This is a genomic window from Mesorhizobium sp. M1423, from assembly GCF_040317575.1.
GTDB lineage: Bacteria > Pseudomonadota > Alphaproteobacteria > Rhizobiales > Rhizobiaceae > Mesorhizobium.
Genome location: NZ_JAMYKU010000036.1, coordinates 1 through 55,557, shown reverse-complemented (window position 1 = coordinate 55,557; position 55,557 = coordinate 1). Strand labels below are relative to the sequence as shown.

The window sequence follows — 55,557 nt, the reverse complement described above, 5'->3', positions numbered from 1 at the left end:
CGGGCCACAAATCATTCAGGAGATCGCGCAAAGGACGGGGCTGAACCAGCAGGACCTGCTCAAGCAACTGTCCGCAGCCTTGCCAGGGCTTGTCGACCAGCTGACGCCGAACGGGCAAGTGCCGCAGCAGAACCAGCTCGCGTCCATATTCAGCAAATTCGCGAGTTAAGGCATGTCGCCCAACACCGCCTGCGGTTTGGTACAACGACATGCATAAAACAACGGATTAAGGTCGTTGCGCGTCCGTCTGGACGCGCAACCAACACTTTGAATTATCGGCAAAGCGCTTCACTTGGCAGTGCCTGCTTCAGGATCGTGCGCGAGGGACGCCGCGGCTGCGGGAAATCTGGAGCGGGTAGCGGGAATCGAACCCGCATATTCAGCTTGGAAGGCTGCTGCTCTACCACTGAGCTATACCCGCGCCTTTCAGTCAAGCATCGGATACGCTCCGACGCTCGCTCTGCGTTTCAGGGCTTCCGGGCCGGCAGTGGTGGAGAGGGTTGGATTTGAACCAACGTAGGCATAGCCAACGGATTTACAGTCCGTCCCCTTTAACCACTCGGGCACCTCTCCAGTCTGCCGCCGGAGCCATGCAACGAGGCATCGACGCGTCGCGGCCGCCAAAGCAGCCCTTCCGCGAAGCGCCTTATGGCGGCAGCGCCCAAAACTGTCAACCACAACAGCCCGGCAAAAAGCGCTGAATTTCGCACCTCGCCTGACAAGCACCTTGTGCAGCTGTATCCATCGCCGGACGACATGGCTATAGAGGCCGCCATGAGCAACGATAACAAATCGAAGACCCCGAAAGATACCCACTACGCCAAGCTGCGCCGCGCGCATCGCGACGAGAAGAGCGGCGGCGCGCCGGCGTTCAGGCCACGCCAGCCGGTGCCGCCCGGCGAGAACGCGGCGGACGGGCTGGTGCGGCTTTACGGGCTGCACACGGTGCGGGCCGCACTCGACAATCCGCGCCGCAAGATCAAGAAAATGCTGGTGACGCGCAACGCTGCCGAGCGGCTGGCAATCGCCGATCTCGGCGCTTTGCCCTTCAAGGCGGAGTTGGTCGAACCCAGGGACATCGACAAGGTCACCGGCTCGGATGCCGTGCACCAGGGCGTGCTGATCGAGGCCGAGCCGCTGAAACCGAAACGCCTCGATGCGCTCGGCGACACCAGGTTGGTGCTGGTGCTCGACCAGATCACCGATCCGCACAATGTCGGCGCGATCCTGCGCTCGGCGGTGGCCTTCGGTGCCGGCGCACTGATCACCACGGCGCGCCACAGCCCGCAGGAATCCGGCGTGCTGGCGAAGTCGGCCTCCGGCGCGCTCGAGCATATCGACCAGATCGAGGTAAAGAACCTCGCCGATGCGCTCGGCCAGCTGCACGATGCCGGATTCCAGACCATCGGTCTCGATTCGGATGGACCGGCGGAGCTTGAAAAGAGTTTTTCCGGCGACAGAATAGCGCTGGTGCTCGGCGCCGAAGGCAAGGGCCTGCGCCAGAAGACGCGCGAGACGGTGACGACGCTGGCCCGGCTCGACATGCCCGGCGCCGTCCGCTCGCTCAACGTGTCGAATGCGGCGGCGGTGGCGCTTTATGCGGCGAGGAAGTTTCTAGTTAGGGAATAGGGGAATAAGGGAGTAGGGGAAAGCATATTCACGGTATTCGCTAACTGCACGTCTCTACTCCCTTATTCTCTCCTATTCCCTACTTCCCTACTTCACATCCCGCCATCCGCTCCAGCGCTCGAACAAGCGCCGAGTGATCCTCCTTGGCCCCGCCATTAGCGGCGCAGGAATTGAACAATTGCTGCGTCGTTGAGGTGTTGGGCAGCGCCACGCCGAGGGCTTTCGCGCCTTCCAGCGCGAGATTGAGATCCTTCTGGTGGAGTTCGATGCGGAAGCCGGGTGCGAAGCTGCGCTTGATCATGCGCTCGCCGTGCACTTCGAGAATGCGCGAGGCGGCCAGCCCGCCCATCAGCGCTTGCCTGACCTTGGCCGGGTCGGCGCCGGCTTTTGAAGCAAAGACAAGCGCTTCGGCGACGGCCTCGATGGTCAGCGCGACGACGATCTGATTGGCGACCTTGGTGGTCTGGCCGACGCCGTTGGGCCCGACCAAAGTGATGTTCTTGCCCATCCTCTCGAAGATGGGCCTGGCGCGTTCGAAGGCTGTTTCCTCGCCGCCGACCATGATGGTCAGCGATGCCGCTTTGGCGCCGACCTCGCCGCCCGACACCGGCGCATCGAGATAGTCGCAGCCGAGATCGTTGACCTTTCTTGCAAAGGCCTTGGTCTCGATCGGCGAGATCGAGCTCATGTCGATGACCAGCTTGCCTCTTTTCAGGCCGGATGCGACGCCGTTTTGGCCGAACAGCACGTCGGCGACCTGCGGTGTGTCGGGAACCATGGTGATGATAATGTCGGCGGCACGGGCGACGGCGTCATGGCCGGTGATGGTCTTTAATCCCCTGGTGACCAGATCCGCCGGCGGTTTCGAGCGGTGGTCGCTGGCGACGAGGTGATAGCCAGCATTGAGCAGATGCCCCGCCATCGGCGCGCCCATAATGCCGAGTCCGATGAAGCCGATGGTTTCCATGTCTTTCTCCGTTTCTTGTTAAGGCGGCGTTCCTGCGCGCCCCCCTCTGGCCTGCCCGCCATCTCCCCCACGAGTGGGGAGATCGGCAGTTCGCGCTCCGGCCCTTAAACTTTCCCGACCTCGAAAATTGGCGAAAGCGGCGGTGACATCCAATCTCCCTCCTTGTGGGGGAGATGGCCGGCAGGCCAGAGGGGGGCGCGCAGGAACGCGACGTGCGATACGTAGCGTCTATGCCGCCGCACTCCCCTGCCCGGCCCCGTCCCGAAACCACCCGAGCCCGGCTTCCGTTCCGCCCTTCGGCTTGTACTCCGCCCCGACCCAGCCGGGGTACCCGATCCTGTCGATGTGATTGTATAAAAAAGGAAAATTGATCTCGCCCGTCCCCGGCTCATGACGGCCAGGATTGTCCGCAAGCTGGATATGCGCGATGCGGTTGAGGTTTGCCTCGATGGTCCGGGCGAGATCCCCCTCCATGATCTGCATGTGATAGATGTCGTATTGCAGGAACAGGTTCTTCGAGCCGACGCGGTCGATCAGCGCCAGCGCCTGGTCCGAGTAATTCAGGAAGAAGCCCGGGATATCGCGGATGTTGATCGGCTCGATCAGCAGCCGGATGCCGGCCTGCTCCAGCTTTTCCGCCGCGAAAGCCAGATTTTCGGCGAAGACGTCTTCCAGCACGGAGCGATCGACGCCCTGCGGCGCGATGCCGGCGAGGCAATTGACCTGCTCGCAACCCAGCGCGTGCGCGTAGGTGACGACCTTGGCAATGCCTTGCCGGAACTCCGGGATGCGGTCCGGCAGGATCGCGATGCCGCGCTCGCCCTTGGCCCAGTCACCGGCAGGCAGGTTGAACAGGACCTGCGTCAACCCGTTCTGCTTCAACCTTGCCGCAACGACATCCGGCGCATGGTCATAGGGGCCGATATACTCGACACCCCTAAAGCCCGCTCGGGCGGCGGCATCGAAGCGGTCGAGGAAGTCGTGCTCGCCAAAGAGCATCGAAAGATTGGCTGAAAACCGTGGCATGGCAGTAATTCCTCATAAAACAGCTAGTCGAGCATGACGATCGCCGTCGGCGCGTCTTCGTGATGCTCGGCAAGCTCCTCGAACTCGGTGATCTTGTCGATTTCGGTGCCCATCGAAACGTTGGTGACGCGCTCGAGGATGAATTCGAGCACAACCGGAACCTGGTGCTCGTTCATCAGGCGCTGCGCCTCCTCGAAGGCACCGGCGAATTCCTCCGGCCGGCGCACCCGGACCGCCTTGCAGCCCATCGCCTCGGCAACGGCGACGTGATCGACGCCATAGCCCGCCTCAGGCTCGTCTTTGCGGTTGACGTTCTCGAAGGCCAGGCTGACTTCGAAGTCCATCGAAAAACCGCGCTGCGCCTGGCGGATCAGGCCGAGATAGGCATTGTTCACCACGACATGGATGTAGGGCAATCTGTGCTGCGCGCCGGCTGCCAGTTCCTCGATCATGAACTGGAAATCATAGTCGCCGGAAAGTGCGACAATGGTGCGGTCCGGATCGGCGGCGCGAACGCCGAGCGCCGCCGGCAATGTCCAGCCGAGCGGGCCGGCCTGGCCGCAGTTGATCCAGTTGCGCGGCTTGTAGACATGCAGGAACTGCGCCCCGGCGATCTGCGACAGGCCGATCGTGGTGACGTAGGTGGTGTCGCGGCCGAACGCCTTGTTCATCTCCTCGTAGACGCGCTGCGGCTTCAACGGCACCTGGTCGAAATGCGTCTTGCGCTTCATCGTCTTCTTGCGCTGCCGGCATTCGCCGGCCCAGCCCGACCAGTCGCGCAATTTCCCGGCCGTCCTCCATTCGGTGGCGACGTCGAGCAGCATTTTAAGCGCCGCACCGGCGTCCGAGACGACGCCAAGGTCCGGCGCGAAGACGCGGCCGATCTGCGTCGGTTCGATATCGACGTGGATGAATTTCTTGCCCTTGGTGTAGACGTCGACCGAACCGGTGTGGCGGTTGGCCCAGCGGTTGCCGATGCCTAATACGAAATCGGCTTCGAGCATCGTCGCATTGCCGTAGCGGTGCGAGGTCTGCAGCCCGCACATGCCAGCCATCAGGCGGTGGTCGTCGGGGATCGCGCCCCAGCCCATCAGCGTCGGAATGACAGGCACGCCGGTGACTTCGGCGAATTCGATCAACAGGTCCGACGCATCGGCGTTGATGATGCCGCCACCGGCGACGATCAGCGGCTTGTCGGCCGCATTGAGCATTTTCAGGGCCTTCTCCGCCTGAGCGCGCGACATTGCCGGCTTGAACGGCACCAGCGGCTCATAAGCATCGATGTCGAACTCGATCTCAGCCAGTTGCACATCGACCGGCAGATCAACGAGAACCGGCCCCGGCCGCGACGAGCGCATCAGATGGAACGCCTTCTGCAACGCCATCGGCACCAGATAGGGTTCCATGACGGTAACAGCCCATTTGGCGACGGGCGCGGCGATGGCGGCGATGTCGACAGCCTGGAAATCCTCTTTGTTGAGGCGAGCCCGCGGCGCCTGCCCGGTGATGCAGAGGATCGGGATGGAATCGGCAGCGGCCGAATAGAGGCCGGTGATCATGTCGGTGCCGGCGGGACCCGAAGTGCCGATGCACAGACCGATATTGCCCGATCTGGCGCGGGTAAATCCTTCGGCCATATGCGAAGCCGCCTCGACGTGCCGCGCAAGGATGTGGCGGATACTGCCCCTCGCCTTCAGCGCCGAATAAAGCGGGTTGATCGCAGCACCCGGCACGCCGAAGGCACAGGAAATGCCTTCCTTTTCGAGGACGAGAACCGCTGCGTCGACTGCGCGCATCTTGGCCATGTCAGCCTCCACGGAATTGTTGATGGCCGATGATGCCAGTGCGCCGACTATTTTTCAATTTTTTCAGAATATTTTTTCATTTCTAGAGAGCGGCTCTTGTGAATTGAATTGATTAGCCTTTCTGTTTTCCATGAATTCGCTTCGCAAATCGATGAAAAACTTTTTCATTGCTTGCTTGGGCGAACAGGGGAAGAATGGATCCATGGAAACCACCGAAAAACGCCAGCGCGGCCGGCCGCGCGCCTTCAACGGACCGTCCGAGGCCGCTTCGGTGCAGTCGCTGGACCGGGCGCTTCGCATCCTGGCAATCGTGGCCGACGGCAGTGGCCTGTCGCTGAGCGAGATCGCCGCCAGCTCCAGTCTGCCGGCATCCACCGCCTACCGCATGCTGACGACGCTGGAGAACCATGGCATGGTCGAGTTCGACGGCACCGACCAGCTGTGGTCGATCGGCGTCGAGACCTATCGCATGGGCGCGGCGTTCCTGCGCCGCCGCAAGCTGGTCGATCGCGCCCGCATCGTCATGCAGGAATTGATGGAGAAGACCGGCGAGACCGCCAATCTCGGTGTCGCCGAGGACGATTGCGTCGTCTTCGTCAGCCAGGTCGAGACGCACCAGGCGATCCGCGCCTTCTTCCGGCCGGGCACGCGCAGTTCTTTCCACGCCTCGGGCATCGGCAAGGCGGTGCTGGCGCATCTCGAGCCGGAGCGCGTCGCCACTATCCTGCGCCGGGCCGGGCTGGAGCGCTTCACTGAAAACACGCTGTCCGACATCTCGGCTCTCGCCCGCGACCTGGTGACGATCAAGCTGCGCGGCTGGTCAGTAGACGACGAGGAGCGGCATCCGGGCATGCGCTGCGTTGCCGCCGCCATCTTCAACGAGTTCGGCGAGCCGATTGGCGGCGTTTCAGTCTCCGGGCCGACGGTGCGGGTCACGCCGGAACGGCTGGCCGAGATCGGCCCGTTGGTGCGCGATGCAGCTGCGGAGGTGACGAGGATGATCGGCGGCCTGCCGACCCCTCCCGGCCTTGGCAGCGAACCGAGCGCATGGCAGCGCTGACCAGCGCCGAATGGTGCGACATCTGCCAGGATGGCCAGAGCTAGGCCCCGGGCACCGCGCTCTTGGTCGATAGGTCGTAGAAATCAAGCAGCATCGCCAGCCCAACTCCGCAGGCGGTGAAGATGAGGCCGGCAATGAAGATGCGATTGGCGCGTTCATAAACGCGCCGTTGTAGACACGTTATGTCGAGCAGCAACCGCAGCGCTCGTATCTGCAGGGCAATGCCGATCAAAATCGGCACGACGGCGGCCAGGTGATAGATTTCCCATGGTATCGGGTTGGCGGCCCAATGCGTGATGAAGCCCAGCGAGAACGCCAGCAGGATGCCGACGGTGGTGATTGTGCCGTTGCGGAAAATCGTCTCGATCGGCTCTTCGTTCGGATCGTGCTCGCCCAAGCGCCCTCTCCCTGTTTCGGCTCGGCAGTAGATTGCTGTTCGGCTTGTAGATTAGGCTGCTGGGAAACCCCTGTACATCGGCAAGAGCCGAACGGCGGGATAAGGCAGTTTTCAGTGTTGGCGATTGGCGAAAGCCGTGCGGCAATCCAATCTCCCCCCTTGCGGGGGAGATGTCCGGCAGGACAGACGGGGGTGCGAAGGATCGCCGACGTCGATGTTCAGCCACTCCAACTGGGAATTGGCGTAGGCTTGACTGTCATCTATTGACAAGTAGTGCGGGGCAGCACCCCCCTCTGCCCTGCCGGGCATCTCCCCCCGCAAGGGGGGAGATTGGCAGTTTCGTCGACGGCGCCCAATTCAAAAATGATGAGCTATGCCGACATTGGCAGTCGACCATTCGAATAGGAACTCAGACATACAGAAAAAGGGGCGGTGGGATGCCCCTTCTTCCGGTTGCCTGAAACGGTCACCTCCTCTCAAAGCGGGCGGTAGTGGCTCTCAAAGGTGGCAGCGATGGCGATAACCGTCGTACCCGACATAGGTGTCCGAGTACGGGTCGTAGCTCTGGTAGCGATTGAGGCAGCGCCGGACATGCCAGGAGCCGCCGTCTTCCTCGATATAGACGGTGCGCGGCTGGGCGAGCGCGCTGCCGAGCAAGAAGCCGCCGACACCTGCAGCAATGCCGATGCCGAGGTGCTTGTGCTTGTGATGGGCGGCCGAAGGCTGAACCGTACCAACCAGCATGGCGGCGGCGACGGTGGTGGCGACGAGGCCGGAAACGATGGTGCGCTTGAACATGACGATCTCCTTGTTGTGAGAGGCGATCCAACCGCCTCTTGACCATCAGTCGTCGCGACAAGGAAAAAGGTTCGAAGATCTTTTTGGATTTTTCTCAAAGGGAGAAATCGCCCGGCCTGATGCGTCAGCCGCGCGACCACGAACGGTCGCCGGTCGACAGTTCACCGGAACAATCGGCAGGCCTCAGCCCATGCCGGTGATATGGCGAAGCCAGAAGGCGAGCGCGATGAAGCCGATGATGGTGGTGACGCCGGTCCAGTCGATATTGGCGCGCTTCAGATCCTTGACGAGCTTCACCAGGAGAACCCAGGCCACAACGACGAGCGGGAGAATGATGACAAACCTGATCATGCGACAGCCTCGCTGATGCGATTGCACCTTCGATCAATATAGGAAGCGAATTGGCCGTTTTCAGGACGCCCTGACGGCAGAACCGGCGCGGTCGCGGCAGCCGAAAACGGAGTTTTGTCTTTACTGGCGCAGCAAATATGCTAACCCGAGCGCCGTGCCCTTGTAGCTCAGCTGGTAGAGCAGCGGTTTTGTAAACCGAAGGTCGGCGGTTCGATTCCGTCCGGGGGCACCAGTGCGCTTCTTGAGACCTCCGGGGCGCTTGATATCTGCTCGTCCCCGATATCCACAGGCCGGGGCCGTCAGATCGGTAGCACATCAGCTTCAACGCATATATTCCCTAGCGGAAACCATAGTTCCCTAGCGGAAAACCTAGGAGTCTTCGTTGGAGCAGAAACGCACGACCGCCCCCTTCATCAACGGTATGTTTGGCGGCCTTGTCGTCTTCGCCTTCGCGCTTGGTTTCCGTTTCCTGATAAGTCCCGATCCCGATCCAGCATCAAGAGCAACGACAAGCCTTTCCGTACTGGCCTTTGCGATTTGTTTCGGCGCGGCCTTCCTTCGCGAGCATCGACGCCAGATTGCCGCCGCAAGAGAATATCTAAGCCGCCCAAGATCGTATTAGGGCGTAAGTGTCGGGACCGTCCTCGTCGGGTCACCAGAAACTTCCGTGAAATCGCTGGCAAAATCTATCGCCAGACAACGAGTTAGCATCTCGTATCTGGAGACGCTGAGCTCGGGCGTGTCGCCGCCGTTGCAGAGCCGTCGTTTCGGCCCGCTCTCCCGGCCTCGGCCATCTCGTACCATTCGATTAAATTGCCCCTGTGTATATTAGCACTCGCTCAATTAAGCGCGCCGACAATGTCGGTGCGGCGGGCCAAAAACCAAAGGGTGTTGTCATGCGAAGCGATTTCGCCGCGGCGCGCGAGCTTTTGGAGTGCGCACAAAACCGCCTCTGCGGCGCGGATGAAACGAGCCGACGCGTCAACGAGGCCCTCGACGCGCTGATTGAAGAAATAGCCATCGCGGAATTCCGCAAGGCGCCACTGACGGTCGTGCCGTTTCCGCGAGCGCGGCCACCTAAGCATATTCGGTAGAGCGTCGTGCCTGTGTTAACGAGGCCGGCGCTCGCGATCGCCTGTAACCGTTGAAGCACCAGGCCTTCAACGTATAGTTGGCGGCACTGATGCTATGAAACCACGAGCTGATCCATGTCACGCTGTGGAGATGTCTACGAGAACAAGGTGACCGGCGAATATGCCGTCATCCTGCGTGGCACAGAAGACCGCGGCCAGGGACCTGGCATCGCCCATCTGACCGCTCGGCCGGGGGCCGCAGTGGTGGGCGAGCACTTCCACCCGAACCTGACGGAACGGTTTACCGTCCTCGGCGGCCGGCTCGACGCTTGCATCGCCGGAAAGACTTTGTCTCTGGGGCCTGGCCAATCCGCCGCGATCGAAGCAGGCGTCGCACATGATTGGTGGAACAGCAGCAAAACCGAAGAAGCGCATGTCCTGGTCGAAGTCGACCGGGCGCCAGGTGCGGACGATATCGACCCGAACCGTTTCGAGCTGCTGATTGGCATGCTCTTCGGCCTGGCCAATGCCGGCAAGGTGGACAAAAAAGGCAGGCCTTCGCCGCTTCAGGCGGCGGTCATCGCCAGGGAATTTGCCGACGTTATCGTCTTCACGCACCCGCCACCTGCGATTCAGCGAGTGGCGCTGGGGATCCTGGCGCCACTCGGCCATCTGCTCGGCTATCGCGCGATCGACCCCGGCTATTGCAAGCCGCACGGGCACGTCACGCCGGCGCCCGAAGCCCTCGCTCGGGCAGGTCTTTCGGCTGGGTGACTGCAGTCAAACCCCAATCGCCGCCACCAATATCCTATTCTGCCGCCGTATCGCAGTGCGCAGTTCGGCCATCCTCGCCTCCTCGCGCTTCACGAACTCGATGAACATCATGTTCATGTTGTTGAAGATGAGTTCGCCCAGCGCCGTCCCGTCGATGTCGCGGCGCACCAGGCCGAGCACCTGTAGCCTGGCGATCAGCGCACGGATCTGCTCGGTCAGTGCGCGGTCTAGCGCGGTATAGGCCTGGCCGAACGGGCTGTCCGGCAGCTGTGTCGAGATCGCCATCGCCTGCCGCCACATCTCCTTGCTGAGGTAATGCAGCGAGTGCTCGATATAGATGCCGAGCAGCGTGTCCAGCGCGTCGCCGATATTTGCCGGCGGGTTGGCGACGACACCGCGCCCGGCATTGAGCACCTCGTTGACCTCCATCGAAACGATGGCGCCAAGGATGTCGCCCTTGTTCTGATAATAATTGTAGATCGTGCCGACCGAGACTTCAGCCTGCGCGGCAATCGTCTCGATCTTGGCGCCTTCATAACCGGCATCGCGGAAAAGCGCCGCCGCCGCCTCGATGATGCGGCGGTGCCGATCCGCCTTCTGCCTTGCCCGCAATCCGCTCATAGCGGCTGTTTGCCACAAAAACAGAATTGACTCAATTTTAGAATTGGTTCAATTTTTTGCTACAAGCCAAAAAGGCAAGGGAGAACACTCGATGTCCGTCAATCCAAAGACCGCCAATCCAACCGTCAGGAATCCGCTTTCCGTTCTGAAGAGCCATCTCCAGGGCGCGTGTGCCGCGGCAGCACTGCTGCTGGCGGCGGGCAGCCTCGCTCAGGCGCAGCACCTCAACGCGCTGATCTGGTGCGATCACGCCGATCCGGCGCTGTTGCAGCCGTTCGAGGAGGCGAACGGCGTCAAGGTCAATGTCAAGGAGTTCGAAGGCACAGGCGCCGGCCTGGCGATCGTCGAACAGTCCCAGCCCGGCGACTGGGACGTGATGGTGATCGACAGCATCGACGTACCGCGGGGCGTCGAACAAGGCCTGTTCGAACCGCTACCGGAAGACAAGCTGCCGCTGGCCGACCTGTTCCCGCAGGTGAAGATGGACAGTTCCACCGTGGTCGACGGCAAGCGCTACGGCATCACCGAAAAGTTCGGCTACAACACGATCGGCTACAACAAGACCAAGGTCGACCCGGCCGACATGCAGTCGCTTGCCGCGCTGACCGGCGACAAATACAAGGGCAAGATCGCCATCTACGATTATTACCTGCCGGTCATCGGCATGGCCGCACTGGCGATCGGCAAGAAGACGGCGGAACTGACCGAAGCCGACCTTCCCGCCATCAAGGCCGAACTTTTGAAGATGAAGGCCAACGCTAAGCTCGTCGGCGAAGTGACCGCCAGCCAGACGGCGCTGGCGACCGGCGAGGTCGACATTCTGGTCGGCGGCGGCGAATGGGTGACAGCGGGGCTAGCCAAGGAAAACCCTGCGCTGGACTTCTCTATCCCGAAAGAAGGCGCCGTTCTGTGGTCGCAGTCGCTGGCAATGTTCAAGGATTCCAAGAACAAGGAGCTGGCGCTTAAATTCATCCAGTACATTATGAGCCCCGAAGGCCAGGCGCGGCTCGCCACCTCGTCCTGCTATTGGGGCATGCCGGCCAACAGCAAGGCGGCGTTGAGCGACGAGCAGAAGAAGATCCTGCGCTTCGACGAGCAGCCGGAATTCCTCGCCCGCGCGCAGTCCTATCCGGCGCCCAACGCCGATCTCGACAAGAAGATGCAGGACGTCTGGACCGAAATGCTGCAGGCGCAATGACCGGCTGCCGGTCGTGAACGCCGCCAACAGCGGGCGTGCCCTGCCCTGGGCGCTGGTCACGCCGGCGCTCGGCTGGACGCTGCTGTTCTTCGTGCTGCCCTTCGTCGCCATGGCGGTATCCAGCCTGACGGCGCATGAAGGCGGCGGCTTCACGCTATCCAACTACAGCCAGTTTTTTGCCAATCCGTCCTACTGGCAGGCGATGGTGAATTCGCTGCAGGTCACGGCCATCGTCACCGTGATCTCGGTGCTGCTTGCCTATCCCTTCGCCTGGATCCTGGCCGAGCAGGTGCCGGAGCGCTGGCAGCGGCTGGCGCTGATGCTGGCGGTGCTGCCGTTCTGGACCTCCTATGTCGTGCGCTCCTATTCGTGGCTGCTGGTGCTGGCGCAGAACGGCGTCGTCAACCGCGCGCTGACCGGCTCCGGCCTGTTCAGCGAACCGCTGCAGCTTGCCAATACGCGTTTCGCCACCGTCACCGGCTTCGTGCATTTCTTCGTCATGCTGTTGACGCTGACGATCTTTGCCAATCTGAAGCAGCTCAGCCCGAGCTACCGCAAGGCCGCCGCCGACCTCGGCGCCGGGCCGATCCGGACATTCCTGCATGTCGTTCTGCCGCTGACGCTGCCTGGCATCATGGTCGGCGCCTTCCTCACCTTTGTGCTGTGCATCGGCGACTACATCACGCCGCAGATCCTCGGCGGCAACAACGAGCTTTTGATGCCGCAGCTCGTCATGATGCAGATCGGCCGGCGCGGCGACTTTCCGCTCGCCTCGGCGCTGTCGATCATCCTGATGGCGGTCGTCACCGTTGCCTATCTCGCCTGCGCCCGCTGGCTGAAGATCGAGCGGGCTTGACCATGCGCGCTCTCATCCGCCTCGTCTCCGGCCTTTACGCCATCGCCATCTACGGCTTCATCTTCCTGCCGGTGGTTGTGCTGATACTGTTTTCGCTGCAGGCGACGTCGTTTCCGATCCCGCCCTTCACGGGGCCGTCGCTGCGCTGGTACGAGGCCGTGCTCGCCGATACGCGGCTCACCTCGGCGCTGGTCAACTCGCTGCTGGTTGCCGTCCTCTCTTCGGCTGTCGCCGTCACGCTCGGCTTTCTCTCGGCCTGGGGTTTTGCACGCTTCGCCTTGCCGGGCTCGGGCCTGATGCGTGGACTGATCACGCTGCCACTGACCGTCAGCTATCTCATCATCGGCATGGGGCTGCTGGTGCTGTTCAACTGGGCCGGCGTGCCGAAGTCGCTTCTTGCCGCCGGCATCGGCCATGTCGTGATCAACCTGCCGCTGTGCTTTGCCATGGTCTACAGTCAGATGGGCGACCACCAGATCAATATCGAGCGCGCCGCGCGCGACCTCGGCGCGCCCGAATGGAAGGTGCTGCTGCTGATCACCGTGCCTGTGATGGCGCCGGCGATCTTCGCCGGTTTCTTCCTGTCGATGACCTTCTCCTGGGACGAATTCGTCATCTCGTTCCTGTTGACGCGCTTCGACACGACGCTGCCTGTCGAGATCTGGAACCTGCTGCGCTCCGGTCTCAATCCCAAGACCAACGCCGTCGGCTCGCTGGTCTTCGCCGTCTCCATCGTGTTGGTGGTATTGTTCGAGCTGATGCTGTTGCGGAGGAAGCCGGCATGACGGCGCCACTGGTCGATATAAGCTCTGTCTCGCATCGCTTCGGCCAGCACATTGTGCTGAAGAACGTCTCGCTGACGATCGAGCCGGGCAGCTACACGATCCTGCTTGGGCCGTCCGGCTCCGGCAAGACGACGCTTTTGTCCATTCTCGGCGGCTTCGTCATGCCGAGCGAAGGCAAGGTGCTGATCCGCGGCGAGGACTGCACCGCAGTACCACCGGCGAAGCGGCCGACGACGACCGTGTTCCAGGACTATGCGCTGTTCCCACATATGAGCGTCGGCAGCAATGTCGGCTTCGGGCTGCGCATGCAGGGTGTCAATGGCGCAACCCGGGCAGCAAGGGCGCGCGAGGCGCTGGCGCTGGTTGGCCTCGCCACCGCCTTCGACAAGAAGCCGCACCAGCTTTCCGGCGGGCAGCGGCAGCGCGTGGCACTGGCGCGCGCCCTGGTGGTCGAGCCGGCGGTGCTCCTGCTCGACGAGCCGCTCGGTGCGCTCGACCTCAAATTGCGCCGGCAGATGCAGGACGAGTTGAAGGCGATCCAGAAGCGTGTCGGCACCGCCTTCATCCACGTCACCCACGACCAGGAAGAGGCGATGGCGCTGGCCGACCATTGCGTGGTGATGAATGACGGGCGCATCGAGGATGAAGGACCGCCCGAGCGCGTCTATGCACGGCCGGCGACGCGCTTTTCCGCGACCTTCATGGGCGAAAGCACGCTGTTATCGGGAACGGTGACGGAGGCGAAGAGCGGCAAAATCACCGTCACCACGAAGCTTGGGTCGCTCTCCCTGGCCGGCACATTGCCGGCCGGCTCGACGGTTGCGCTGGCTATCCGGCCGGAGCATCTTGTCCTCGGTGCGATCGGCGGCGCTGTAGCGCTTGGCATGATCAAGGTCAGCGACGTCGTCTTCCAGGGTAGCTTCAAGCGTGTGCTGGGGACCTCCACGACCGACCCGGCGCTGCACTTCATCGCCAAGGTTCCCGCCGCATCGGCCGTCCAGCCCGGCGACGTGGTCGCCGTATCGTGCGATGCTGGCGACATCATCCTGCTTGCGGACTGAACATGAACACGCTTCCAATTATCGACGCTCCTAACTGGTACGAGAGCATCCGCATGGGCGATGGCGTGACGCTGATCCACGAGCCGTGGATCAAGCCGTTCTTCCGCTGCAACATCTGGCATGTGCGGGGCCGCGACCGCGACCTGCTGTTCGACACCGGCCTCGGCCATTTCAGCCTGCGCCGCCACGTACCGCTGGTCACGGAACGCAAGCTCACCTGCGTGGCCAGCCACACGCATTTCGACCATATCGGCTGCCATCACGAATTTCCCGACCGCTGCGTGCACCCGGCCGAGGCCGAGATCCTCGCCGACCCGCGCAACGAATGGACGGTTGCCGACCGCTATGCCACCGAGGAGATGTTCGACGGCATGCCGCAAGGCTGGGATACGAAGCGCTACCAGATCCTGCCCGCACCAGCCGGCCGGTTGCTCGAACAAGGCGACATCGTCGATCTCGGCGACCGTGCCTTCGAGGTGATCCACACGCCCGGCCATTCACCCGGCGGCATTGCGCTCTACGAAAACAGGACGGGCATCCTGTTTTCCGGCGACATCATCTATGACGGCCCGCTGATCGACGACGTTTATCACTCCGATATCGACGACTATGTCGAAACGCTGCTGCGTATGCGCGGTCTCGATGTCTCGGTCGTGCATGGCGGGCATTTCCCGAGCTTCGGCAAAGTCCGCTATCGCCAGCTTGTCGACGAGTATCTCGCGCAAAAGCGCCAGGCCGGCTGCCATCTGCTCGCCCGATAAGGACTAGCGTTGTAGCGTCAAAGCGCCCTTTGCGGGCAGGGTGTGCCCGCCGCGTCGCCGCAGCGTGAGGCCGTGGGCTCGGGTCTAAAACTCTTTTCCTCCGACTGGCGCACCAGTTCCGCGAAAGCCAGGGCAAAACTTGCCAGCATCAGGAAGACGATAATCAAGCGTGCCAGCGGCAATAGATCGGCCTCGACTGGTTAGCCCCACGCCGCCCATCCACTGCCGGCTAACATGATCGATCCGGCTTTACGAGAGTTTAAGGCAGGTCTTAACCATCACATCATTTTGTCCCCCGACATGATGCGCGAGTGCGCCCTGTTTGGCCGCCATCTCAAGACACCTCCCTCCCTTTGCAGAAATGCCCGCCCATGCTAACCCGGCGCTGGCGCGACCCCGCAACCGGTCGCCACCAATCGGTCGTTGCCAATCGGTTGTCGTTGAGAGCCATGAGCAAAACCGCCAGCCGTTTCGCCTTCGTCTCATCCGGTACAGCCGACGCCAATGCAGCGCTGGAAAGCCTTTCGGCACGCTACGGCCAGGCATCCGTCGAGGATGCCGGGATCGTCGTGGCGCTCGGTGGCGACGGCTTTCTGCTACAGACCCTGCGCGAGACGATGAGCACGGGAAAGAGGGTCTACGGCATGAACCGTGGCACCATCGGTTTCCTGATGAACGAATACCGCGCCAGCGGCTTGACCGGGCGCATCGCGGCTGCGGTCGCCGAAACGATCCGTCCGCTGGAGATGCAGGCGGTGACGGCGGAGGGTGAGACGATTTCGGCGCTGGCGATCAACGAGGTCGCGCTCTGGCGCCAGTCCTACCAGACCGCCAAGATCCGCATCACCGTGGATGGGCAAGAGCGGCTGGAGGAATTGCACTGCGACGGCGTTATGATTGCGACACCGGCCGGCTCGACCGCGTATAATCTGTCGGCGCACGGGCCGATCCTGCCGCTCGACGCTCCGCTGCTGGCGCTGACCCCGGTCAGCCCGTTTCGTCCGCGCCGCTGGCGCGGCGCGCTGCTGTCCAACAAGGCGATCGTGCGTTTCGACATTCTGGAGCCGGAAAAGCGGCCGGTGAATGCCGCCGCCGACCACACCGAGGTCAAGGCGGTGACGACGGTCACGGTGAGGGAATCGCCGACGGCGACGGCGACGCTGCTGTTCGATCCCAACCATTCGTGGAACGAGCGCATTCTCGCCGAACAGTTCCGCTACTGAGCCGGCGCAGCAGCCACTGCGCAAATTAAGCATCGCGATTAAGGTTACGACTTCACAATCGCGCCAATGCCGCCCGTTTGTGTTGACAAATCGTAGGCTTGCGCCTACCTGCAATACCAATCTTGCAGGCGCGCGGCGCTTGCCGCGACTGCTTATGTTGCGCCCCCGAACCAGCCAAAGACAGCCAAACTTGTCCTCAGACACCCAGATCGCTCAAGAAGCGTTGACCTTCGCAGACCTCGGCCTGTCGCCGAAGGTCCTTTCCGCAGTTACCGATGCCGGCTACACCGAGCCGACGCCGATCCAGGCTGGTGCTATCCCGCACGCCTTGCTCGGCAAGGACGTGCTGGGCATTGCCCAGACCGGCACCGGCAAGACGGCGTCCTTCGTCCTGCCGATGCTCACCCGGCTGGAAAAGGGCCGCGCCCGCGCCCGCATGCCGCGTACGCTGATCCTCGAGCCGACGCGCGAGCTTGCCGCACAGGTCGAGGAAAACTTCGTCAAATACGGCAAGAACCACAAGCTCAACATCGCGCTGCTGATCGGCGGCGTGTCCTTCGACGAGCAGGACAAGAAGCTCGAGCGCGGCGCCGACGTGCTGATCGCGACTCCCGGCCGCCTGCTCGACCATCGCGAGCGCGGCAAGCTCCTGCTCAATGGCGTCGAGATCCTCGTCATCGACGAGGCCGACCGCATGCTCGACATGGGCTTCATCCCCGACATCGAGCGTATCTGCGAGATGATCCCGTTCACCAGGCAGACGCTGTTCTTCTCGGCGACGATGCCGCCGGAGATCACCAAGCTCACCGAGAAATTCTTGCACGCGCCGGTGCGCGTCGAAGTGTCGAAGGCTGCATCGGCCGCCACCAACATCATCCAGCGGCTGGTGAAATCCGGGCCAAAGCCTTGGGACAAGCGCGAGACGTTGCGCAATCTGATGAAGGCCGAGGATGCCGAGCTGAAGAACGCCATCATCTTCTGCAACCGCAAGGTCGAGGTGTCGGAGCTGTTCCGCTCGCTGCTGAAATATGATTTCGACGCCGGCGCCCTGCATGGCGACATGGACCAGCGTGCGCGCATGCAGATGCTGGCCAATTTCCGTGACGGCAAGCTGCGCTACCTTGTCGCTTCGGACGTCGCGGCGCGCGGCCTCGACATTCCCGACGTCAGCCATGTCTTCAACTACGACGTGCCGATCCACGCCGAGGATTATGTCCACCGCATCGGCCGCACCGGCCGCGCCGGACGCTCCGGCAAATCCTTCACCATCGCGACCAAATCGGACACCAAATACATCGACGCCATCGAACGGCTGATCGGCACCAAGATCGAGTGGCATGACGGCGACCTGTCGACGGTCGTCGCCAGCGAGGGTGGCGAGGATGAGGCCCCCCGCCGTGGCCGTGGTGCGCCACGCCGCGCCGGCCGCAAGGACGGCGCCAAGGACAGGGGCGAGCGCAAGCCGCGTGAACGCCACGCCAAGCGTGGCGAGGAAACGACGCCGGAAGCGGTGAGCGAGGAACAGCCGGTCGTGGCCGAAGCCGCGGTCGCCGACATCGGCGAGCGGCGTACCCGCAAGGAGGCGATCCGCTCGGAAAACAGCGAGCGCCAAGCTTCACCTGAACGGAACGCTTCGCCCGATCGCAACGAACGGCGCGCGCCCGAACGCGGCGACACCAGGCCGCAGCGCGAGCGGCCTGCCCGCCAGCGCCAGGAAGACAATGACGCGACCGTTGGCTTCGGCGATGACATGCCCGCCTTCATGCGGATCGTCGCCAAGGTCTGATACCACAGCGCTCGCGCGTCCCGCCGACGCGCGAAGCACGAAGCCGGCATAAGACGGCCTCGCCTCACGCTGAGATGGCGTTAGTCCGGCAGGCCCGCCTTGCGAAGGCCTTCGATGTACCTGCTGCGATCGTCCGGTCGATAAAACGGCGGCAGCACCTCGGCGAGATTCGAAAGCCGCAGCGAGGGATCGAGCTCGCAGACCTGGGCCATCATCTGCTGCGCTTCCGACAGGCGCCCCGCAAGGGCATGACTCGCCGCCACTACACGCATCGCGCTCACGTAGTTCGGTTGGTACCGCAGCGACTTTCCCGCCCAAGTGGCAGCGTCATCGTAGTGGCCGGCACAAAAATGAGCGAGCCCGGTGTTGAATTGCCAAGCGAACAGGCGTGGATCCAATGGGCTTAGGCGCATGGCAAGCGCGGCGTGCTCGACGGCCTTGCCTGGCTCGCCAAAGCAAGCCCTGACCCAGCTGCTTAGGCCCCACGCGGCCGCTAGATTCGGGTTGAGAACGAGCGCGCGATCGATGCAAGCCGCACTGTCGTCAAGGTCGCCACCTACGTAGCCGAGCACGTATCCACCGAAGGAAAGCGCAATCGCATCGTCCCTTCCGAGTTCGACCGCTCTCCTGGCCAGTCGAGTAGCCTCGGCATTCTCTTTCGCGCGGTCGACCATCCAGCCGTTGCTTTTTCGGGTAGCGTAGCACCGCGCCGCCCGCGCATAGGCTGCGGCAAACTCCGGGTCACGGTCGATCGCCTTCATGAAGAGGCGCAAGGCATCGTCAATGGCCGATCTACTAGTGATCGTCCGGTCAAAGGCCGCCAGCCCGCGGAGATAGTAGTCATAGGCGTCGAGGCTTTCCGTCGGTTTGCGTTTGGCACGCTCGATCTCAGCCTCCTCCATTTTCGGTGTGATTGCGCCGACAATGCTCGAGGCGACCTGGTCCTGCAGATCGAAGACTTCGGCGAGCGCTCCGTCAAAACGGTCGGCCCAGAGATAGGCCCCTGTCGAGGTGTCGATGAGCTGCCCGGCGATGCGCAGGCGGTCGCCAGCCCGGCGAACACTTCCCTCGACCACATAGCGCACGCCCAGCTCACGCCCGACCTGCTCTATGTCTACGGACCGTCCCCTGTAGGTGAAGCTCGAATTCCGTGCGACTACGAACAGGTGACGAAAGTGAGCCAAGGCCGTGACAATATCTTCCACCATACCGTCGGCAAAATATTCCTGCTCCATATCACCGCTTAGATTCTGAAACGGCAGCACCGCTACCGATGGGTGGTCGTCGCGCCTCGTCGGGGCCGCCAGAACCTGCGCCAGTGATGCGACGCCGGAGCTTGGCTCCGGCCGCGGACGTTCAGGTCGTTCACGGGACTGCAGAGAAGCCGCCAGCGAGCTTGTCTGCTCCTCAGGCTCTGCATCCAGATGTTTTTTCAAAGCTGCCCGACACAGCTCGAACTGGCGCAAGGCGGCGTTTTCGTGACCTCGATGAGCGTGGATCCGGATCAGCGCCCGATGGGCCGCCTCCGCCGTCGGATCCGAGGCGAGCAATCTCTCCGCGAGCCCTTCGCAGGCCGTCTCTTCCGCTGAGCCGGGTGCGGGCAGCGCCAGGCTCAGCCGATCGACCAACTGCAGCGCCTTGCGCTGATACCTGCTCAGATAGGGTCCAAACCACTCGTCCAGTTCGTCAGGAATGGCTTGCCCGGCAAGCAACTCACCGCGGTAGATATCGGCGGCGAAGGCGAGATCAGTGGTCCGGCCCTCCTCCAGCTTCCGGTCGAAGATCGAGATGTCCGCCTCATCCGGACCGGCAATAAGCGCGATGGTTTCCTGATCCCCATCGATGTAGACGGTTGCATCCGAGCTGGCGGGGAACGTGCGCCTGATGTCGACCAGCGCCTGACGCAAACTATTGCGGGCCTGACCATTGCTTCGCCCCGGCCAAAAGGCTTCGGAAAGCTGCTCGCGACGATGGCCGCGGCGGCCTGCGAGAACCAGAGCAGCAAAAAGAAGCGAAGTCTTGCGTGTGGCGAACCGGACGGGCCGGCGCTCCGGGGAAGTAACCTCCAGGCCACCAAGCAACCGGATGCGCACAAATCGTCTCCAGACTTCGACCGCAGCGACAGAATAGCATCTCGGTGGATCGATTTAACACCGATTTAACGGCGGATCGTCGGACTTCTCCCAGTTGTTCACGCACAGCCGAACAGCCCGAAAACGCCTGCGTGGCACGCTCCCATCCGCAAACTCGAAATGGGAGACCAAAACAATGGCTCACAGGGAAACTCGCGCCGCCCGCGGCATGTCCAAACGCTTGCTTGGGTCTGGCTTGAAAAGCGCAGCAATGATGATCGCTGCCTTCACGAGATGGCGGCGGACCGCCGTAAGACGCAGGGCACTGGCAGATTTGACGATCGATCAGCTGAAGGACATCGGTCATTTGGAGGTCCATCAACCAGCACTCGACGCCGTCAAGGCAGTTCTGATCACGAACTTGATATCGATGAGGTAAGATCGGCGCTCAGTTTGGTTTGGGCCCTAAAGGTTCCTGAGCTCCAGGCGAGATGCCAACAGGTCCAGAAAAGCGCGTACTTTGGCCGAGGACGACCTGCCTTCCGGCCACACGGCGTGTATCGGCACCGGCACCGGCTCGAATTCGGTCAGAACCAGTTCCAGGCGGCCATCGTCCACCAGGTGTTTTACCTGCCAAAGCGGGGAGTAGCCCAGACCCAAGCCGTGAACCGCGGCTGCATAGATCGATATCATCAAATTGGACCGGAAGGTGCCCGCGACCTTCACCGGCCGGGGCTTGCCTTCAATCTGAAACATCCATTCGCCCGGGCGGCCGTCAACAGTTCGTACGATGCATTCATGCTCACGCAATTCAAGCGGATGGGCCGGTCGGCCGCGTTGTCGAAAGTAGGCAGGTGCGCCGAACACGACGCGCCGCAACGCCCCCAGCCGCTTCGCCCGTAGACTGGAATCCGGCAAATCGCCGATCCGGACCGCCAGATCGAGACCCACGGCATCCAGATCGACAAATTCATCGGAAAGCTGGAGGTCAACCTCAACCTGGGGATATGTCCGCATATAGTCGGCGATGACCGGCATCAGGAAATCCGGGCCGAACAGAACCGGGGCACTCACACGCAGGATGCCGGACGGCTCGGATCGTCGGTTGGCCGCCTGAAGCCTGGCTTCGTTTATTTCCTCGATGGCGGGCTTGATGCGTTGGAAAAAGGCCGCACCGGCTTCGCTCGGCGTCGAGCGGCGCGTCGTCCTGTGCAGAAGCTCGACCCCGATGGATTCCTCCAATGTCGCCAAAGACCGACTGACCGACTGCAGTGAGCGGTTCAGCCGGCGTGCGGCAGCCGTCAGGCTGCCATGCTCGACAATGGCAATGAAGGCTTCGAAATCATCTATCCGGCTCATCGCGTATTTCTCCCGAAAATCGGGATAAACTATCGCCACATCGATCAATTGTAACGCAGTTCGCTAGATTTTATCTTCCCTGCACAGGCCGAAAGGCAGACTCGAGGGAAGGAGATCGTCATGCGAACACCCAGTCCAACCGTCCTGGTCGTAGGCGCCGCAGGCCGCGTTGCCGGTTTGGTGGTGCCTGAACTCGCCCGCCGCAATGCCAGGGTTAGAGCGCTTGTTCGTGACGCCGCGGCTGCCGAAAAAGCCCGGAAAGCCGGGGCATCCGAGATCGCGATCGGTGATCTGCGCAACCATCAAAGCCTTGAACAGGCCGTCGAAGGTGTCGACGGTGTCTTCCACATCGGGCCGGCCTTTGCTCCCGACGAAGCCGCCATGGGGGTTGCCATGGTTGAGGCAGCGGCGCGAGCAGGCGTTCGGAAATTCGTCTTCTCATCTGTGATCCAGCCCACCAATACGAGGCTGGAAAACCATGCAAGCAAGGTACCGGTCGAAGCTGCCCTCTATTCGACGAACATGGAATACACCATTCTGCACCCGGCCAATTTCATGCAAAATATCGCGGCGGCCTGGCCGTCCGTCGTCGAGCATGGCGTTTTCGCCGAGCCGTTTCCAAAGACGGCGAAGCTGGCCCGCGTCGACTATCGCGACGTGGCTGAAGTGGCAGCGATCGCACTGACCGAAACGCGTTTGTCCTATGCGACCCTCGAGCTGTGCGCCGACGGTATGCACAGCCGCGAAGAGGTCGTTGCCATGATGAGCGAGGCGCTTGGCCGGCCGGTTTCAGCAGGCGAGCCGACATTTCAGGACTGGGCGGCGAAAGCCCGCCTTCCCTATACCGACCGGCAGTTGCAGATGCTGGCCAAAGTACACAGCCACTACGCCAAATACGGCCTCGGCGGGAACAGCCTGGCGTTGCGCGCCGCGCTTGGCCGCGAGCCGCGTTCGCTGCGAAGCTTCATTCGGGAATTGGCGCTGCCGGTGGCACATGCCGCCTGATCGTCCTCACAATAACGCTTACGCACACTTTCTGATTAGGAGATTTCGATGCAAGCATCACCGGACCGAGCCTTCAAATTGAGAAAGCTGCCGCCCTCCTACGGCGCGGTGGTGATGCCGTTGGTTCTTTCGATTCTGATGTCCTCGATTGTCTCGGCGGTTTCGACGGCAATCGGCGCAGGCTGGACGGACGGGTTTATTGCGGCCTGGAGCTATGCATGGGGCGCTTCATGGCTTGTTGCGTTTCCCAGCCTGCTGATTGTGCTTCCGATCGTGCGCCGGATCGTTGCCGCGATTGTCGATCAGCCGGCCCGGTCCTGATATCACGAACGAAGAGCGCCGGCGGCCGGGCGGTCCGGCATAACCATAAGAGCGGCCCCGTACGGGGCCGCTCTCGGTTCATGCGCTTGCCTCAGGTGAGCGGCGACAGCTGGATCTCGACGCGGCGGTTCTGTGCCCGGCCGGCAGCGGTCGCATTGGAGGCGATCGGACGCGTCTTGCCGAAGCCGGTGACGGCGAAGCGGCGGGAATCGACGCCCTGCCCGGACAGATAGTTGGCGACCGCCAGGGCGCGGCGCTGCGACAGGTCGAAATTGTGCTCGTCGCCGCCGGTCGAGTCGGTGTGGCCGAACACGTCGACGGTGGTCTGCCGGAACTTTTTCAGCACAAGGGCAACCGAATTCAGCACCGGATAGAAACCAGCCTTCACCGCATCCTGGTCGACGTTGAAGGTGATGTCGGACGGCATGTTGAGGATGATCTGGTCGCCGGTGCGGGTGACGCTGACGCCGGTGCCCTCAAGCTGCCGGCGCAGTTCGGCCTCGTTCTGGTCCATGGTGGCGCCGATGGCGCCGCCGGCAAGCGCACCGATGCCGGCGCCGATCAGCGCGTTGCGGCGGTCGTTGCCGCCGGCAAGCATACCGAGCCCGGCACCCGCCAGCGCTCCCAGACCGGCGCCGGCAGCGGTGTTGGAAACCTTCTGCTCCCCGGTGTAGGGATCGGTGGTGCATGCGCTCACAAGCACAGCCGTCGCCACGACGGCGAGCACAATCTTTTTCATATGGTGGTCCCTCTCCATTCCACGGCCGCGCAACGGCGTACCGCATCAGCCCTTCCAGCGACTTGTAACATGAAATGCGGCGAAAAGCGGACCAGCAAAAGCCGCTGCCGCCGCTTTCCCCGGCTCAATTCCACACCCCTGCAGCGGCTCGCGCGACCACCGCAATTCGACCGGCTACCAGAGATTCTTGCCGTCGATGACCACCACTTCGACCTTGTCGAGATCGAAATCGTCGAACAGCCGCGAATTCACACTGATCTTCGGATTGTCGAAATTCGGCTCGCCTGTCGACCAGTCCGGCGTCTCGGTGAAGGTGCCGCAGCCGCAGGTGGCGCAAAAACCGTGTTTTATGGTTTTCGATCCCCACTGGTAGAACGAAACATTCTCCGGCGGGCTGGTGAGTCTGAATTGCGATGGGGCGTAATAGGCCCACAACGAACCGCGTTTCGAACAGAAGGAACAGGTGCATCGCGTCACCGTCTGCGGCGCTTGCGAAACCTCGAACGTGGTCGCCTTGCAGTGGCAGCTTGCCTTGATGGTCATGGATTAGTCCCTCACAATGCCCGCCGCCCCTACGGCAAGGCACCATAAAGAAACGCTCCTGACAACTCTCCGTCAGCAGATCTGTCGTCTGCAATGCGCAGTTTCAAAAGTGTTGTAACCCAATCGAGGGCGTGTCGATCCCAAAAACCCTGCACACCCTCGGGTCAAGCCCAAGGGCAAGCTTTTGGGGGCGACATGCATCAATAGGACGATGGCGGCACGAACAGACAGATGGTCTTTCCGTCATTGGCGCCAGCGACCGAGCACCAGTGATATGCGCCGTCGGGCGAATTCTTGATGCGCTTGTCGCTATAGGCCACGACTTCGCCTGTCCCCTTGATGACATAGCCTTCGGGGCGCTCGCCGATAGATATCGGCGCAACCTCGCGGCAGTCATAGCCCGAGCAGCAGGAGAACGGATAGCTCCAGCCTTGCGGCATCGCCGCGGTCGGCTTGGCATCATGCGCCAGAGCAGGCGCCGCGAATGGCATCGCGGCAGCTATCAAAACCACTGCCGCGACAAGGGAATTCAGAAATCGGCGCGCCGTGTGAACGGCATGGGCCGGTCTGGTTGTAAGAGCAGGCATGGGCGCAGTTCCTATCAACGGTTGTCAAGCATCTCGCTTGCCCGTTCCCGGAACGTGTCTTCCCAGTGGCCGGATCGTCAGGTCGCAGATACGCCGCGCCCGGCCATAAATGCTTTTTTCCTCCCCAGCGCTTGGATGCTGGGCTGATTCCTTGGTCGGCGCAAGGAATTGCTGTCGCAAACCGAGCGCCGACCTCTGCGGCCGGAACCAGCCTGCCGGCCGGGTTGACGAGACTGGTACGATCACCCCCGGCAGCGAGGGTTGCCAATAACGGAATTCGGCTCGCAGTGGTTCCGGGCTCGGCACCGGCAGGCTCGAAGCATTCGCGTCAAAAGCGGAAATCGATTTTGGAAATTCCGATGAAAAACAAAGTTGTAGAACGACAGGTAAGTTCAAGCTGAGAACTCGTCACTCTCGCGCCGTGGCCGTAACTCTCGCGTGATGGACTGAAATTGCCGGGTTGGTGCCCGCCTTCAGTCGATGTCGGCCACCGTTTCTCCGGCGCCACCCTCGATGCGCTGCGACAGCGAGGCCTCCATGAAATCGTCGAGGTCGCCGTCGAGCACGCTCGACGGGCTGGTGCTCTCGACGCCGGTGCGCAGATCTTTCACCAGCTGATAGGGCTGCAGCACGTAGGACCGTATCTGGTGGCCCCAGCCAATATCGCTCTTCGACGCTTCGGTGGCGTTCGCCACCGCTTCGCGTTTCTTCAGCTCTTCCTCGTAAAGCCGCGAGCGCAGCATTTCCCAGGCCTTGGCCTTGTTCTTGTGCTGGGAGCGCTCCGCCTGGCAGGCAACCGCGATGCCGGTGGCGAGATGGGTGATGCGGACCGCCGAATCGGTGGTGTTGACATGCTGGCCGCCCGATCCCGAAGAACGATACGTGTCGATACGGACGTCAGATTCGGAAACGTCGATGTCGATCGTATCGTCGATGACGGGATAGACCCAGACGCTGGCGAACGAGGTGTGGCGGCGCGCATTGCTGTCGTAGGGCGAAATACGCACGAGACGATGCACGCCGGATTCCGTCTTCAGCCAGCCATAGGCGTTGTGGCCCTTGATCAGCAGCGTGGCTGACTTGATGCCGGCCTCTTCGCCGTCATGCACTTCCAGCACCTCGACCTTGAAGCGGCGGCGCTCGGCCCAGCGCGTATACATGCGCAGAAGCATCGAGGCCCAGTCCTGGCTTTCGGTGCCGCCGGCGCCGGCATGGACTTCCAGATAGCTATCGTTGGCGTCCGCCTCGCCCGACAGCAGCGTTTCGATCTGGCGCGCCTTGGCCTCGCCGCGCATCGAGCGGATCGCCGCCTCGGCCTCCGCGACGACGCCCTCGTCGCCCTCTTCCTCGCCAAGCTCGATCAGGCCGATATTGTCTTCCAGAGCCTGGGTGAGGCCTTTGACCGCGGCAATGCCTTCCTCGAGGCCCTGACGCTCGCGCATCAGCTTTTGCGCTTCCAACGGCTCGTTCCAGAGGCTCGAATCCTCGGCGCGGACATTCAGGTACTCAAGCCGCTTTATGGCCTGGTCCCAGTCAAAGATGCCTCCTCAGCAGGGTGATCGCCTGCCTGATCTCGTCGACAATATTTTGCGTTTCCGCGCGCATGGCTGGCTGTTCTGTCCTGTTGCTGAATGGCGGTTTGGTGGCGCGATACATAGGGACGGCAATGTCCCCTGTAAAGCACCGGCCCCTGTAAAGCGGGATGGGCCGGCTCGACCATGATCGTCAAGCCGGCCCGACCGGATGTAACGATTGTCAGTAGAGCCCGCCGCCGCCCGACTGGATAGCCTGGTTGGCCTGCGGCGACAGCGCCCCGCCGGTGGCGTTGGAGCCGTCCGCACCCATGCCGATCACCCAATAGCTGTCGGCGGGACCGGTACCCGGCTTGAAGGCTTCGATGATGGTTCCGGCGTCACCCTCGTTGGCCCGCATGCCGGTCTTGCGATTGATCGCAATCAGCTTCATGCCTTCGGGAACCTTGAAGTCGACATTGGGCGTGCCGTCCAGCGCTACGCGCATGAAATCCTTGAAGATCGGCGCGGCAAGGCCGCCGCCGGTCGCGCCCTTGCCAAGACCTTTCGGCTGATCGTAGCCCATATAAAGGCCGACAACGAGGTTCGGCGTATAGCCGATGAACCAGGCATCCTTTTCGTCGTTGGTCGTTCCGGTCTTGCCGGCGATGTGACGGCCGAGTTCGTTGATGGTGGCGCCGGTACCGCGTTGAACGACGCCCTCCATCATCGATGTGATCTGGTAGGCGGTCATCGGATCGAGCACCTGCTCGGAATTGTCGACCAACTCCGGCTCTGGCTGGTTCTGCCATTCTGCGGCGTTGCAGTTTGAGCAGCCGCGTTCGTCCTGCCTAAAGACGGTCTTGCCGTAGCGGTCCTGGATGCGGTCGATCAGCGACGGCTTGATCGACTTGCCGCCATTGGCCATGATCGAATAGGCCGATACCATGCGCATCACCGTCGTCTCGCCGGAACCCAGCGCCATCGGCAGATACGGCGCGAGATGGTCGTAGACGCCGAAACGCTCGGCATACTCCACGACCAGTTTCATGCCCATGTCGTTGGCAAGCCGCACCGTCATCAGATTGCGCGATTTCTCGATGCCGGAGCGCAAGGTCGCCGGACCGGCCACCGTTCCGTCGTAATTCTTGGGCGTCCAGGTCGTGTTGCCGCTCTGGATGGTGATCGGCCCGTCCATGATCACAGAGGCGGGCGTATAGCCATTGTCGAGGGCGGCCGAATAAACGATCGGCTTGAACGACGACCCCGGCTGGCGCATGGCCTGCGTCGCCCGGTTGAACTCCGACTGCGCATAGGAGAAACCGCCGACCATGGCCAGGACGCGTCCGGTATGCGGATCCATGGCGATCAGGCCGCCTTCCACTTCGGGAACCTGGCGCAAGCTGTAGCTGTTGTCCGAGCCGTCGTTCCTCTGCACGAAAATCACGTCGCCCGGCTTCAGCACGTCGGCCGGCGACTTCGCCTTGACGGTTTTGCCGTCGACCACGTGGCGCATGGCGAAGCTCATGTCTTCCTTGCTGACGGTGCCTTCGAGGCGGTCCTTGACGATTTCGCCGGAGATCTGGCGCGTCGGCTGCAGGCCGATGGACAGGCCGGTGGCCGAGCTATCGAGCACGACGGCAAGCGACCATTCCGGCACGTCCTCCAGTCGCTTGACGTTGCCCAGCGGCACGCCCCAGTCGCCGGAAACATCGATGCTCGTGACCGGCCCGCGGTAGCCGCGCAGCGTATCGAACTTCATGAGACCGTTCTGCATGGCCTTGCGGGCAATCAACTGCATCTTCGGATCGAGCGTGGTACGGACGGAAAGGCCGCCCTCGTAGAGCGCATTCTCGCCGTAGCGCGCGATGATCTGGCGACGCACTTCCTCGGTGAAATATTCCCCGGCGAAGAGATAGTTGCCGGTGCGGCGCGGCGTGACGCCGAGCGGCTCGGCCTTGGCCTTCTCGCCTTCTTCATGGGTGACGTAACCGTTCTCGACCATCTGGTCGATGACCCAGTTGCGGCGCTCCAAGGCGCGATCGGCATGCTTGAAGGGATGATAGTTGTTCGGCCCCTTCGGCAGAGAGGCAAGATAGGCAGCCTCGGCCACGGTGAGCTCGTTCACCGATTTGTCGAAATAGGTGAGCGCAGCACCGGCGACGCCATAGGCACCGAAACCGAAGAAAATCTCGTTGAGATAGAGCTCGAGAATGCGATCCTTCGAATAGGCCTGCTCGATGCGGAAGGCGAGGATCATCTCCTTGATCTTGCGCTCGTAGGTCTGGTCTGAAGACAACAGGAAGTTCTTCGCCACCTGCTGGGTGATGGTCGAGGCGCCGACCTGGCGCTTTCCCGAGCCAAGATTCTGCAGGTTGACGACAATGGCGCGGCCAAGGCCGGTCACGTCGATGCCGGGATGATTGTAAAAGTTCTTGTCCTCGGCCGACAGGAAGGCCGCCTTGACTCGATCCGGGATCGCCTGAATCGGCAGATAAAGCCGCCGCTCACGCGCATATTCGGCCATCAGCGCGCCATCCGACGCGTGGATGCGGGTCGTCACCGGCGGCTCGTATTTGGCCAGCACCTCGTAATCGGGCAGGTCCTTCGACAAATGGCCGATATAGATCGCCACGCCCGCCGCGACCAAAAGGGCCAGCGTCGTGCCGATGCCGAAGAAATAGCCAATGAGACGAATCATACCCGCTCCAGTCCTTGGTTCGGGAATTTCCTAAACGAAGCCGCCCTTCACGCAAGCTTTCGGGACGATCCCAACCCGTAATCGCAAAAGCCATGTCGCGACCATGTGGGCAAAATACGGCAGCGTGGAATTTCGGTTTCGAATGCCGGAAATAAAAGCACAGGGTGTTGTCGCCGTGCAACGCTGCCTCAGGTTGTGGGCGCCGGCGGGCATTTCAGCCTCCGGCCCCCGTTCCGCTCTTGGCCGAAGCAAACAGTGCAACGGCGTTGGTTATGCTTTGGGTCGCCTTGTTGCGCCAATCGGCGCTGAGCAACTGCGCTTCGTCCTTGGCGTTCGACAGATAGCCGAGTTCGACCAGCACGGACGGAACGTCCGGCGCCTTCAGCACCTTGAAGCCGGCAGAACGCTGCGGGTTGTTGATCAGACCGACGCTGGTGGAAAGCTGGCCGACAAGAGTGTGAGCGAAGCTCATCGAAAAATTATGCGTCTCGCGGCGGATCAGGTCGATCAGGATATCGGTCACTTCCTTGCTGTCGTCCTTGATCTCCATGCCGGCGAACTGGTCGGAAAGATTTTCACGGTCGGCAAGCGCCTGTGCCTCGGGATCGGAAGCCTTGTCGGACACGGTGTAGACGGTTGCGCCGCGAATGCCCTTGAGGCTGATCGTGTCGGCATGGATCGAGATGAGCAGGTCGGCCTCATGCTGGCGAGCAATGCGCACGCGATCGTCGAGCCGCAGGAACTCGTCCGTTTCGCGCGTCAGGAACACGTCATATTTGCCGCTGGCGGCGAGCTTGTCGCGCAGTTCCATGGCAAAGCCGAGCGTCACGTTCTTCTCGACAGTGCCGTTCAGGCCCTCCGCACCACCGTCGATGCCGCCGTGGCCGGGATCGACGACGACGGTGAAACGATGGCCCGGATTGGAGACCGGCCCGGTACCGACCCTGCCGGCCTTGTCGGCAGAGACTGTCGAGCCGGTGGTCAGCGCCTGATTGGCGAGCGCTGCATCGAATTCCCGCTGCGACGCCGCCGACATGTCGATGGCGATGCGGTAGCCACTGCCGTCATCGTTCTTCAGCACGTCGAGATTGTCGACGGCGAACGGTCCCTTGCCGGTGAGAACCAGCCGCGATTTTCCCTCGCCGAGTCCGCCGTAACGCACGGCGCGGACAAGGCCGCGCGGCTTCACATCCTTGGCATTTAGGGCGAATCTCGTGGCCGGCAGATCGATGACCAGACGATTGGGGCCGCGCAGCAGGAACCATTTGATGTCGGGATCGCGGTCGAAATTGATGACGATGCGCATCTTGGTGGCATCGCCGGCCATCTTGTAGCTTGTGGCGCCGATCGGTACGTCGGCAGCACGCGAAAGTGGCGGAAAGACTAGGCAAGCCAGGATCAGCGGCAGCAGGCAGGCGGTGCGGAACAACCAGCCTCCATGATGACGGCCCTTGTCTGCGAAGCCTGCCAGTCCCATCTTTCTACCAGTCGCTCCTGTTTGGCGTCATGCCCGATCGTTCGTCAAAGTGCCCTATTGCTTGTCAAAGTGCCGGCAGGCCGCGAACTCGATTAACGATTGGTATCCAGAGAAGGTTAACCAAGCCTTTTCATGGAAGGCTTGGAACCTGGGCTTCCGTTGCGGAACGGCTTTTTGCCGGCGTCGGGAATCGGGGTTGCCTTCCAACCCGCCAAATCATAAAAGCGATGGTGGATCACTGCAATCCTGGAACCGTCCTCCTCCGCAGCTTCCTGCTACAGGTCAGACGCAAGACGGCTCCTTTCGCTTCAGGCGAAGAAGGCATCGGTGATCGCGACGATTTTCGCAGGCGTGCTCCCGTGGCGGGGGAATCGCCTGCGTGAGCAAAACGGCCGGGATTGTCCCGCGCCGGCTCTGTATGAGCAAACAAGCTGGTCCGGTTTTTCCCGGGCTTTGGTTCAAAAGGTTCTGCTGGTTACGATGGCTTCAAGCGCAATCATGGAAAGGTCCGCAACAAACCGCGCCACTACGGCTGCGGGCGGCACCGCCATGGCGCTCAGGCAGCGGCCGGCGGACGTTCAATTGTCCGGCACCCATGTTCCAGGTCCACGGCAGCGGGCATTGCCCCGCAAGCTGCGGCCGACGGCTGCCGGGGGGAAACGAAATAATGCCCAACAAAATGCTGATAGACGCCTCCCACCCGGAGGAAACACGCGTTGTCGTCGTTCGCGGTAACCGTATTGAAGAATTCGACTTTGAATCCCAGGACAAGAAGCAGCTCAAAGGAAACATCTATCTCGCCCGCGTAACGCGCGTCGAACCTTCCCTCCAGGCAGCCTTCGTCGAATATGGCGGCAACCGTCACGGTTTCCTCGCCTTCAGTGAAATACACCCCGACTATTACCAGATTCCGGTCGCCGACCGTCAGGCGCTGCTGCGTGCGGAAGCACAGGAAGCCCAGGACGAAGAGGACGAGGAAGCCGCCGAGGGCGACGACCGCCAGAGCCGCGACCGCGGCAAGCGCGGACGCCGGCGTGGCGGCAAGAGCCGCGACCGCGGCGAGCACAGGCGCGAGGCAGGCGCGTCCGACGGTGAGAATGGCGAGAGCGGCGAAGATGCCGTCGCAGAGAACCTGGATGCCGCTGCCGACGGCGGCGACACCATGTCCGATACTGTCGGACAGAGCGAGGATGCCGCCGGACAGAGTGATGAAGTCGCCGATAGCGGCGAGACCGAGCCGTCCGAAGGCGGATCCAGTTCCATCGCTGCCAGCGTCGACGCCGACGTAATCTCGGAAGCCGTCCCGCAAGTAGAGACAAGGGAGGTCGAGACAGGCGGGGCCGAGACGAGCGGCGAAGCGACGTCCGAAGACAATGATCGCGGCATGCTGGAGGAGGTGCAATCCTCGCATTCGGACGATCACGAGGTCGAATCGGTCGGCGCCGAAGACGCGCTGGAAGAAGTGCGCAACCGCCGCAAGCCGGTGCGCCGCCAGTACAAGATCCAGGAAGTGATCAAGCGCCGGCAGATCCTGCTGGTGCAGGTCGTCAAGGAAGAGCGCGGCAACAAGGGTGCAGCGCTGACCACCTACCTGTCGCTGGCCGGCCGCTATTCGGTGCTGATGCCGAACACGGCGCGCGGCGGCGGCATTTCGCGCAAGATCACCAATGCGCAGGACCGCAAGCGGCTGAAGGAAGTGGTCGCCGATCTCGAAGTGCCGCAAGGCATGGGCGTCATCCTGCGTACGGCCGGCGAAAGCCGCACCAAGGCAGAGATCAAGCGCGACTACGAATATTTGATGCGGCTTTGGGAAAATGTCCGCAATCTGACGCTTCAATCCACGGCCCCTGCCCTGGTTTATGAGGAAGGCAGCCTGATCAAGCGGTCGGTGCGCGACCTCTACAACAAGGATATCGACGAGATCCTGGTTTCCGGCGAAGAAGGCTACCGCGAGGCCAAGGATTTCATGCGCATGCTGATGCCGAGCCACGCCAAGGTGGTACAGCCGTTCCGCGACACGACGCCGATCTTTGTGCGCAACGGCATCGAAGCACAGCTCGACCGCATGCTGCAGCCGCAGGTGACGCTGAAGAGCGGCGGCTACATCATCATCAACCAGACGGAAGCGCTGGTCGCCATCGACGTCAATTCGGGCCGTTCCACCAAGGAGCACTCGATCGAGGACACCGCGCTTCACACCAATCTGGAAGCCGCCGAGGAAGTCGCCCGGCAATTGAGGCTACGCGATCTCGCCGGCCTGATCGTCATCGACTTCATCGACATGGAGGAGAACCGCAACAACCGCTCCGTCGAGAAGCGGCTGAAGGATCACCTCAAGAACGACCGCGCCCGCATCCAGGTCGGCCGCATCTCGCATTTCGGCCTGATGGAGATGTCGCGCCAGCGCATCCGTGCCAGCGTTCTGGAATCGACGATGAAGCCTTGCCCGCATTGCGGCGGCACCGGCCATGTGCGCTCCGATTCGTCGGTTGCGCTGATGGTGGTGCGTGCGATCGAGGAATTCCTGCTCAAGGATTCGCGCAGCCACATCACGGTGCGGACGCCGGCAGCGACCGCGCTCTATGTGCTCAATCACAAGCGTGGCACGCTGGTGGAATTCGAGCACCGCTTCGGCGTGACCATCACCATCGAAGCCGATGACACGGTCGGTGCACAACACTATGCCATCTTCCGCGGCGCGCTGGCCGAAAAGCCGGAAGGCTTTGTCGAGGCCCGCACGTTCCCGGCCTATGTCGAGCCGGAAGAACCCGAGGACGAGATCGTCATCGAGGAGGAAGAGGAGGCACCGGTGCAGGCTGAGCAGCCACGCCCTGCCCAGCAGCCGCAGCAGCCAAGGTCCGGCGAGGACGGCGAAGGCCGCGATCGCAAGCGCCGCAAGCGCCGCAGACGGCGCGGCGGCAAGGATCGCGAACACGGGGATCGCGAACACGGGGATCGCGAACACGGGGATCGTGAACACGGGGATCGTGAACAGGCCGCTGCCGGGGAAGGTGCTTCCGTTTCGGCGCCGACCGACGATGCCCTCGTAGCCGCCGCCGAGCAAGGCGCGGAAGCGGAACGTGAAGCGCCGGCCGGTGTTGCCGAAACTGCGGAAGCGGCGGACGACGGTCACGGCAAGAAGCGCCGGCGCGGCAAGCGCGGCGGCAAGCGCAATCGCCGTGAAGACGGTGAGGACGGCGTCGAAGCCAGCGCCGGCGAGCCGGCCGGCATGACAGAAGGTGCCGTATCGGAAGCAGAGCCCGTGACCGCCGAGCCGGAAGGCGCGCCGCCGGCCGAAGAGCTTGCGGTGCGTGCTCCGGCGAACGACGACACGCCGAGCGCCGAAAAGCCGAAGAAGCCGCGCCGCGCCGCCAAGCCGAAGAAGGCCGCGGCGGAAGCAGTTGCCGAGGTTGCGGGCGCCGAGACATCGGCCGCCGAAGCCGCGGCGGTGGCTTCCGGCGAGACCGCTGCGCCGGTTCGGCAGGAGACCGAAGTGGCGGCTGGCAAGGAAACGCCGAAAGCCCGGCCGTCGCGGCGCAAACCCGCACCGGTGGATGCTCCGGTCGTGCCGGTCGTCTCCTCGATCGTCCCCGACGAGGCAAAGACCGAGGAAGCAAAGGCCGAGGACAAGCCGAAGCGTGCCGGCTGGTGGCAGCGGAAGGGCTTTTTCTAAGCTTTTCCGTGTATTAGCCAGACTTTCTGATTAAAAGAATCCCGCGCTGCCGACTGGCTGCGAGGGATTTCTTCGTGCCAATTCCAGGCGACAGGCACTATGGCGCGAAGATCGACCAGTTCATCATCTTCGCCAGTTTCTCCAGCGCGATCGAGCCCAGCCTGGAATTGCCATTGGCATTGAGGCCAGGCGACCACACCGCAAGCGAGGCGACGCCCGGCACGATCCCCAATATGCCGCCGCCAACGCCGCTCTTGCCGGGAATGCCGACACGGAAAGCGAAGTCGCCGGAGCCGTCATAATGGCCGCAGGTCAGCATCATCGCGCCGATGCGGCGGGCGCGCTCGGCCGAGACGACGGAATGCCCGGTCGCCGGATTGTTGCCGCCATTGGCGAGAAAGCGCCCGGCCAGGGCGAGTTGCCGACAGCTCATGGCGATCGCGCAATGGTGGAAATAAACGCCCAGCGCCAGTTCCGGCGCGTGATTGAGATTACCGAACGATTTCATGTAATTGGCAAGCGCAAAATTGCGAAAGCCGGTGGCACGTTCGGACGCCGCGACCTCGCGATCGATGATGATCGTGTCGTCATCGGCCAGGAACTGGATGAAGCGCAGGATCTCGCCGATCGCCTCGCGCGGCTGATGGCCGGCAAGCAGGATGTCTGAAACGACGATGGCGCCGGCATTGATGAACGGATTGCGCGGAATGCCGTTCTCATGCTCGAGCTGGACGATCGAGTTGAACGGATTGCCCGACGGTTCGCGTCCGACCCGTTGCCATAGCGCGTCGCCGACATTGCCGAGCGCCAGCGTCAGCGTGAATACCTTTGAGATGCTCTGGATCGAAAATGCCTCGTCGGCGTCGCCCGCGGTCAGCACGCGGCCGTCATTGGTCACCGCGGCAATGCCGAATTTTTTCGGGTCGATCTTGCTCAGCTGCGGAATATAGCTGGCAACGTCGCCGCGATCGGCACGCTCCGCCATTTCGGCGGCAACCTCGCGCAGTGCCTGTTCAAGCTGGGGCGCCTGTTCAAGCTGGAGCACCTGTCCGCGTTGCGCCGCCTGTTCAAGCTCCGGCATCGTCGTCCCCGCTACTTCAGCCAGCGTTCGATACGCGCCATCGCCTCGACCATGTCGTCGTGGCTGCCGGCGTAGGAAAAGCGCATCGTGCGATGGCCCTGCAGCGGATCGAAATCGCGGCCGGGTGTCGCCGCCACATGCGCCTCCGCCAGCATCCTGCGCGCGAACGCCATGCTGTCGTTGGTGTGCCTGGTGACGTCGCAGAAGGCGTAGAACGCGCCGTCCATGGGCGCGGCCAAAGCAAAGCCGAGCTCCGGCAGGCGTTGCATCAGGAGCTCGCGGTTCCAGGCATAGCGCGCCTTCACCGCTTCCAGCTCTTCTGTCGCCTTGAACGCCTCGATCGCGGCAATCTGGGACAGTTCGGGCGGCGAGATGTAGAGGCTCTGGGCGATGCGCTCGATCGGCCGCACCAAATCCTGCGGCAGCACCATCCAGCCGATGCGCCAGCCGGTCATGCAATAATATTTCGAGAAGGAATTGATCACCGTCACGTCCGCGCCGAAAGACAGCGCCGTCGTGTCGGGCGCCGCATAGGCCAGCCGGTGGTATATTTCGTCTGAGATCACGGCGATGCCGAGCTCGTGCGCCATCTTGACCAGCGCCTCGAGATCGCCGGCGGGAATCACCGCGCCGGTCGGATTGGCCGGGCTGGCGAACAGCGCGCCCTTCAGCGGTTTTTCGCGGTGCGCGGCTTTCAGGTGCTCGGCATGAAGATAGGCGGCGCCGTCGAGCTCGATCTCGGCGATGTCGATACCGAGCGCAGCCATGATGTTGCGATAGGCCGGATAGCCCGGCGCGGCGATGGCGACGCGGTCGCCCGGATCGAACATCGCCAGGAAGGCAAGGTTGAAGGCAGCCGACGATCCGGTGGTAACGGCTACCCGCTCGGGCGGCACGTCAAGCCCGTAATGCTCGCCATAATGGGCCGCGATTGCCTTGCGCAGGCCGGCGAGGCCCAGCGCGTCGGTATAGCCGATGCGGCCTGCTTTCAAGGCGCTCGCCGCCGCTTCGCGAACCCCGGCCGGTGCCGGGTCGGACGGCTGGCCGACTGCCATGGAAACGACCGGCACGCCCTTGGCCTTCAGCCGATTCGCCTCGGCCAGGATGTCCATGGCGTGGAACGGCTCGACGGCGCCGCGGCGCGAAAGCGAAACAACCATTTTTCAATCCACCACACTTGTCCGCACGTGCCGGCCATGCAGGCCGCGCCGCACAAATGCCCGATTGATGTGGGGATCACAAGTTCGGTAAGTTTTAAGGTGCCGACTTTTCATCCTTCGCCCGCTCGTCTACCAGTGGACCTGCCATGTTAAGCCGACCCAGATCGACGATCGCCAGGACAGCGCGCGCCTTCGCAACGCTTTCGCTTGCCGCGGTGCTAGCCGTGGCTGGCTCGGTCAGCGCGTTTGCGCAGAATGTGCCGGTGGTACGCGATGCCGAGATCGAGGCGCTGGTGCGGGATTACGCACGGCCGATCTTCAAAGCGGCCGGCTTATCGGGCGACGCCATCAACATCGTGCTGGTCAACGACCAGAGCTTCAACGCCTTTGTTGCTGGCCGCCGCATGTTCATCAACACCGGCGCGCTGATGACAGCCGAAACGCCCAACGAGATCATCGGGGTCATCGCCCACGAGGCCGGCCATATCGCCGGCGGACACCAGCAAAAGTTGCGCGAACAGCTCGAGCGCGCCAAGACGATGGCAATCCTGGCGACGCTGCTTGGCGCCGGCGCCATGGTGGCCGGCGCCACCAGCAATAGCCGCGGCCTTGCTGGGGCCGGCATGGGCGTGATGGCCGGCGGCGGCGAGATGGCGCAACGCAGTATCCTCGCCTATCAGCGCACCGAAGAGATGACCGCCGACCGCTCGGCAATCGCTTATCTCAATGCTACCGGCCAGTCCGGCATGGGCATGCTGAAGACGTTCAGCCGTTTCCAGAACGCATTGTCGCTCTCGGGCGCCCAAGTCGATCCCTACAAGATCAGCCATCCGATGCCGCAGGAGCGTATCGCCAATCTCGAAGTGCTGGTGAAGCAGAGCCCTTACCTCGACAAGGTCGACCCACCGACACTGCAGCAGCGCCACGACATGATGCGCATCAAGATCGCCGCCTATATGCAAGGACAGGCCGCCGCGTCGCGATTGATGCGCAAGAACCCCGGCAGCCTCGCCTCGCGCTATGGCGACGCGCAGATGACCTATCTCTTCGGCAATCTGGCCTCGGCGCTCACCAAGACCAGCGCACTGATCAAGGAACAGCCGAAAAATCCCTATTTCCAGGAATTGCGCGGCGACATCCTGATGAAGGCGAACAGGCCGAAGGATGCGGCGGACGCCTATGCCAGGTCGGTCAGCCTCGATCCGGCGCGATCCGGGCTGCTGCCGGTCTCGTACGGCCAGGCGCTGATGGCTATCGGCACGCCGGATTCGCTGAAGAAGGCGGTGGCGCAGATCAACACGGGCCTCGGGCGGGATCGCGAAAACGCCGCCGGATACCGCTATCTGGCACAGGCCTATGGCGAACTCGGCAACATCCCGGCGGCCGAGCTTGCAACCGCCGAAGGGCATTTCTATTCCGGCGACTACAAGAATGCGAAGATCTTCGCCATGCGGGCGCAGCAGAGCATGAAGCGGGGCGAGCCGGGCTGGCTTCGCGCGCAGGACATTATAAACTACGCACCATCAGGTAAGAAGAAGTGAACCTTTCGGACGCACGCTGCGACACAGCCGAACCGAGCGGACCCGAACACAGGCTAGAGGATCGAGGATCATGACCAAGGCAATTCTGCTGGGCACTACCGGAGTGGCAGCCGCCCTCGCCATGCTGGCGTTCGGCTTCGTCGCCGGAAATCCGCAGACGGCGACGGCCGGCACGGCGCAGCTTGTCCAGACGGCGTCCTCGGAAACCAAGCTCGACCGCACCGAAGTCGAAGGCATCGTCCGCGACTATCTGCTGAAGAACCCGGAAGTGCTTCTGGAAGCCCAGCAGGCGCTCGAGGCCAAGCAGAAGGAAGAACAGCGCGTCGCCAGTCTCGGCGTCATCAAAGACGCCAAGGACCAGATTTTCAACTCCGCCTTCGACGGCGTTGTCGGCAATCCGAACGGCAAGGTCACCATCGTCGAGTTCTACGATTACAATTGCGGTTACTGCAAACGCGCCATCGATGACATGCGCGCGCTGACCAAGGTCGATCCGGACCTGCGTTTCGTGCTCAAGGAATTCCCGATCCTCGGCCCTGATTCGCAGAAGGCGAGCGTCGTCTCGATGGCCTTCCACTTGATGAAGCCGGAGAAATACGGCGAATTCCACAACGCGCTGCTCGGCGGCCAGGGGCGCGCCACCGAGGCGGCGGCAATCAAGGTGGCGCTGTCGCTCGGCGCCGACGAGGCGGCGCTGCGCGAAAAGATGAAGGACCCGAGCATCACTGAGGCCTTCTCCAAGACCTATGATCTTGCCACCAAGCTCGCCATCACCGGAACGCCGTCCTATGTCGTCGGCAACGAGGTTGTGTTCGGCGCGCTCGGCCAGGAAGTGCTGGCCGAAAAGATCGAGGCGGCGAAGGCCGCACTCTGATTAGCGTTCGGGTTTCGATCAGGCTGCGGGTTTCCGGCGCGGGCCGTTTTCCGGCTGTTGTGGACGGCGAAAGAACGCACTTGCGCTCTTTTCGCCAGCGTCTATGCCCATTATAGAGGGGTCCGGCGCGCCGGCTTAGCCGCGCCGGGAAAGGTCGGCATTTTTTGAAAACGGTTTTCGTCCTGAACGGCCCCAATCTCAACGCGCTCGGCAAGCGCGAGCCGGGCATCTATGGCGGCAAGACGCTTGCGGCGATCGCCGACGACTGCAAGCAGGCGGGTGCCGCACTTGGGCTGGAGATCGATTTCCGCCAGTCGAACCATGAGGGCGACCTCGTCGACTGGATCCACGAGGCCGCCGAGAAGGCCGCCGCAATCGTCATCAATCCAGGCGCCTACGGCCACACCTCGGTCGCCATTCACGATGCCATCCGCGCCGTCGCGCCGCTGCCGGTCGCTGAGGTGCATCTCTCCAACATCCACGCGCGGGAACCATTCCGCCACGTCTCCATGGTCGCGCCGGTCGCTGTCGGCATGATCTGCGGGTTCGGGCCGCTCGGCTACACGCTGGCGCTGCAGGCGCTGGCTGCACGCCTATGACCGGCCAACAAACAGAAGGCTCGAAAATGTCGATAAAGAAGAACGGTGTTGACCAGCAGCTGATCCGCGACCTGGCGGGCATACTGAACGACACCAACCTCACTGAGATCGAGGTCGAGCTGGGCGATCTGAAGGTGCGCGTCTCGCGGCAGGCGCCGGCCGTCCATGCGATCGCCGCAGCGCCGCCAGCCTATGCCCCGGCAGCAGCGCAGCCTGCGGCAGCGGCCGCGCCGGCGACGCCCGACGTGTCGAAGAACGCCGTCGCCTCGCCAATGGTCGGCACCGCCTATCTGGCACCGTCGCCCGACGCCAAGCCGTTCATCGAAATCGGCCAGAAGGTCAAGGAAGGCCAGACGCTGCTGATCATCGAGGCGATGAAGACGATGAACCAGATCCCCTCGCCGCGCGCCGGCATGGTGACGGCGATCCTGTTCGAAGATGCGCAGCCGGTCGAATACGGCATGCCGCTCGTCGTGATCGAGTAGAGCCGGGAACAGGCGAAAGATGTTCCAGAAAATCCTCATCGCCAATCGCGGCGAAATTGCCCTCAGGGTGCTGCGCGCCTGCAAGGAGCTTGGCATCCAGACGGTGGTGGTGCATTCGACCGCCGACGCCGACGCCATGCATGTGCGTCTCGCCGACGAGAGCGTCTGCATCGGCCCGCCGCCGTCGCGCGACTCCTATCTCAACATCCACCAGATCGTCGCCGCCTGCGAGATCACCGGCGCCGACGCGGTGCATCCCGGCTACGGTTTTTTGTCGGAGAATGCCAAGTTCGCCGACATCCTCGCCGCGCACAACATCACCTTCATCGGCCCGACCGGCGACCATATCCGCATCATGGGCGACAAGATCGAGGCCAAGCGCACCGCAAAGCGCCTCGGCATTCCCGTGGTACCCGGCTCCGACGGCGCGGTCACCGAGGAAAAGGAGGCCAAGCGCATTGCCGCCGAGATCGGCTACCCCGTGATCATCAAGGCGTCGGCCGGCGGCGGCGGGCGCGGCATGAAAGTGGCGCATAGCGAGGCCGACCTCGAGGTGGCGCTGCAGACGGCACGCTCGGAGGCGGGCGCCGCCTTCGGCGACGACGCCGTCTATATCGAGAAGTATCTGCAGAAGCCGCGCCATATCGAAGTGCAGGTGTTCGGCGACGGCGCCGGGCGCGGCGTGCATTTCGGCGAGCGCGACTGCTCGCTGCAGCGCCGCCACCAGAAGGTCTGGGAAGAAGCGCCCTCGCCGGCGCTCAATGCCGAGGAGCGCGCACATATTGGCGGCGTCTGCGCCAAGGCGATCGCCGATCTCGGCTATTCCGGCGCCGGCACCATCGAATTCCTTTATGAGAACGGCGAGTTCTATTTCATCGAGATGAACACGCGCCTGCAGGTCGAACATCCGGTGACCGAGGCGATTACCGGCATCGACCTCGTGCACGAGCAGATCCGCGTCGCCTCGGGCGGCGGGCTTTCGGTGCGCCAGGAAGATATCCGCTTCCACGGCCATGCTATCGAATGCCGCATCAATGCCGAGGATCCGCGCACCTTCACCCCCTCGCCGGGTACCATCACCCACTTCCACACGCCAGGCGGCCTCGGCATCCGCGTCGATTCCGGCGTCTATTCCGGCTACAAGATCCCGCCCTACTACGACAGCCTGATCGGCAAGCTGATCGTGCACGGCCGCAACCGCGTCGAGTGCATGATGCGGCTGCGACGCGCGCTCGATGAATTCGTGGTCGACGGCATCAAGACCACGCTGCCGCTGTTTCGCGACCTCGTCGGCAACGCCGACATCGCCAATGGCGACTACGACATCCACTGGCTGGAAAAATATCTGGCCAAAGGCGAGTGACACAGGGGCGACGCGATGACCCGCCCCTACGCACCCGGCTATCGCATCCCGACCGACCTGTTGCTCAAAGCCTATGCCTCCGGCGTCTTCCCGATGGCCGAAAATGCCAATGACCCCGAGGTGTTCTGGGTGCGGCCGGAGACGCGCGGCATCATTCCGCTCGACGGTTTCCACATCCCGAAGAGCCTGAGGAAGACGATCCGCAAGGATCTGTTCGAATTCCGCATCGATTTCGATTTCGAGGCGACGATCGACGCCTGCGCCGAAAGACGCGAGGAACGGCGGTCGACCTGGATCAACGCACCAATCCGCGAAGCCTATGTCGAGCTGCATCGGATGGGCCATTGCCATTCGGTCGAGGCCTGGCACGACGACCGGCTGGTCGGCGGGCTCTACGGGGTGTCGCTCGGCCGGGTGTTCTTCGGCGAGAGCATGTTTGCCAGGGAGACCGACGCCTCGAAGGCCTGTCTGGTTCATCTGGTCGAGCGCCTGAAGGCGCGCGGCTTTGCACTGCTCGATACGCAGTTCACCACCGAGCATCTCAAACGTTTCGGCGCAATCGACGTGCCGCGTGGCAAGTACGAGAAGATGCTGGCCGAGGCGCTAAAGGGCGAGGCTGTGTTTTTTCCGTGATCTAGAACCGTTCATCGTTTCACGGAAATGCCGAACCGGTCTATTTTGTGTTTTGACGCAATTCCTGACGGAAAACCGTTCACACTTTTCCTGGAATTGCTCTACCGCCGGTCAGCCCTTGGTCGCCGTCACCAGCGGTGTCTGTGCATGGAACATCATCTTCCAGCCATTGACGCGGTGGACATAGCCGGTACTGACCAGTGCTGCATAGGCTTCGCCATTTTGCCGGGTCGCGCGCGCCTCGTAGGTCAGCATGACAATGTCGCTGCCGGGCTCGATGATGCCCTTGAGGTCGATGTCGAGATCGCGCCAGCGGTTCGGCTCCGTCGCGGTTTTGGCCAGATCGGCATTGCTCATCACCCGCGCCATCTGCGGGAAGGCCACCAGGCATTCGGTGTCGGCGTTGGCCTTGAAATAGTCGGCGTCGCCGGTCCAGAATCCCTTTTCGATGTCGAGAAGCTCGCTTTTGTTGGCCATCATCATGGCAACCTCCTCCCTAGTGAGGCCCCAACGCTCGGGCAACAAGGCGGTTCCGCAAGACGCCGTATCCGCCGCCCTGACAGGTTCTAGTTGGTTTTGGGGGCAGCGGGTGCCGGCACGTCGGACTTCTGCTTGCAGCCCTTCAACCAGATATCATAGACGGCGTGCTCGACGGCGTTGATCCCGGGGCTTTCGGCAAACATCCAGCCGGTGAAGATACGGCGGATTTTCCGGTCGAGCGTGATCTCGTCGACCTCGACGAACGAATCCGTCTTCGGCTCTTCGTTTTCCGGCCGCGAATAGCAGATGCGCGGCGTCACCTGCAAAGCGCCGAACTGCACCGTCTCGTCGATATAGACGTCGAAGGTGATGATGCGACCGGTGATCTTGTCGATGCCGGCGAATTCAGCGACGGGATTGGTGATGCGCTCGGACACTGCGGGTGCTGCGGGTGCCACCGACGCGTCCGGCGCAGGCGGCGCCAACTCCTGCGCAGCAGCAAGCGCCACCATAGAAGCGAGAACGACCGCGGTTGATCCGCCCGTCAAAATTCGGCTGAACATGCTCATGCAAGGTCCGGTGGTTTGCGCCCGGGTGATTCTCTTAACGCCAAGGCTAGTTGCTGCTGTCGGATCAGCAAACAGCTAAACAGCAATTGTGGCGACAAAGGACCGCGCCCGTGGGGACGGTGCCTGTGGGAACCGCGCGCGTGTCGCGGCGATCGATCACGAACCGGGCGTCCAGGCGTCGTAGTCGCCCGTCACCTGCGGACGATGCTGGTTGGTCAGCACCGAGCCCTTCGGGCGATAGGCTGCGGGGCTGCCGGTGAGGTTCGGCACATGCGGCTTTTGCCAGTCGCGGGGCTTGTAGTCTTCCGTTGGCGGCGCAACGTCGACACGGTGATGGATCCAGCCATGCCAGCCGGGCGGAATCGCCGAGGCTTCCGAATAGTCGCGGTAGATGACCCAGCGGCGGGTGCGGCCTTCCGAATCGACGCCGCCCTCGTAGTAGACGTTGCCGACCTCGTCCTGCCCGACCATCTTGCCGTGCCGCCAGGTGTGGAAGCGCGTTCCCAGCGTCTGGCTGTTCCACCAGGTGAAAAACTGCAGAAGGAAAGTTTTCATCCAAATCCTCGTGGCAAGTCCTTGTAGCAAGTCCTCGCGGCGCCTGTTCCTGCTTATGGCGTCACGGCATTGCGAAGGCAAGGGTCTTGCCGCAACCGACGAGCAAATGGCTGGCGGGCAAACTATACGTTCATGCGATCCTCGCGTCCGCGCGAAGCAGATGAAATGGGTTGTTGGCAACCTTACGCAGCGTTATTCTAGGAATTGATGCTTCGTCGCCTCAAGGGCGGCAAATGAGAGGGGCTCATGTCATCGCTGGCGGGCACGGCCGGTCGCGCATTGCCGCAGGTCGTTGAGGCGATCTACGATTCGATTGCCGACGTCGGCCGCTGGCAAGCGACACTCGAGGCCATCTGCAGCCTGGCGGAAGGCCAGCTTGCCATGCTCGCCGTCATCGACACGATCAGCAGTTCCGCGCGGTTTTCGGTGTCTTGCGGCGATCCCGCAGTTCTTGAGCCGTTGAAGCATGACTACGGCTCGCAAGTGCCGTTCTATGCGGCGGTTCCCAAGATGGAGATCGACGTGCCGTTCACTGTCGATTCGATCTACGCCCTGCAAGGTCCGGATACGCGACAGAGATGGCTCGAAAGCCGCATCGTGCGCGAATGGGTGCAACCCAACCGGCTGGACGATTTCTTCTGGGTGGCGTTGATGAAGCGGCCGACCCGGATCGGCACGCTGATGGTGGTTACCGACAAGGACAGGCGCCAGATTTCCAGCGAGGACCTCGAGCTTGTCTGCCTGCTGGCGCCGCATGTGCGGCGCGCGGTGACCATCGGCGACCTGTTCGAGGCGGAGCGGCGCAAGGCCGAAATCTTCCGTTCCATCATCGAAAGCCTTGACCATCCCGTGCTGATCGTCGCCGAAGACATGACCATCATCTTCGCCAACCCGACAGCCGAAGCGCTGCTCGCCGAAAACATCTCGGTCGCTTGCGTGCGCGGACAGCTTTCCTTCACCTATGCCAACGCCAATGCCGCGATCGGCCGTGCCGTCCAGCTCGGCACGCGCGACGAATTCGCGCTCGGACCTTGCGGCATCAACATTCCGCTGGCCAAGACGGCCGTTCCGGCGGTGGCCCATGTGATGCCGCTGGCGCGGCGTGAAATCTCGGCGCGTATCTCGCAGCGCGCCGCCGCGGCTATCTTCATCGCCGCGGCCGGTTCGGCACCAATCCCGGCGCTGGACGCCATTGCGGCGCTGTTCGGACTGACCGCGGCAGAAAGGCGCGTCGCCGGTCATGTTGCCGCCGGCCTGACGCGAAAGGAAATCGCCGCGGCCGGCGGCGTCTCGGACGGCACCGTCAAGTCGCAGCTGGCGACGATCTTCGACAAGACCGGTACCGGCGATCAGCGCGAGCTCGAACTCTTGATGCGCGAATTGTCGCCGCCGTTGCGCTCCAGTTGATTTGCGCAGATCCCCCGGACCGGCCGTGGTCCAAAAGGCTCGGCCGGTAAGTTTTCCAAGCCTTTAAGAACATCATCCGCAAAATCTGCAAAACGAAACCGGCATCGTTGCAATTCGGCCAAAATCATGGTGCGGTCGTTCGCGGTCCAGAAACGCGGCACTATGCTCGGCTGGAAAGAAAATGGTTTCTGGCGCGGATCTCGATCTTTGATACCGACATCTACCGAGCGGCTGCTCCCCTACCTTTTCCTGCTTGGGCTGATCGTCATCGCGGTCGCTTTCCGGCCACTGCTGCCCGTCGACGAAACGCGATATCTCAGCGTCACCTGGGAAATGTATCTGAGCGGACAGATCTTCGTCCCGACGATGAATTTCGCGCCCTATCTGCAGAAGCCGCCGCTGCTGTTTTGGCTTATCGACCTTGTCTGGACCGTTTTCGGCGCCAGCCGGCCGGCGGCGATGCTGGTCATCTTCGCCGCCTCCTCACTCGTCATCTGGCTGACGACGGCTTTGGCAAGGACCCTGTTTCCCGGCCGCGACGACATCGCACGGCGCGTCCCCTGGCTGGTCGTCGGAAGCAGCGTGTTCGTCATCTATTCGACGCTGATCCTGTTCGACCTGTTGCTGACGGTCTTCGTGCTCGCCGCGCTGTTGTCGTTGATTGCCTTTGCCCGGAGCGGCGACCGCTGGCAGGCCGTTCTGGCCGGGTTGTTCATCGGCATGGGCGTGCTGACGAAAGGCCCGGTGGTGCTCATCCATATCGGCGCGCCCATCCTGTTCTACCCGTTCTGGCGCGACCGGCGGGCGGGACTGGCGACACCGAACTTCCTCGTTGGAGTGTGCCTGGCAGTGCTCGCCGCGCTAATTCCGGTGGCGATCTGGCTGGTGCCGGCGACCATCCTGACAAAGGGCAGTTTCGTCTATGATCTGGTCTGGAACCAATCGGCGGGGCGCGTCACCGGCAATTTGCGCAATTCGCACGGCCGGCCGTTCTACTTCTATCTGCTGCTGCTGCCGGTCATGTTCATGCCGTGGATTTTTATACCCGAGGTATGGCGATTGAAGCTGCGCACGCGGATACGCAGCCTGATCGAGACGAAGTCGCCCGATCTGCGCGCCTTGCGCTTACTGTCGTTCTCGTTCGTTGCCGTGTTGCTGGCATTCAGCGCGATATCCGGCAAGCAGCCCCACTATGTCGTGCCGATGTTGCCGTTCGTGACCATCCTATTCGGGTATTTCATGGCGGAGATCCCGCTCGCCAGGCTGAAAAGCTCGGCCGTCGTCATGCTTGTCATTTTCGGCATCGGCCACGCGGTGGCATCGGCAACCGCGTTCAAACGCTATGACCTGACGCCGCTCGCCAACTTCGTCGACGAGCGAAAGGATGCGGACTGGGCCGTGGCTTTCGACTATCAAGGCGAAGTCGGCTTCCTGGCCCGGTTGCAAAAGCCATTCGAAACCACCGACAAACCGGAAGAATGGCTTGGCTCGCATCCCAGCGGCTATGTCATCGACAAGGTTTCCAAGGATCCCGGCACCGCAGGGCAAATCGCGTTCCGGCTTCGCGTCGAACGCGGTTATCTCGTCGTGCTGAAGGGACAGCATTGACGATCGTCACCGGTACGCGAATTCATCTCCCGCGCGGGAGATGAAGGCGTTGCTGCTCCGTGGTTCCATCGCTCGATAGAACCGGGAGGTATTCATGCGCAAGCTCATCTCGACAACGCTTTTTGTCTTATCGCTCGCTGTGGCCGGCCTTGCTGCCGATCCGGCATGGAGCTTCAAATGTCAGTCGGGTACGATCGGGCAAGGCAGTTGCTCCTGCTCCGGGACCGCCGACTGCACCGACATGCGGCATTCCAAAATGTGCAAGGGCGACCTGAACTGCGGTTCGGGCAAATGCTCCTGCACGGCCGCATTGGTAGTCGACCCAGGTCCGAAAACCCCCAAGCCCAAGGTCGTCGCGCCGAAGGCGACGACCAAAGGCGTCGTGAAGCAGTAGCCATCCAATCCGAAAGGACGGCGGCTCGACGTCGCTAGGCCCGCCCGATGTTTTCGCGGTTCATCCCCCGTGCGGGCGATGAACCGCCATCGGACAAATGCTGCTGTCTAGCCGGAGGGTGGTTTCCAACGACAGAGCGAGGATACCATGTTGAAAACCTGCACGATGCTGTTCTTCGGTCTGATGGCGGCCACCGCGGCCGCCCAGCCGCCGCCTTCGGGGCCGCCGGTTCCCAGTGCGGCACTTGCCCCATGCAACCCCACACAATCGAACAGGCCCTGCAAAGCCGAACTCGGCGTGTTCCTGATCACCAACACCGTCCGCAACCTGGCGCAAGCCAAGGTCGACGCCACCAACGCACAGCTGGCCGCCCAGGGACGATCATCGCGCGCATCGATCGAATCGCTGAAGCAATGGCGGCCGTCGCGCTTTGCGACGCAGATGCTGAACCAGCCGAACAACTGGTTTGTCAAAGTTCCCTATATCCTCACCATCAAGGTCTCGATCCCGGTGACGTCCGACCGTCACATCGGCATTCCCATAGACGTCAACGTCTTCTGCAGCCGCTGGCAGACAGATTCCAGCCAGGTCATCATCCGCTCGCAACCCGGCCCGGCGAGTTTCGAAGGCGGCAACATCCTCGAAGATGTTTTCAACATCGGCAACTACATCGATGCGCAGGTACGCAGCTCGTTTTCGGCACCCCTGCCGGTGACGACGCCGGTTCCGAATTCGAAATGCTCGGCAATCGACGGGTCCTATGCCGGAACGCAAGCCACCGGCGACGATCTCATCTTCTGGACGGTGCCGCGGCGCAACCTGATTGTGACGGACGCCATAGCCAAGCCGACGGTTGAAGTGACCTTCGACAGCCTGACGCGCCTGGCGGCCCGCGACTTCCACAACAATGTGGTCTATGCGGAATCCGAGGCCATTAACCTCAACGTCTACGCCAATGAGGGCGGCCTTCAGAAGGCGCTGACGATGCGCGAAGGCGACGTGGCTGTGCTGAACCTTCCCGCACTCAGGCTCGACGCGCGAAAATACGATTCGCTGGTCGTCATCGGCAATGTCGACCAGCCGCCGAACGATCCCAGAGACAGCGCCTTCGCGGTAGCGGCCAAGAGTGCGGGATTCGGTGCCGGTTCCAAGATCATGCAGATCCCGAAGTGGTATTCGAGGCCTCCTGACCAGTTCAATCACAAGCCTACATGGATCAGAGTTCCGGGCTACGAGCTGCACTATACGGTGCGCTATCTCAACAGCGGCGGGCTGGCCGTCGACGGTGGAGCCAGTACGGTCCGGCCACCAAAAGTCGCTGTTCCGATAAAGAAGCTCATCAAGCCGAAAACGCCCTGACGCGGCCACTCGCGGATGACGGCGGCGGTTCGGACCGCTGCCGCCATCCCCCGCGCGGCAGATGCGGCAGCGCCTGCTTCATGGCCTGATCTTGCGGGAACAAACGCGCCGCTCGCCACGAGCGAGCGGCGCCATCGATGGAGACAAACGATGCTGCACCTTCGCCACACCATGCCCGCCGCCCGGATCATTGCGGCAATCTCGCTGCTTGCTTTCCCGAACCTCGTGCCGCCGGTCACGAGCCCGGCGAACGCGCTGCCGGTCAGCCAATCCTGCCGGATCACCACCTATTACAAGACGGCGGCGAAGGCGACGGAGGTTGGCGTGCGCTCGACGTGCCAAGGCGTCAAAAAATGGGGTGTCACCTCGAAATATTACGAGGTCGAAAAAATCGAAGCCGCTACGCCCCCGCACACGTCGGGCGGCGGCGGCAGCCTGCCGTGCGAGTTTCTCGCTGCCGGCTGCTCCAACCTGCCTGTGAAACGCAACTGAGCGTCAGGCGAACGAGCTAGCCGATCGCCTTCTCCAAAACCAGCGCCGGCAACCCTGTGGCGCCGCCGCAATCGGCCGTGTTGCCGGCGGGCAAGAACCCTCTCGAGCGGTAGAAGGCGATGGCCGGGGCATTTGCTTCCTCGACCTCGACGCGTAGCGTTCGGGCCTCCGGAAAGCTGGCCTCGATCTCGTCCAGCAGCGCCTGGCCGATGCCTTGCCTGTGCCAGGCCGGATGCACGTAAAGCTGGTTCAGCATTACGATCCTGGCATCCGTGGTGGCGGCGGCGAAAGCCATGCCGCCGATGCTTTTGCCGTCGTCGGCGACCAGGAACTCCGAGTTCGGCCGCGTCAGCCGTGCTTTGAGCGCGGCGATCGAATGCCATTCATCGGTGATTTCGGTAACCCGCGCCGCGCCGTAGATGGCGTCATAGGTGGCATGCCATGTCTCGATCAGCAATGCGCGCACCGCCGCCAGATCGCGCTCGCCGGCGGTGCGGACGAACATCCTACTCGATCCCGAGCTTGGCCTTGACCAGCTCGTTGACCGCCTGCGGATTGGCCTTGCCGCCGGTCGCCTTCATCACCTGGCCGACGAACCAGCCAGCCATGGTCGGCTTGGCACGCGCCTGCTCGACCTTGTCCGGGTTGGCCGCGATCACCTCGTCGACCGCCTTTTCGATGGCGCCGGTATCGGTGACCTGCTTCATGCCACGGCTTTCGACCAGCTGACGCGGATCGCCGCCCTCGTTCCAGACGATCTCGAACAGATCCTTGGCGATCTTACCGGAGATGGTGCCTTCCTTGATCAGGTCGATGACGGCACCAAGCTGGTCGGGCGAAACAGGAGCGTTTTCAATATCCTTGCCGGCCTTGTTCAAGGCCCCCAGGAGGTCGTTGATGACCCAGTTGGCGGCGAGCTTGCCGTCGCGCCCGGCCGCCACCTTCTCGAAATAATCGGCGACCGCCTTTTCCGATACCAGGATCGAGGCATCGTAGGTCGACAGGCCAAGCGACGATATCAGCCGCGCCTTCTTGGCGTCGGGAAGTTCCGGCAGGTCCTTTGCCAACTCGTCGACATAGGCCTGGTCGAATTCCAGCGGCAGAAGATCGGGATCCGGGAAATAGCGGTAGTCATGCGCTTCTTCCTTGGAGCGCATCGAGCGTGTCTCACCCTTGTTGGGGTCGAACAGCCGTGTTTCCTGCTCGATCCTGCCGCCGTCCTCGAGGATGGCAATCTGGCGGCGTGCTTCATAGTCGATGGCCTGGCCGATGAAGCGGATCGAGTTGACGTTCTTGATCTCGCAGCGCGTGCCGAATTCGCCGCCGGGCCGGCGCACCGAGACGTTGACGTCGGCCCGCAACGAGCCTTCGTCCATATTGCCGTCGCACGTGCCGAGATAGCGCACGATGGTGCGCAGCTTGGTGACATAGGCCTTGGCTTCATCGGCGGAGCGCATATCGGGCTTCGAGACGATCTCCATCAGCGCCACGCCGGAGCGATTGAGATCGACATAGGACATCGTCGCATGCTGGTCGTGCATCGACTTGCCGGCATCCTGCTCCAGGTGCAGGCGCTCGATGCCGACCTCGATGTCCTCGAATTCGCCCTGCCGATCCGGGCCGACCGAGACGATCACCTTGCCCTCGCCGACGATCGGCTGCTTGAACTGCGAGATCTGGTAGCCCTGCGGCAGATCGGGATAGAAATAGTTTTTCCTGTCGAAGACCGATTTGTGGTTGATCTCAGCCTTCAGGCCCAACCCGGTACGGATCGCCTGCTTGACGCATTCCTCGTTGATGACCGGCAGCATGCCGGGCATCGCCGCGTCGACCAGGCTGACATTGGCATTGGGCGCGGCGCCGAAAATGGTCGAGGCGCCGGAAAACAGCTTTGCCTGCGAGGTCACCTGCGCATGGACCTCGAGGCCGATGATGATCTCCCAGTCGCCGGTGGCGCCGGGAACCAGGCGCTTGGCGTCGGGCGTGCGGGTATCGATGAGGGTCATAGTGGCCTGCATAGTGGAATTGCGGATATGCGAGAACGCATATTTTGATGTGCAACTTCGCTAGTGCAAACCGCCAAGAGAGACAAGCGCAAAGCCGCGGGCGCCGACGCGGCACAGGCCCGCACCTGCCGCGATGGACTGCTATAGCAGCTTGAAAAAATTCAATGGCCGGCAACCCGGCCGCCCTCACCTATGCCGTGGCGATATAGGCCCTGATTTCCTCGGCCTCGCGCTCGACATCCTCGATGCGCCGCTTGACCACGTCGCCGATCGACACGATGCCGTCGAGCAGCCCGTTCTTTTCCACCGGCAGATGGCGGAAGCGGCCCTTGGTCATGATCTCCATGACCTCGTTGACGGTGTGGTTCTCATTGCAGATCTTCACCTTGGGCGTCATCGCCGAGCGGATGGCAAGGTCGAGCGCCGCCGCCCCCTCCTTGGCGAGAACCCGCACCACATCGCGCTCGGAAAGAATGCCGACGATCTTGTGATCGCCGTTGGTGATGACCAGCGCGCCGATCCTGTGTTCGGAAAGCATGCGGATGGCTTCGCTGAGCTTTTCGTTCGGCCCGAGCGTCACCACGTCGTGGCCTTTTGCCTCGAGAATTGCCTTAACAGTCATGACGTCCTCCTCTGCATTTCCTGCCGGCTCCTGCCTTGGCCGGCTTTCCCTAGTATGAACATGGTGCGCCGCGATCGGTTTCATTTCAAGTGCGGAGGTCTCAGGTGTCCGGCTCGTCCGCCTGTTGGAGCGCCTGCTCTCGCCGATCGAAGAACCGCAGGCCGAAGAAGCCGGCAAGAAAGCCGCCAATATGGGCTTCCCAGGCGATCTGGCCGTCAATGCCGGGCGCCAGGCCGAAGAGGCCGGTCGCCAGGTTGATCACCATCCACATGGCGAGAAAGGTGACGACGCCGCGCGAGCGCAGCACCGCCGCCATCGGCAAAGGCTGGCCGGCGAAGGCGGCCTTGCCCGACGAGCGGTCGATGCGGAAGCCATAGCGCGCCGCCGCACCCATCATGCCGGAAATCGCGCCGGAGGCGCCGACCAGCGGCGCTTCGCCAAGCGGATGCATGGCCCAGAACAGCGCCACCGCCGCCAGTCCGGTCGCGGCGAAGAACAGGCTGAAGCGCAACGCGCCGAAGCGGTTGGCCAGCGGTGAGCCGAAGGCCGCGAGCCACACCATGTTGATGGCAAGATGGGCAAAACCGCCATGCAGAAAGGCATAGGTAAAAGGGCTTGAAAACGCGAAGAAATCCAGGTCGAAGCGGCCGGAATAGCGGATCGGCACAAAGGCTGCCCGGACAAGCAGTTCGAAGTCCTGGTCGTCGGTCAGCCAATAGACCCGGATCAGATGGACGGCGACGCAGATGCCGATCACCGCCAGCACCACGGGCGGCAGGTTGAACACCGGTTCACGGCGTTGCTCCGGTTCGCGGGCGGCAGGCCCACTCTCGCCCTGCTCGATCTCCGGTGGGCTTTCTGGGTCGCTCATATGGCTTGCACTCAGTCGCTGGATTGGACTTCGCGAGCATGTAGATCACGGCCAACCGAATCACAAACGGCGAATCAGCAGCTCCGAATCAAAAAAGAAGCCGTCCAAGGTTTCCCTTGAACGGCTGGTCGAGCCCCCTTGCTCCCCCTGAACTCTTGACTGAAGTGCTGCCGATCGTCGCAAAACGACCGCTTCTGGAGTGGTTTTGGTGTGCCACAGGCCTGGCCGGCGCGCAACGTAAACCAGTTGTTAACCTTAACCGCCCCGACCCGTGAACAAGTATTAACGATGCTGGCACGCATCCTGCTCCGCAACGCATGTAGGTCTTCGGAGGGCGCCCTTCTGTTCACCGATGGGACATCAGAAGACAGAATGCGCGGAGCAGCATTAGCATGAACCAGACCGGATCGATCACGCTGTTCCATTATTGGAACCGATTGCGTGACGGACGCCCTGCCCCGAAACGCTCGGAAGTCGAACCGGCCGACATCAAGTCGCTGCTGGCCGACACGTTCATCCTGGAAAAGGACACGCGCGGCGAAGCAGTGTTCCGGCTCGCCGGCACCAGGCTCTGCGCGGCCTATGGCCGCGAACTCAAGGGGTTTTCATTCCCTTCGCTGTGGCGCGAGAAGGACCAGCGGCTGATTTCGAAGCTGACCGATGGCGTCTTCGACCTGAAATCGGTGGTGCTCATCACCTATGAGGGTTTCAGCCGCAACGGCCGTTCCAACAGGTTCGAGCTGCTCGCACTGCCGCTCGACGGCGGTGTCGAGAGTCCGCGTTGCCTCGGTGTGATAAGCGCCGTTGAAAAGCCCTTCTGGCTGGGCGCCGACCCGGTTCTCGACGCGTTGATCGATTCGATCCGTGTCGTCGATCCCGACAAGGAGCCGATGTTCCTGAAAAACCGCCCGGCGATCGAAGTTCCCTCGCTCGCCCCATCGGAATTCGACCCGCCCGAGACGATTTCGGCGCTCGGCCAGGCCCGTCGCATCCGTCACCTGGTCGTCTTCGACGGCGGACGCGAAGAATGATGCCAAAGCTTAAAGCAACAGTGCCGGGCTTTCCCCTTTGTTAACCTGCTTTGTTGTAGTTTTCCGCTGAAATTCCCCGCATCCATGCGCGGAATGCCGAACGGGGTATGGCAGTGATGAGGTCAGCGGCGGTCGACCATGCGCCGTCCCAAGCTGAAAGGCGTAACTTTCAGCGCGTCCGCGTGAAGATTTACGGACGTTTCATGCTGGAAGACCGCACCGAACATCCCTGCCAGGTGGTCGACATGTCGCCCGGCAACGTCGCACTGCGCACCGAGCGCGCCGGCCTGCCGGGTGAAAAGGTCATTGCCTACATCGATCACATCGGCCGCATCGAAGGCGTCATCACCCGCACTTTGCAGGATGGCTTTGCGATGACCGTCATCGCATCGGACCGCAAGAGGGACAAGCTCGCCGCGCAACTGACCTGGCTTGCCAATAAGCACGAGCTCGACCTGCCGGAAGACCGCCGCCATGAACGCGTGGCACCGCGCAACCCGACGAGCGTGCTGCAACTTGCTGACGGACGGCAGTACCAGTGCCGCATCATCGATCTGTCGCTGTCGGGCGCCGCGATCGAGATCGACGTCAAGCCGGCCATCGGCGTCCAGGTGACGCTGGGCACCATGCGCGGCCAGGTTGTTCGCCATTTCGAAGATGGCGTCGCCATCGAGTTCGCCGTCGTCCAGCGGCCGGAAACGCTCGACACCGAATTCAGCTCGCCGCGCGGCTGACGCGGAAGTTTTAGCACCATCGCGAAGGATCGCCATCCTAGCTGTTCGAACGGTGCGACGAAGCATGGGAATACGCCCGGCTAGAATCCTTAAATAATTCTATACTCACTTGCATCAAATTTTATGTTTATTCTATTGGCGTTTTACTTAATGTCTACTTCGCGCTTTTGCGTCAAATAAATCCAGCCGTGTCATTGTCTCCTCAAACGGGGAGACTGAATAATGAAAAGGATGAGGGGCAAGCTGTTGCTGGCGGCAATAGCGATGCAGCTTTTCGGCTGGGGGATTGCAAGCGCGGCGGAGCCGGCGTTCATGCATACCGGCGGCCGCACCACGCAGCCGGTCGGTCACTACGAATTGTGCCAGCAGATTCCGCAGGAATGCAATCAGAGGACGCCGAACCGCGCACCGGTCGAACTCACCCGCAAGCTGTGGGCAACGATCGTCAAGATCAACAATTCGGTCAACAGCAGGGTCGCGCCGCGCACCGACATGGAAATGTGGGGCAAGGAAGAAGTCTGGTCGTTTCCCAAAGGCTTCGGCGACTGCGAGGACTATGCGCTGGAAAAGCGCCGCGAACTGATGAGCATGGGCGTGCCGGCCGGCGATCTGCTGATGACGGTGGTGCGCCAGCGCAACGGCGACGGCCATGCGGTGCTGACCGTGCGCACCAGCCTTGGAGAGTTCATCCTCGACAATCTCCAGCCCAAGGTGCTGTCCTGGACCAAGACCAGTTACACCTACCTGAAGCGCCAGTCCGACCGCAATTCCGGCGCCTGGGTAACGATCAACGACGGCCGCTCCGACGCGGTCGCCAGCGTCCGCTGAGGACGCCAATGCATGTCGCCCAAAAGTGCGTAGCGGTTTTGGGATAACGACATGCATAAAACACAGGTTAAGTGCGTCGCATGACTTCGCGCTTTAGGAGAAACCCGGTCGAGTCCCCACCCTCCCCGTCCCCAACGACCGGGTTTAGGAGCCGGCCCCGTCCCCGGGCCGGCTCCACCATTTCTGGGCTTGCGATAGGCGGCCTTCACTGCCTGGCGCTAGACCTTCTTCAGCCCCGCCCTGAACCGCCTCCCATTGGCGACATAATGCGCGGCCGAGGCGCGTAGCCTCGCGATTGCTGTCTCGTCGAGCGTCCTGACGACGCGCGCGGGCGAGCCGACGATCAGCGAATTGTCGGGGAATTGCTTGCCTTCGGTGACCAGTGCACCAGCCCCGACCAGCGAGTTGTTACCGATCTTCGCGCCGTTCAGCACGATGGCGCCCATGCCGATCAGGCTGTTGTCGCCGATCGTGCAGCCATGCAGCAAGGCACGGTGGCCGATCGTGCAGCCTTGGCCGACGGTTAGCGGAAAGCCGGCGTCGGTGTGCATGATTGTATGCTCCTGCACGTTGGTGTCGGCGCCGATGACGATCGGCTCGTGGGGGCCGCCGGGGGCCCCCCCCAAACCAAAAACCGCGGTGGGGGGGCGAAGGATAATTTAGAGTAACGGGGGGGGCGGGGGGCTGCCAAATGGGTTGGGGGGCG

At 62.4% G+C, this 55,557-nt stretch carries 55 protein-coding genes, 3 tRNA genes and 1 pseudogene (1 of these 59 only partly in view); 32 read left to right on the top strand and 27 right to left on the bottom strand.

Translation table 11 applies throughout. The features are described from left to right. Positions 1-169, top strand: the final stretch of a protein-coding gene (locus NKG95_RS30495) for a YidB family protein (protein ID WP_023717512.1). It extends 299 nt beyond the left edge of the window; only the last 169 of its 468 coding nucleotides appear in the window; its start codon lies beyond the left edge, outside the window; it ends in the stop codon at positions 167-169. Positions 170-347: 178 nt separating this feature from the next. On the opposite strand, the gene NKG95_RS30490 is transcribed toward NKG95_RS30495, so the two are convergent. Then, positions 348-421: transfer RNA gene (locus NKG95_RS30490), tRNA-Gly, on the bottom strand. A gap of 67 nt (positions 422-488) precedes the next feature. Beyond that, positions 489-573: transfer RNA gene (locus NKG95_RS30485), tRNA-Tyr, on the bottom strand. 201 nt (positions 574-774) lie between these two features. Here NKG95_RS30485 and NKG95_RS30480 point away from each other — a divergent pair. Next, positions 775-1,629 carry a TrmH family RNA methyltransferase gene (locus NKG95_RS30480; protein WP_353043314.1) on the top strand — a complete coding sequence of 285 codons (855 nt, stop codon included), beginning with the start codon at positions 775-777 and terminating at the stop codon, positions 1,627-1,629. Between the two features lie 79 nt (positions 1,630-1,708). On the opposite strand, the gene NKG95_RS30475 is transcribed toward NKG95_RS30480, so the two are convergent. The 3 genes from NKG95_RS30475 to gcl all read right to left on the bottom strand — a co-directional run bounded on the left by NKG95_RS30475 (position 1,709) and on the right by gcl (position 5,427). Continuing rightward, the gene (locus NKG95_RS30475; RefSeq protein WP_353043313.1) at positions 1,709-2,596 is read right to left on the bottom strand and encodes a 2-hydroxy-3-oxopropionate reductase; all 888 of its coding nucleotides are present in this window, start codon (positions 2,594-2,596) and stop codon (positions 1,709-1,711) included. A gap of 228 nt (positions 2,597-2,824) precedes the next feature. Next, on the bottom strand, positions 2,825-3,622 hold the full coding sequence (hyi, locus tag NKG95_RS30470; protein WP_353043312.1) for a hydroxypyruvate isomerase: 798 nt from the start codon (positions 3,620-3,622) through the stop codon (positions 2,825-2,827). A gap of 23 nt (positions 3,623-3,645) precedes the next feature. Further along, positions 3,646-5,427, bottom strand: a complete 1,782-nt coding sequence (gene gcl, locus NKG95_RS30465; RefSeq protein WP_353043311.1) for a glyoxylate carboligase — start codon at positions 5,425-5,427, stop codon at positions 3,646-3,648. A 202-nt stretch (positions 5,428-5,629) separates the two neighbouring features. On the opposite strand from gcl, the gene bhcR reads away from it, so the two are divergent. Next, positions 5,630-6,487 carry an HTH-type transcriptional regulator BhcR gene (gene bhcR / locus NKG95_RS30460; protein WP_352484570.1) on the top strand — a complete coding sequence of 286 codons (858 nt, stop codon included), beginning with the start codon at positions 5,630-5,632 and terminating at the stop codon, positions 6,485-6,487. A 40-nt stretch (positions 6,488-6,527) separates the two neighbouring features. On the opposite strand, the gene NKG95_RS30455 is transcribed toward bhcR, so the two are convergent. The 3 genes from NKG95_RS30455 to NKG95_RS30445 form a co-directional block, all read right to left on the bottom strand. Beyond that, complete coding sequence (locus NKG95_RS30455) at positions 6,528-6,884, bottom strand: hypothetical protein (RefSeq protein ID WP_023717507.1); 357 nt, start codon at positions 6,882-6,884, stop codon at positions 6,528-6,530. 498 nt (positions 6,885-7,382) lie between these two features. Next, positions 7,383-7,682: a BA14K family protein gene (locus NKG95_RS30450; protein ID WP_352859712.1), complete on the bottom strand. Its 300-nt coding sequence runs from the start codon at positions 7,680-7,682 to the stop codon at positions 7,383-7,385. Positions 7,683-7,865: 183 nt separating this feature from the next. Continuing rightward, on the bottom strand, positions 7,866-8,033 hold the full coding sequence (locus tag NKG95_RS30445) for a hypothetical protein (RefSeq protein ID WP_292661863.1): 168 nt from the start codon (positions 8,031-8,033) through the stop codon (positions 7,866-7,868). 156 nt (positions 8,034-8,189) lie between these two features. On the opposite strand from NKG95_RS30445, the gene NKG95_RS30440 reads away from it, so the two are divergent. The 4 genes from NKG95_RS30440 (at position 8,190) to NKG95_RS30425 (ending at position 9,880) form a co-directional block, all read left to right on the top strand. Beyond that, positions 8,190-8,265, top strand: a tRNA-Thr gene (locus tag NKG95_RS30440). Between the two features lie 150 nt (positions 8,266-8,415). After that, positions 8,416-8,655, top strand: a complete 240-nt coding sequence (locus tag NKG95_RS30435) for a hypothetical protein (protein ID WP_352859709.1) — start codon at positions 8,416-8,418, stop codon at positions 8,653-8,655. A 274-nt stretch (positions 8,656-8,929) separates the two neighbouring features. After that, positions 8,930-9,127 (top strand): hypothetical protein, encoded by a 198-nt coding sequence (locus NKG95_RS30430; protein ID WP_352496180.1) that lies wholly within the window; start codon positions 8,930-8,932, stop codon positions 9,125-9,127. Between the two features lie 114 nt (positions 9,128-9,241). Then, positions 9,242-9,880 (top strand): cupin domain-containing protein, encoded by a 639-nt coding sequence (locus NKG95_RS30425; protein WP_353043310.1) that lies wholly within the window; start codon positions 9,242-9,244, stop codon positions 9,878-9,880. Positions 9,881-9,886: 6 nt separating this feature from the next. Here NKG95_RS30425 and NKG95_RS30420 read toward each other — a convergent pair whose 3' ends face one another. Next, positions 9,887-10,501, bottom strand: a complete 615-nt coding sequence (locus NKG95_RS30420) for a TetR/AcrR family transcriptional regulator (protein ID WP_353043309.1) — start codon at positions 10,499-10,501, stop codon at positions 9,887-9,889. Between the two features lie 91 nt (positions 10,502-10,592). Here NKG95_RS30420 and NKG95_RS30415 point away from each other — a divergent pair, with 91 nt between their 5' ends. The 7 genes from NKG95_RS30415 to NKG95_RS30385 all read left to right on the top strand — a co-directional run bounded on the left by NKG95_RS30415 (position 10,593) and on the right by NKG95_RS30385 (position 18,171). Beyond that, on the top strand, positions 10,593-11,699 hold the full coding sequence (locus NKG95_RS30415; RefSeq protein WP_353043308.1) for a polyamine ABC transporter substrate-binding protein: 1,107 nt from the start codon (positions 10,593-10,595) through the stop codon (positions 11,697-11,699). A 13-nt stretch (positions 11,700-11,712) separates the two neighbouring features. Continuing rightward, complete coding sequence (locus tag NKG95_RS30410; protein ID WP_502913997.1) at positions 11,713-12,555, top strand: ABC transporter permease; 843 nt, start codon at positions 11,713-11,715, stop codon at positions 12,553-12,555. Positions 12,556-12,557: 2 nt separating this feature from the next. Continuing rightward, positions 12,558-13,340, top strand: coding sequence for an ABC transporter permease (locus NKG95_RS30405; protein ID WP_353043307.1), 783 nt, complete (start codon positions 12,558-12,560; stop codon positions 13,338-13,340). Further along, complete coding sequence (locus NKG95_RS30400; protein WP_353043306.1) at positions 13,337-14,401, top strand: ABC transporter ATP-binding protein; 1,065 nt, start codon at positions 13,337-13,339, stop codon at positions 14,399-14,401. Before NKG95_RS30405 ends, NKG95_RS30400 begins: the two co-directional genes overlap by 4 nt. 2 nt (positions 14,402-14,403) lie before the next feature. Further along, positions 14,404-15,162, top strand: coding sequence for an MBL fold metallo-hydrolase (locus NKG95_RS30395; protein WP_352844912.1), 759 nt, complete (start codon positions 14,404-14,406; stop codon positions 15,160-15,162). A 449-nt stretch (positions 15,163-15,611) separates the two neighbouring features. Beyond that, positions 15,612-16,385 carry an NAD kinase gene (locus tag NKG95_RS30390; RefSeq protein WP_352496188.1) on the top strand — a complete coding sequence of 258 codons (774 nt, stop codon included), beginning with the start codon at positions 15,612-15,614 and terminating at the stop codon, positions 16,383-16,385. Positions 16,386-16,575: 190 nt separating this feature from the next. Further along, positions 16,576-18,171 carry a DEAD/DEAH box helicase gene (locus tag NKG95_RS30385; RefSeq protein ID WP_353043305.1) on the top strand — a complete coding sequence of 532 codons (1,596 nt, stop codon included), beginning with the start codon at positions 16,576-16,578 and terminating at the stop codon, positions 18,169-18,171. Between the two features lie 80 nt (positions 18,172-18,251). Here the strand turns inward: NKG95_RS30385 and NKG95_RS30380 are convergent, their stop codons facing one another. After that, entirely contained in the window at positions 18,252-20,264 is a 2,013-nt protein-coding gene (locus tag NKG95_RS30380) for a BTAD domain-containing putative transcriptional regulator (RefSeq protein ID WP_353043304.1), read from the bottom strand. Between the two features lie 175 nt (positions 20,265-20,439). Between NKG95_RS30380 and NKG95_RS30375 the strand changes: the two genes are divergently transcribed. Further along, positions 20,440-20,682 carry a YjiS-like domain-containing protein gene (locus tag NKG95_RS30375; RefSeq protein WP_353043317.1) on the top strand — a complete coding sequence of 81 codons (243 nt, stop codon included), beginning with the start codon at positions 20,440-20,442 and terminating at the stop codon, positions 20,680-20,682. 26 nt (positions 20,683-20,708) lie between these two features. On the opposite strand, the gene NKG95_RS30370 is transcribed toward NKG95_RS30375, so the two are convergent. Then, positions 20,709-21,641, bottom strand: coding sequence for a LysR family transcriptional regulator (locus NKG95_RS30370; protein ID WP_352484578.1), 933 nt, complete (start codon positions 21,639-21,641; stop codon positions 20,709-20,711). A gap of 81 nt (positions 21,642-21,722) precedes the next feature. Here NKG95_RS30370 and NKG95_RS30365 point away from each other — a divergent pair, with 81 nt between their 5' ends. Both NKG95_RS30365 and NKG95_RS30360 read left to right on the top strand, forming a co-directional pair. Further along, a complete protein-coding gene (locus tag NKG95_RS30365) occupies positions 21,723-22,607 on the top strand; it encodes an NmrA family NAD(P)-binding protein (protein ID WP_353043303.1) in 885 nt (294 codons plus the stop codon). A gap of 48 nt (positions 22,608-22,655) precedes the next feature. Then, a complete protein-coding gene (locus tag NKG95_RS30360; RefSeq protein ID WP_023717491.1) occupies positions 22,656-22,928 on the top strand; it encodes a DUF2798 domain-containing protein in 273 nt (90 codons plus the stop codon). Between the two features lie 91 nt (positions 22,929-23,019). On the opposite strand, the gene NKG95_RS30355 is transcribed toward NKG95_RS30360, so the two are convergent. The 6 genes from NKG95_RS30355 to NKG95_RS30330 all read right to left on the bottom strand — a co-directional run bounded on the left by NKG95_RS30355 (position 23,020) and on the right by NKG95_RS30330 (position 30,486). Next, positions 23,020-23,667, bottom strand: a complete 648-nt coding sequence (locus NKG95_RS30355; RefSeq protein ID WP_023717490.1) for a YiaD family glycine zipper/OmpA-like lipoprotein — start codon at positions 23,665-23,667, stop codon at positions 23,020-23,022. A 174-nt stretch (positions 23,668-23,841) separates the two neighbouring features. Further along, complete coding sequence (locus NKG95_RS30350) at positions 23,842-24,210, bottom strand: GFA family protein (protein ID WP_353043302.1); 369 nt, start codon at positions 24,208-24,210, stop codon at positions 23,842-23,844. 200 nt (positions 24,211-24,410) lie between these two features. Continuing rightward, complete coding sequence (locus NKG95_RS30345; protein WP_023717488.1) at positions 24,411-24,797, bottom strand: hypothetical protein; 387 nt, start codon at positions 24,795-24,797, stop codon at positions 24,411-24,413. A gap of 473 nt (positions 24,798-25,270) precedes the next feature. Further along, positions 25,271-26,402, bottom strand: a protein-coding gene (gene prfB / locus NKG95_RS30340; protein ID WP_156948021.1) for a peptide chain release factor 2 whose coding sequence is annotated in 2 segments (ribosomal slippage) — positions 25,271-26,335 and positions 26,337-26,402 — 1,131 coding nt in all. Because the reading frame shifts where the segments join, the coding sequence is not laid out codon by codon here. A gap of 150 nt (positions 26,403-26,552) precedes the next feature. Next, positions 26,553-29,009 (bottom strand): penicillin-binding protein 1A, encoded by a 2,457-nt coding sequence (locus NKG95_RS30335; protein ID WP_023717485.1) that lies wholly within the window; start codon positions 29,007-29,009, stop codon positions 26,553-26,555. Positions 29,010-29,223: 214 nt separating this feature from the next. Further along, on the bottom strand, positions 29,224-30,486 hold the full coding sequence (locus NKG95_RS30330; protein ID WP_353043301.1) for an N-acetylmuramoyl-L-alanine amidase: 1,263 nt from the start codon (positions 30,484-30,486) through the stop codon (positions 29,224-29,226). A gap of 667 nt (positions 30,487-31,153) precedes the next feature. Here NKG95_RS30330 and NKG95_RS30325 point away from each other — a divergent pair. After that, positions 31,154-34,159: an Rne/Rng family ribonuclease gene (locus NKG95_RS30325; protein ID WP_353043300.1), complete on the top strand. Its 3,006-nt coding sequence runs from the start codon at positions 31,154-31,156 to the stop codon at positions 34,157-34,159. Between the two features lie 97 nt (positions 34,160-34,256). Here NKG95_RS30325 and NKG95_RS30320 read toward each other — a convergent pair whose 3' ends face one another. Continuing rightward, on the bottom strand, positions 34,257-35,240 hold the full coding sequence (locus tag NKG95_RS30320) for a glutaminase (RefSeq protein ID WP_353022592.1): 984 nt from the start codon (positions 35,238-35,240) through the stop codon (positions 34,257-34,259). 11 nt (positions 35,241-35,251) lie between these two features. After that, positions 35,252-36,400 (bottom strand): pyridoxal phosphate-dependent aminotransferase, encoded by a 1,149-nt coding sequence (locus NKG95_RS30315; protein WP_353022594.1) that lies wholly within the window; start codon positions 36,398-36,400, stop codon positions 35,252-35,254. A gap of 146 nt (positions 36,401-36,546) precedes the next feature. Here NKG95_RS30315 and NKG95_RS30310 point away from each other — a divergent pair, with 146 nt between their 5' ends. From NKG95_RS30310 to aat, 6 genes are all read left to right on the top strand, one after another. Continuing rightward, positions 36,547-37,941: a M48 family metalloprotease gene (locus NKG95_RS30310; protein WP_353043299.1), complete on the top strand. Its 1,395-nt coding sequence runs from the start codon at positions 36,547-36,549 to the stop codon at positions 37,939-37,941. A gap of 70 nt (positions 37,942-38,011) precedes the next feature. Next, the gene (locus NKG95_RS30305) at positions 38,012-38,815 is read left to right on the top strand and encodes a DsbA family protein (RefSeq protein WP_352894823.1); all 804 of its coding nucleotides are present in this window, start codon (positions 38,012-38,014) and stop codon (positions 38,813-38,815) included. Positions 38,816-38,979: 164 nt separating this feature from the next. Next, complete coding sequence (aroQ, locus tag NKG95_RS30300; RefSeq protein ID WP_352894822.1) at positions 38,980-39,414, top strand: type II 3-dehydroquinate dehydratase; 435 nt, start codon at positions 38,980-38,982, stop codon at positions 39,412-39,414. A gap of 26 nt (positions 39,415-39,440) precedes the next feature. Then, positions 39,441-39,899 carry an acetyl-CoA carboxylase biotin carboxyl carrier protein gene (gene accB, locus NKG95_RS30295; protein ID WP_023717477.1) on the top strand — a complete coding sequence of 153 codons (459 nt, stop codon included), beginning with the start codon at positions 39,441-39,443 and terminating at the stop codon, positions 39,897-39,899. Between the two features lie 19 nt (positions 39,900-39,918). Next, positions 39,919-41,262, top strand: a complete 1,344-nt coding sequence (gene accC, locus NKG95_RS30290) for an acetyl-CoA carboxylase biotin carboxylase subunit (protein ID WP_352484553.1) — start codon at positions 39,919-39,921, stop codon at positions 41,260-41,262. Positions 41,263-41,277: 15 nt separating this feature from the next. After that, on the top strand, positions 41,278-41,895 hold the full coding sequence (gene aat, locus NKG95_RS30285; RefSeq protein ID WP_023717475.1) for a leucyl/phenylalanyl-tRNA--protein transferase: 618 nt from the start codon (positions 41,278-41,280) through the stop codon (positions 41,893-41,895). Positions 41,896-42,006: 111 nt separating this feature from the next. On the opposite strand, the gene NKG95_RS30280 is transcribed toward aat, so the two are convergent. The 3 genes from NKG95_RS30280 to NKG95_RS30270 all read right to left on the bottom strand — a co-directional run bounded on the left by NKG95_RS30280 (position 42,007) and on the right by NKG95_RS30270 (position 43,499). Further along, positions 42,007-42,375, bottom strand: a complete 369-nt coding sequence (locus tag NKG95_RS30280; RefSeq protein ID WP_352845201.1) for a hypothetical protein — start codon at positions 42,373-42,375, stop codon at positions 42,007-42,009. A gap of 86 nt (positions 42,376-42,461) precedes the next feature. Further along, positions 42,462-42,944 carry a DUF2155 domain-containing protein gene (locus NKG95_RS30275; RefSeq protein ID WP_023717473.1) on the bottom strand — a complete coding sequence of 161 codons (483 nt, stop codon included), beginning with the start codon at positions 42,942-42,944 and terminating at the stop codon, positions 42,462-42,464. 156 nt (positions 42,945-43,100) lie between these two features. After that, positions 43,101-43,499 carry an NADH:ubiquinone oxidoreductase subunit NDUFA12 gene (locus tag NKG95_RS30270; RefSeq protein WP_352484551.1) on the bottom strand — a complete coding sequence of 133 codons (399 nt, stop codon included), beginning with the start codon at positions 43,497-43,499 and terminating at the stop codon, positions 43,101-43,103. Between the two features lie 246 nt (positions 43,500-43,745). On the opposite strand from NKG95_RS30270, the gene NKG95_RS30265 reads away from it, so the two are divergent. The 5 genes from NKG95_RS30265 (at position 43,746) to NKG95_RS30245 (ending at position 48,759) form a co-directional block, all read left to right on the top strand. Further along, positions 43,746-44,906 (top strand): helix-turn-helix transcriptional regulator, encoded by a 1,161-nt coding sequence (locus NKG95_RS30265; protein WP_352844924.1) that lies wholly within the window; start codon positions 43,746-43,748, stop codon positions 44,904-44,906. A gap of 207 nt (positions 44,907-45,113) precedes the next feature. Continuing rightward, positions 45,114-46,514 (top strand): ArnT family glycosyltransferase, encoded by a 1,401-nt coding sequence (locus tag NKG95_RS30260; RefSeq protein WP_353043298.1) that lies wholly within the window; start codon positions 45,114-45,116, stop codon positions 46,512-46,514. A 94-nt stretch (positions 46,515-46,608) separates the two neighbouring features. Then, the gene (locus tag NKG95_RS30255) at positions 46,609-46,908 is read left to right on the top strand and encodes a hypothetical protein (protein ID WP_352484548.1); all 300 of its coding nucleotides are present in this window, start codon (positions 46,609-46,611) and stop codon (positions 46,906-46,908) included. A 147-nt stretch (positions 46,909-47,055) separates the two neighbouring features. Then, positions 47,056-48,267 (top strand): hypothetical protein, encoded by a 1,212-nt coding sequence (locus NKG95_RS30250; RefSeq protein ID WP_353043297.1) that lies wholly within the window; start codon positions 47,056-47,058, stop codon positions 48,265-48,267. Positions 48,268-48,417: 150 nt separating this feature from the next. Next, entirely contained in the window at positions 48,418-48,759 is a 342-nt protein-coding gene (locus tag NKG95_RS30245) for a hypothetical protein (protein ID WP_352844929.1), read from the top strand. 16 nt (positions 48,760-48,775) lie between these two features. On the opposite strand, the gene NKG95_RS30240 is transcribed toward NKG95_RS30245, so the two are convergent. From NKG95_RS30240 to NKG95_RS30225, 4 genes are all read right to left on the bottom strand, one after another. Next, a complete protein-coding gene (locus tag NKG95_RS30240) occupies positions 48,776-49,264 on the bottom strand; it encodes a GNAT family N-acetyltransferase (RefSeq protein WP_023717466.1) in 489 nt (162 codons plus the stop codon). A gap of 1 nt (position 49,265) precedes the next feature. After that, positions 49,266-50,765 carry an Asp-tRNA(Asn)/Glu-tRNA(Gln) amidotransferase subunit GatB gene (gene gatB / locus NKG95_RS30235; protein ID WP_352484544.1) on the bottom strand — a complete coding sequence of 500 codons (1,500 nt, stop codon included), beginning with the start codon at positions 50,763-50,765 and terminating at the stop codon, positions 49,266-49,268. 190 nt (positions 50,766-50,955) lie between these two features. Continuing rightward, on the bottom strand, positions 50,956-51,387 hold the full coding sequence (locus NKG95_RS30230; RefSeq protein WP_023717464.1) for a CBS domain-containing protein: 432 nt from the start codon (positions 51,385-51,387) through the stop codon (positions 50,956-50,958). A gap of 100 nt (positions 51,388-51,487) precedes the next feature. Further along, positions 51,488-52,258 carry a rhomboid family intramembrane serine protease gene (locus NKG95_RS30225; RefSeq protein WP_023717463.1) on the bottom strand — a complete coding sequence of 257 codons (771 nt, stop codon included), beginning with the start codon at positions 52,256-52,258 and terminating at the stop codon, positions 51,488-51,490. 392 nt (positions 52,259-52,650) lie between these two features. Here NKG95_RS30225 and NKG95_RS30220 point away from each other — a divergent pair, with 392 nt between their 5' ends. From NKG95_RS30220 to NKG95_RS30210, 3 genes are all read left to right on the top strand, one after another. Then, on the top strand, positions 52,651-53,289 hold the full coding sequence (locus NKG95_RS30220; RefSeq protein ID WP_352496722.1) for a PAS domain-containing protein: 639 nt from the start codon (positions 52,651-52,653) through the stop codon (positions 53,287-53,289). 116 nt (positions 53,290-53,405) lie between these two features. After that, positions 53,406-54,023 carry a PilZ domain-containing protein gene (locus NKG95_RS30215; RefSeq protein ID WP_023717461.1) on the top strand — a complete coding sequence of 206 codons (618 nt, stop codon included), beginning with the start codon at positions 53,406-53,408 and terminating at the stop codon, positions 54,021-54,023. A gap of 231 nt (positions 54,024-54,254) precedes the next feature. Next, complete coding sequence (locus NKG95_RS30210) at positions 54,255-54,851, top strand: transglutaminase-like cysteine peptidase (protein WP_352845202.1); 597 nt, start codon at positions 54,255-54,257, stop codon at positions 54,849-54,851. A gap of 218 nt (positions 54,852-55,069) precedes the next feature. Here NKG95_RS30210 and NKG95_RS30205 read toward each other — a convergent pair. After that, positions 55,070-55,487, bottom strand: a pseudogene (locus tag NKG95_RS30205) (gamma carbonic anhydrase family protein); the annotation flags it as partial. Positions 55,488-55,557: the final 70 nt, after the last annotated feature.

Coding starts and splice junctions, on each gene's coding strand:
- NKG95_RS30480 (WP_353043314.1), top strand. CDS start 775: ATGAGCAACGATAACAAATCGAAGACCCCGAAAGATACCCACTACGCC.
- NKG95_RS30475 (WP_353043313.1), bottom strand. CDS start 2,596: ATGGAAACCATCGGCTTCATCGGACTCGGCATTATGGGCGCGCCGATG.
- hyi (WP_353043312.1), bottom strand. CDS start 3,622: ATGCCACGGTTTTCAGCCAATCTTTCGATGCTCTTTGGCGAGCACGAC.
- gcl (WP_353043311.1), bottom strand. CDS start 5,427: ATGGCCAAGATGCGCGCAGTCGACGCAGCGGTTCTCGTCCTCGAAAAG.
- bhcR (WP_352484570.1), top strand. CDS start 5,630: ATGGAAACCACCGAAAAACGCCAGCGCGGCCGGCCGCGCGCCTTCAAC.
- NKG95_RS30450 (WP_352859712.1), bottom strand. CDS start 7,682: ATGTTCAAGCGCACCATCGTTTCCGGCCTCGTCGCCACCACCGTCGCC.
- NKG95_RS30445 (WP_292661863.1), bottom strand. CDS start 8,033: ATGATCAGGTTTGTCATCATTCTCCCGCTCGTCGTTGTGGCCTGGGTT.
- NKG95_RS30430 (WP_352496180.1), top strand. CDS start 8,930: ATGCGAAGCGATTTCGCCGCGGCGCGCGAGCTTTTGGAGTGCGCACAA.
- NKG95_RS30425 (WP_353043310.1), top strand. CDS start 9,242: ATGTCACGCTGTGGAGATGTCTACGAGAACAAGGTGACCGGCGAATAT.
- NKG95_RS30420 (WP_353043309.1), bottom strand. CDS start 10,501: ATGAGCGGATTGCGGGCAAGGCAGAAGGCGGATCGGCACCGCCGCATC.
- NKG95_RS30415 (WP_353043308.1), top strand. CDS start 10,593: ATGTCCGTCAATCCAAAGACCGCCAATCCAACCGTCAGGAATCCGCTT.
- NKG95_RS30405 (WP_353043307.1), top strand. CDS start 12,558: ATGCGCGCTCTCATCCGCCTCGTCTCCGGCCTTTACGCCATCGCCATC.
- NKG95_RS30400 (WP_353043306.1), top strand. CDS start 13,337: ATGACGGCGCCACTGGTCGATATAAGCTCTGTCTCGCATCGCTTCGGC.
- NKG95_RS30395 (WP_352844912.1), top strand. CDS start 14,404: ATGAACACGCTTCCAATTATCGACGCTCCTAACTGGTACGAGAGCATC.
- NKG95_RS30390 (WP_352496188.1), top strand. CDS start 15,612: ATGAGCAAAACCGCCAGCCGTTTCGCCTTCGTCTCATCCGGTACAGCC.
- NKG95_RS30375 (WP_353043317.1), top strand. CDS start 20,440: ATGGCTCACAGGGAAACTCGCGCCGCCCGCGGCATGTCCAAACGCTTG.
- NKG95_RS30365 (WP_353043303.1), top strand. CDS start 21,723: ATGCGAACACCCAGTCCAACCGTCCTGGTCGTAGGCGCCGCAGGCCGC.
- NKG95_RS30360 (WP_023717491.1), top strand. CDS start 22,656: ATGCAAGCATCACCGGACCGAGCCTTCAAATTGAGAAAGCTGCCGCCC.
- NKG95_RS30355 (WP_023717490.1), bottom strand. CDS start 23,667: ATGAAAAAGATTGTGCTCGCCGTCGTGGCGACGGCTGTGCTTGTGAGC.
- NKG95_RS30350 (WP_353043302.1), bottom strand. CDS start 24,210: ATGACCATCAAGGCAAGCTGCCACTGCAAGGCGACCACGTTCGAGGTT.
- NKG95_RS30345 (WP_023717488.1), bottom strand. CDS start 24,797: ATGCCTGCTCTTACAACCAGACCGGCCCATGCCGTTCACACGGCGCGC.
- NKG95_RS30335 (WP_023717485.1), bottom strand. CDS start 29,009: ATGATTCGTCTCATTGGCTATTTCTTCGGCATCGGCACGACGCTGGCC.
- NKG95_RS30330 (WP_353043301.1), bottom strand. CDS start 30,486: ATGGGACTGGCAGGCTTCGCAGACAAGGGCCGTCATCATGGAGGCTGG.
- NKG95_RS30325 (WP_353043300.1), top strand. CDS start 31,154: ATGCCCAACAAAATGCTGATAGACGCCTCCCACCCGGAGGAAACACGC.
- NKG95_RS30320 (WP_353022592.1), bottom strand. CDS start 35,240: ATGCCGGAGCTTGAACAGGCGGCGCAACGCGGACAGGTGCTCCAGCTT.
- NKG95_RS30315 (WP_353022594.1), bottom strand. CDS start 36,400: ATGGTTGTTTCGCTTTCGCGCCGCGGCGCCGTCGAGCCGTTCCACGCC.
- NKG95_RS30310 (WP_353043299.1), top strand. CDS start 36,547: ATGTTAAGCCGACCCAGATCGACGATCGCCAGGACAGCGCGCGCCTTC.
- NKG95_RS30305 (WP_352894823.1), top strand. CDS start 38,012: ATGACCAAGGCAATTCTGCTGGGCACTACCGGAGTGGCAGCCGCCCTC.
- accB (WP_023717477.1), top strand. CDS start 39,441: ATGTCGATAAAGAAGAACGGTGTTGACCAGCAGCTGATCCGCGACCTG.
- accC (WP_352484553.1), top strand. CDS start 39,919: ATGTTCCAGAAAATCCTCATCGCCAATCGCGGCGAAATTGCCCTCAGG.
- aat (WP_023717475.1), top strand. CDS start 41,278: ATGACCCGCCCCTACGCACCCGGCTATCGCATCCCGACCGACCTGTTG.
- NKG95_RS30280 (WP_352845201.1), bottom strand. CDS start 42,375: ATGATGGCCAACAAAAGCGAGCTTCTCGACATCGAAAAGGGATTCTGG.
- NKG95_RS30275 (WP_023717473.1), bottom strand. CDS start 42,944: ATGAGCATGTTCAGCCGAATTTTGACGGGCGGATCAACCGCGGTCGTT.
- NKG95_RS30270 (WP_352484551.1), bottom strand. CDS start 43,499: ATGAAAACTTTCCTTCTGCAGTTTTTCACCTGGTGGAACAGCCAGACG.
- NKG95_RS30265 (WP_352844924.1), top strand. CDS start 43,746: ATGTCATCGCTGGCGGGCACGGCCGGTCGCGCATTGCCGCAGGTCGTT.
- NKG95_RS30255 (WP_352484548.1), top strand. CDS start 46,609: ATGCGCAAGCTCATCTCGACAACGCTTTTTGTCTTATCGCTCGCTGTG.
- NKG95_RS30250 (WP_353043297.1), top strand. CDS start 47,056: ATGTTGAAAACCTGCACGATGCTGTTCTTCGGTCTGATGGCGGCCACC.
- NKG95_RS30245 (WP_352844929.1), top strand. CDS start 48,418: ATGCTGCACCTTCGCCACACCATGCCCGCCGCCCGGATCATTGCGGCA.
- NKG95_RS30240 (WP_023717466.1), bottom strand. CDS start 49,264: ATGTTCGTCCGCACCGCCGGCGAGCGCGATCTGGCGGCGGTGCGCGCA.
- gatB (WP_352484544.1), bottom strand. CDS start 50,765: ATGACCCTCATCGATACCCGCACGCCCGACGCCAAGCGCCTGGTTCCC.
- NKG95_RS30230 (WP_023717464.1), bottom strand. CDS start 51,387: ATGACTGTTAAGGCAATTCTCGAGGCAAAAGGCCACGACGTGGTGACG.
- NKG95_RS30225 (WP_023717463.1), bottom strand. CDS start 52,258: ATGAGCGACCCAGAAAGCCCACCGGAGATCGAGCAGGGCGAGAGTGGG.
- NKG95_RS30220 (WP_352496722.1), top strand. CDS start 52,651: ATGAACCAGACCGGATCGATCACGCTGTTCCATTATTGGAACCGATTG.
- NKG95_RS30215 (WP_023717461.1), top strand. CDS start 53,406: ATGAGGTCAGCGGCGGTCGACCATGCGCCGTCCCAAGCTGAAAGGCGT.
- NKG95_RS30210 (WP_352845202.1), top strand. CDS start 54,255: ATGAGGGGCAAGCTGTTGCTGGCGGCAATAGCGATGCAGCTTTTCGGC.